This window comes from Marinovum algicola (assembly GCF_900109145.1).
Lineage (GTDB): Bacteria > Pseudomonadota > Alphaproteobacteria > Rhodobacterales > Rhodobacteraceae > Marinovum > Marinovum algicola.
The window spans coordinates 1-53,779 of record NZ_FNYY01000026.1; the positions used below are offsets into that span (position 1 = coordinate 1).

Genomic DNA, 53,779 nt, shown 5'->3' on the forward strand with positions numbered 1-53,779 from the left:
AGGATCGAGCCGCGCCCGCCAAAGAGCGAGATGCCGCCGATCACCACGGCGGTGATCGCCTGGATGTTGCCGATCACGCCGGTCGTGGCCGAGGGCGACACCGAGCCGAACCGACCGATCATCACCCAGCCCGCCAGCGCGCAGATGAAGCCCACCAGCATGTAGACCGACATCAGCGTTCGGTGCACGTCGACACCGGCGAGCTGTGCCGCCTCGGGATCGTCGCCCACCGCATAGACATGCCGGCCCCAGGCGGTCGAGCGCAGCGCATAGGCCAGCGCTGCCACCAGCGCGATCATCAGGAAGACGCCGAGCGTGAACCGCGCGCCGCCGACGTCGAAAGTGGTGCCGAGGAATTGCAGGAACGGGGCTTCGGCCTCGATGTCTTGGCTGCGGATGGTTTCATTGGCGGAATAGAGATAGGTGGCGGCCAGCACAATCTGCCACATGCCCAGCGTCACGATGAAGGGCGGCAGTTTCATCCGGCTGACCAGCCAGCCGTTGGCCGCGCCGATGCCGGTGCCGACGGCGAGGCCCGCGATCACCGCGAAGACCGGCGGCAGGCCGTAGTCGAAGGAGACCTTGCCCATCACCACGGTGCAGAGCACCGCGATGGCGCCGACCGAGAGATCGATTCCGGCGGTCAGGATGATCAGCGCCTGCGCGGCGGCTAGCACACCGACGATCTGCACCTGTTGCAGGATCAGCGTCATGGCGAAGGGCGAGAAGAACTTGTTGCCCAGCACAAGGCCAAAGATCACGAGCGCCGCGAGCAGCACGATCAGCGGAACGAGCGCGGGGGTGGAATGCAGCAGGTCGTGGAACCGGCCCACGAAGCCCTTGTGCGGCGCGTCGAAGGAAGCGACGTCGCCCGACGCTCCCTCGGTGGCCGATTCGTAATTGTCCGCGTTGGACATGGGTGCCTCCCGGAATGTGAGTGCGAACGCCGCCCGGCGTTCAGGAATGGGAACGGGGCGGGCAGGTGGCCCGCGCCCGGCGATGTTTCAGCTTGCGTGTCGTCGGGGCGTTCCGTCAATCACCGCGCCTGCAACGGCTCCGGTCCTGGCTGGACGCCCTCCGCGTCCCGGGCTTGATCCGGGACCTCCAGGCCAACCCCAGGCCCCGGATCAAGCCCGGGGCAGGCTCCCGGATCAAGCCCGGGGCGGGCTCCCGGATCAGAGCCCGGGGCAAGCTCCCCGATCAGGCCCAGAGAGCGGGCTGCGGAGTGGGGCCGGACCGCCCAGAGACGGCCCGGCCGTTTGTCTCAGCCCCAGCAGAGGTCCTTGCCTTCCGCCACCGAGATCGACTCGACGCCTTCGACCGGCTGATCGGTGACAAGCGCCACGCCGGTATCGAAGAAGTCCTTGCCCTCGGAGGCTTCCGGCTTGGTGCCGTCCTTGGCCCATGCGGCAATTGCCTCGATGCCCAGCGACGCCATCTTCAGCGGGTATTGCTGCGAGGTGGCGCCGATCACGCCGGCCTCGATATTGTCGACGCCGGGGCAGCCGCCGTCGACCGAGACGATCAGCACGTCGTTCTCGCGGCCGATGGCCTTCAGCGCCTCATAGGCGCCGGCGGCGGCGGGTTCGTTGATCGTGTAGACCACGTTGATCATCGGATCTGTGGCCAACAGGTTCTCCATCGCGCGGCGGCCGCCTTCCTCGTTGCCCTGGGTCACGTCGTGGCCGACGATGCGGTCATCCTCTTCGTCGCCCCATTTGTTGGGGTCGCCCAGTTCGATGCCGAAGCCCTGAAGGAAGCCCTGGTCGCGCAGCACGCCGACGGTGGGCTGGCTGATGGCGAGGTCGAGCATGGCGATGCGAGCATTGGCCGCCTCGTCGCCCAGCTTGGCGGCGGCCCATTGGCCGATCAGCTCACCGGCGAGAAAATTGTCGGTGGCAAAGGTCATGTCGGCGGCGTCGATCGGATCGAGCGGTGTGTCGAGCGCGATCACCAGCAGCCCGGCGTTGCGGGCCTGCTCCAGCGAGGGCACGATGCCCGAGGTGTCGGAGGCGGTGATCAGAATGCCCTTGGCGCCATTGGCGATGCAGGTTTCGACCGCCTGAACCTGGGTTTCGTTGTCGCCATCGACCTTGCCGGCATAAGAGTTCAGCGCGACGCCGAGCTCTTCCGCCTTGGCGGTCGCGCCTTCGCGCATCTTGACGAAAAACGGGTTGGTGTCGGTTTTGGTGATCAGGCAGGCCGAAACCGAATGGCTGCCCGCCTGGGCCGCACCGGCAAATCCGGCGCAGGTCACGGCGGTACCGAGAAGAAGCTTTTTCATGGTGTCCTCCCAAAGACATAATCTCGTGCCGGTCACTGGACCGGCCCTCCCGTCTCGCCCATGCTGAGCGAGAACAAGGCAATACAACCTGATTCGCGACGCAGCGTCAATTAATAAATCATTTTGATTTATTAATTGACGCGTGTAAAGTTTATAGAGTTGGGAGGGGTGATTCATGACGCAGGAAAACAGTCGAAGCTTCAGCAGTGGTGTGAACCAGAGCGGTGTACGCGACTATAATGAACGGCTGTTGCTGTCGATGATCCAGCGTCTGGGGCCGATGCCGGGCAGCGACATGGCGCGGCAATCCAACCTCTCGGCGCAGACAGTGTCGGTGATCCTGCGCTCGCTCGAGGCGGATGGGCTGCTGATCAAAGGCGCGCCGCAGCGCGGCCGGGTCGGCAAGCCGCGCATTCCGATGGCGCTCAATCCCGCCGGCAGCTTTTCCTTCGGGCTCAAGATCGGCCGCCGCTCGGCCGACCTGGCGTTGATGGATCTGATGGGCGCGGTGCGGGCGCAGACCCAGGTGCAGTATCATTTCCCCGACCCGGATGCCTTGCTTGCCTTTCTTCAGGACGGGATCGCCGCGATGTCGGCCGATCTTGCGCCGGAACAGCGCGCGCTGATCTGCGGCATCGGCATCGCCGCGCCGTTCGAGCTCTGGAAACGGCACGAGATCATCGGCGCCGACGACCGCTCTTACGACTCCTGGCATGGTCGGGACATCGTCAAGGAAATGGCGGCTTTCACCGAGCTGCCGATTTCGCTGGTCAATGATGCCACCTCGGCCTGTTATGCCGAGAACACCTTTGGCCAGGGTCGCAAGTTCCGCGATTACGCCTATTTCTTCATCGGCGCCTTTGCCGGCGGTGGGGTGGTGATGAACGGCGCGGTCTTCGAGGGCCACCGGGAAAACGCCGGCGCGCTCGGGTCGCTGATCACCCGCGATGCCAAGGGCCGGCCGGCGCAGCTGATGGACCGGGCGTCGATCTTCTGGCTCGAAGCCGCGATCCGCGAGGCCGGCGGCGACCCCAGCCTGCTCTGGACCCAGGGCGCCGACTGGGCCGATTTCGAACATCAGCTCGGCCCCTGGATCGAGATGGCGGCGCAGGAGTTGGCGATGGCGGCGCTGTCCTGCTGCGCGGTGATCGACTTCGAGGCGGTGCTGATCGACGGCGCCTTTCCGGCGGCGGTGCGCGCCCGGCTGGTCCGGCGCGTGGCCGCCCTGGCACAGGACATCGAGACCATCGGCCTTTACCGGCCGGAGTTCGCCGAGGGCGAGGTCGGCGCCAATGCCCGCGTGCTGGGCGCCGCCTATCGCCCGATCGCCTCGCAGTATTTCCTCGGCTCGGGCATGTTGAACTCCAGCGTCTGAACCTATCCCAGAATATGCTCTGCCGTGCGCATCGCCAGCGCGGCAATGGTCAGCGTCGGGGCGTTGACCGGCATGGTCACATGCGCCGACGACCCCAGGATGTAGAGATTGGGGTGCTGGTGCGCCTGCTGATGCGCGGTGACCACCGAGGTGTTCGGATCGTCGCCCATGCGCGCCGTGCCGCCGATGATCGCGTTCGAGAGATACACCTCGTTCGAGGTGATCTCGGACGAGCCCAGCCGTTGCAGCACCTCGGTGTTGATCTTCCGGGAAATTTCCATGCCGGCGTGGGTGTACGCATCGATGTTGTAGGCAATGCGCGCCTTCGGCAGGCCGGCGCTGTCAACCTCGTCCGAGAGCGTCAGCCGGTTTTCGGGGTCGGGCAGGATCTCGCCGCTGGAATTGAGCCGCAAATGCCGCGACACGATGCGATTGAGTTCGCGGACCAGCGCCTGGCCCATGTATCCCTTGCGGATCAGCTCCCGTGCCACATCGGTGCCGTCGGAATTGCCGGAATGGCCGGAGTTCATGAAACTGGTGCCGATGGCCGCATGTGACGACCGGAAATCGCCGTCGCGCAGCTCTATCAGCCCCGAGGTCTGTTGCGGCCCGCGATAGGGAAAGACCGGGTCGCGGGTCACGCCCTTGGTGTCCTGGTTGGCCTGGGTGATCAGATAGCGCCCCACCGCGTCAGAGCCGTTGGCCACGCCCCTGGGCGCGTTTTCCTGCGCCGACATCAGCAGCAGCCGAGGGTTCTCGATCGCATGGCAGCAGAGCGCATAGACATTGGCGGTGACGCGGGCTTCGCTGCCGTCGGGGCGGCGCACGTCGACGCCGCTGACGCGACCGTCGGGCGCGACGTGGATCATCGTCACCACCGCCTCGGTGATGATCTGCGTCCCTGCCGCCTCGGCCTTGTCGGCGATCACCGAGCCGTCGAGCTTGGCGCCGACAGGACAGATCGGCACGCAGGTGTTGTTGCCGCAGCAGGGCGGGCGACCGTCGAATTGCACCGAGTTGCGGGCGTGGCTGAAGATGCCGGAATGCAGGCCCATTTGTTTCAGCGCGATATCGACGCGGCTGTCCATGTAGGAGGCCGGGATCGGCGGCATCGGATAGGGCTCGCTCCGGGGGGCGCCCCAGGTGTGTTCCATGCTGCCGGCGACCCCCCAGATCTTCTCGGCGCGGGCGTAATAGGGTGTCAGCTCCTCGTAGCCGACCGGCCAGTCGAGGCCGACGCCATAGGTGCTCTTCATGCGGAAATCGGCCGGGCGCAGCCGGTCGGCAAAGCCGGTCCAATGCCAGGTCGAGCCGCCGTAGATCCGCAGGTAGGCGCCGACAAACTCCATCGGCCCGGCCTGGTCATAGAAGGTGGCATAGCCGCCATCCTCGGGATGCGGCGCCCAGGGGTTCGACGGATAAGGCGCCTGCGGGCCCTTGACCGGGTTTCTGGTGAAGATCGACATCCAGTCATGACGCGGCTTTTTCGGCCCGGCCTCGAGCACCGTGACCTGCCGCCCGGCCTGTGCCAGTTCCAGCGCCAGATGCGACCCGGCCATGCCGGCGCCCACCACCAGAACATCGACGGTTTCCGGCACGGGCGTCGTCATCGCTCGGGCTCCTGCCAATGGCCGAAGGGCCCGCCACAAAGCCCCGGCGCGGTGGCGAATGTCAGCGCCTGCCAGCCGAGGCAATAGTCGTAGTACGTCACCTTGCCATCGACCTCGCCGGTAAAGAGAAAGGTGGCGATCCAGCGCATCTGGTCGCCGGCGCGCAGGCTGGCCGCCTGGCTCATCGCCTCGAGATCGGGGCGCCGCCGCGCCAGCGCCACCAGGCCGAATATCGCCTCGGTGCCAAAGGCGCGGGCGAACTCGGTCTCGCAGGCCTCGAGCAGCAGCGGCGGCATATAGGTCGTGCCGCCGATGGCGCGGATGATGTCGCGAAACACCGCCAGATCGTCCTCGACCCCCAGCCGCGCCCTGGCGCCGGCCGGGGCCAGCGCCATGGCGGCGCCAAGGATGCGGATCACGTCGCGGCGGGCCAGGCGCTGCATCAGAAAGTCCTCACAAGCGCCAGCCCGCGCGAGCGGTTCGAGGCGCTATCCTTGTCGAGCATTGCCTTGTAGAGCAGCGGCATCGGAATCCAGGCCGGCGGATACTTGTACCCCGCCACGTCGAGAACCAGCACCGAATCGCTTGGTTCGTGATAGGCGGCAATGGGCGAGACATGGCCCTCGCCATCCTGGCCGACGATGCCGCGATTGTAGTTCAGGATCACCCGGCTGTTCGGGTCCGACAGGCCGTCGAGGATGACGCTGCGCATCTGCGCCTCGTCATTTTCATCGGCAAAGACCGTGGTCGGCTGCACATCAAGATGGGTCAGGTACTGGCCGATCTCGTCGAGCGTCAGCCCGTCGGTCACCACGCCTTCAAAGCTCTTGACCTGTTGGTTGGCCGCGTTGAACAGGTTTTCCTGGGTGAAATAGGGGTAGGGATAGCGCTTGGGATCGATGGGCCGCTGCACCGCGTCCTCGTAGGAATTGAGCACCGCCGCCATGCTGGCGATCGAACAGAAAGTCAGGAATTTCTCGCTCTCCAGATAGGGCGCCACGCGGAAATAATCGTGGTTGAACCGGCTCTGCACCACACGGGCGCCGCCCTCTTCGGTGGTGAGGTAGACAAGGCGGTCGTCGGCGCCCTCGGCCGAGGCCTTGACCAGATGCGTCACCGGCGCGGCGCTGACCACCGAGGCTTCGGTGCCGAAGAACTCGGCCAATCGGTCGATCTCGGCATCCGAGAGCTGTTGCGCGATGGCCTGCATCACATCCGCCGTGCCGCCGCTGCGCTGACCGGATTTGTAGGCGTGCAGGGCGTTGCGCAAATAGGTCTGCGACTGGCCGTGGATGATCGGGATGTGATCGATTTGGGCAACGCCGTCGACGGAATGACAGCTCAGGCAGGTCTGGGCATCGACTTGGGGCGCGGCAAGCGCCGGCGAGGCGCCAAGCACGACAAGGGCGAGGGCCGGCAGGGTCGGGCGCGGAAGGCTCATGGCAAAATCCTTACATTCATCATCATGCCCGCGTCCTCATGCGGCAGGATGTGGCAATGGGTGACGAAATCGCCGTCGAAATCCTCGAACCGTGACCGGATCGTCAGCGTCCCGGCCGCCGGCACCACGAAGGTGTCATGCCAGGGCCGCTCTGCCACCGGCTTCCCGTTGATTGCCACCACCTGGAACGGGTTGATGTGGATGTGCATCGGATGCGGATAGGCGGTGGTGTTGACGAAGGTCCATTCCTCGGCGGTGTCCAGTTTCGGGGTCAGGTGCCAAGTGTCGGGGTCATAGGACTGGCCGTCGATGGTGAAGGCGGTATCGAAGATGGCGCGCGGATCCTTGCGCTCGCCCAGAACCACCCGCCGCTTGCGGCTGATCTCGGCGTCGGTGATGTCGGGCGGAGTGGCCGCCGGCGCGGGCATCAGGCCCGAGGACGCGCCGCCGGGCTCCACATGCACCTGGGCGATGGTCCGCGCGTCAAGATCGACAAGTCCGTGGCGATAGGGCTGGCGCTCCATGTCATGCAGACCGGGCGCCAGCCCCTCGACCACCACATCGAACCGGTTGCCGGGTGACAGGAGCAGGCTGTTCACCGGTTTCGGTTCATGCAGGGGTATGCCATCCCGGCCGACCAGAATGGCCCCGAGGCCCATAGCCTTGAAATTCAGTGGGCAAAACTGGAAATCATTGGCCAGGAGCATGCGCCAGAACTGACGCTCGCCCTGGCGCAGCCGCAGGGTGGGGCGGTATTGGCCGTTCAGGGTGAAGATCCGCGGCGCGCCGAGCGACATGAATTGCCTCGGGTCGTCAAACGCTGCCGCGTCGCTGCCGATCACGGTCTGGATCACGATCTGCCGTTCGGGCAGTCCGGCGGGCAGATAATCTTCGGGTTCGACGAGAATCAGCCCCGCCATTCCACTGCCGATCTGTGCCGCGACAGAGCCATGCCAATGCGGGTGATACCAGAAACTACCGACAGGGTGGTTTTGGGGGATTTGCACGCGGTAGTTGAATGCTCCGCCCGGCTCGACAGTGAGAAAAACATTGTCGCTGGCGCCCTTGGGGCTTACGTGCATGCCGTGAAAGTGAAGATTGGTGGTGTTGAGATCATGTGGTGCGACATGGCCCATACCCTGTGGACCGCAAAGATCCGCGGCGCTCAGGAACGGCGAATCGGCAAGCTCGGGCAACGCAAGCGGGTTCTGCGGAAGCCCGTTTTCAAGCCGGATTTCCATTACGTCGCCGGGGTGGACGCGCAGCGTCGGGCCGGGCAACCCTCGGTTATAGCGCCGCAATTTACGGGGTTTGTCGTCAACCAGCGCCTGAGAGAGCGTCGGGCGCAGGGTCGCCCGCAAGACGCCGGCCTCACTGCGGATCTCGGCCGGATTGGCCAGATCGCCGGGCCCGCCAAGGCCAAAGCCCGCCAGCGCATCCCCCGACCAGCCGACGGCGGCCACAGCGCCCAGCGCCGCGCCGCCGGCGCCAAGTGCCAATATCTGCCTGCGATTGTGCATGGGCCTGCCCCCTGTTGCCGCCCATTTTGTCACCATCGATTTAAAAAAGCGACTTACCTATATACCGTTATCCGGCGTAACCAGTTATAAGTGTGATGAATATCACTTTAAATACCTTTACTTGGAAATCTCGTTTGAGATCGGCAGGTGGTCCGATTGCAGGTTGAAGACTGGCTTCGCAGCCATGGGCTCGAAAAATACGTGGCGCGCTTTGCAGAGCACGAAATCGGCCTCGATATTCTCGAGACGCTGACCGGTGCTGATCTGCGCGAAATCGGCCTGCCGCTGGGCGCGCGCAAACGGGTGCTCAAGGCGATTGCAGAGTTCCGCGAGGCTGGCGACGGCCTGGCCCGGACCCTGCCGTCGGCCCGGCCGGATTCGGGCGAGCGGCGACAGATCACCGTGTTGTTCTGCGATCTGGTGGATTTCACCGGGCTGGCCACGGCGATGGATCCCGAAGACCTCGAGGCGCTGATCGCCCGGTTTGTCGAAACCTGCCGAATCGAAGTGGCGCGCTGGGGCGGGCATGTGGGCAATTACCTCGGCGACGGGCTGCTGATCTACTTCGGCTGGCCGCAGGCCCATGAGGATGCGCCGCAGCGCGCCGCCCATGCTTCGTTGGCGCTGATCGGCGCGGCGGCCAAGCTGCTGGCCCCCTCGGGCCTGCCGCTGCGGGTGCGGGTCGGCATGGCCACCGGGCTGGTACTGGCCGGGCGCAAGGTCGAATCCGGGTCGCTCCGGCTCGATACCGTGTTCGGCAAGACACCGAACCTGGCCGCGCGGCTCGAGGCGCTGGCCGCTCCCGGCGAAGTGCTGATCGACAGCGCGACGGCGGCGCTTTTGCCCGAGCCGCGCTTTGCGATGACCGATCTGGGGCCGCATCTGGTCAAGGGTTTCACCTCGGAGGTCGGCGTGGTGCGGCTTGACGGAGCCTCGATCCAGTCGATGCCGGGCCGGGCGCGCAATGCGCGGCTCGGCGAGGCGCCGATCGAGGGCCGCGCCCGGCCGCTCAGCCGGCTTGCCGGTTGGTGGCAGGAGGTGGTCGAAGGCGCCGGTCTGCGCATCGTGCTGCTCGAAGGCGAGGCCGGTATCGGCAAGAGCCACCTGAGTGCGCATTTCCTGCGCGCCTGCCGCAGCAGCGGCGGGCAGGGGCACGAGCTTCAGTGCTGGCCCTACAACGACAATGCCACGCTCTACCCGATGGTGGCGTGGCTCTACGAGCGGGCGGGCGTGCTGCCCGATGCCCCGGTCGGTCAGCGGCGCGACGGCTTTGCCGCGCTGGCAGCGCACCAGGGGCTGCCGTCCGAGGTCTATCTGAGCGGTCTCGGCGATCTGCTCGATCTCGATCCTGCGCCACTGGTGCAATCAGCCGAGCTGCGCCGTTCGGCCTGGTTCGAGGCCATCGCGCAGATCCTGCGCGCCGATTGCGCCCATGCGCCGATGGTTCTGGTCTTCGAAGACATGCATTGGACCGATCCGCTGAGCGATCAGCTGCTCGGCCATCTGGCCGAATCCGCCGCCGATCTGCCTCTGGTCATCCTCGCCAGCGCGCGGCCGCAATATGCGCCGGGCTGGGCACATCACGGGCCGGTGCGCCGGATCGAGCTGTCGCGGCTGGGCCGGGGCGCGGCCGAACGCATGGTGGCGCAGCTTTCGGCCGGGCTGGCGCCGGAGGTGCGCGATCGGATCGTCGAGGCCTCTGACGGGGTGCCGCTGTTCGTTTCGGAGCTGACCCGCGACGTGATCAAGCGCGCCGGCGACGGCAGTGGTGACGCCGCCACGCTGACCATCCCCGCGACCTTGCAGGGGGTGCTGGCGGCGCGGCTTGAATCGGCGGGCGATGCGCGGCCGGTGGCGCAGGTGGCAAGCTGCATCGGGCGGATCTTCGATCCCGGAGTTCTGGCCCGGGTGACCGGCCGGGACTCGGTCGATCTGGCGGCCTTGCTGGACACGCTGGAAGCCCTCGCGCTGATCGAGCCGATCGAGGCCGGCGACACCCGCTACATCTTTCGCCACGCGCTCATTCAAGAGGCGGCGTATCAGTCGCAGCCGAAGTCGCGGCGGCGCGCGATCCACGGTGCGGTGGCCGATACCCTGGCGCTCAGCCCGACCGCGGATGACCGTGTGCTGGCCAACCACCTGACCGCGGCCGAGCGCTATTCCGAGGCGGTGGAACGCTGGAAGGGCGCCGGCATCCGCGCCGCGCGGCGGTCGGCCCAGGGCGAGGCGATCGAGCATTTCCGCCGGGGCCTGAGCCTGCTTGACAAGCTGCCCGCCGGGCGCGACCGCGACGCTCGCCGGCTGGCGATGCTGTTGGCACTGGGGCCGGTGCTGTCGTCGCACGACGGGTATGGCGCCGAAACGGTCGGCGCGCTTTATGCCGAGGCGGCCGCGCTGGCCGATAGTGTCGGGCATCCCTCCGACCGCTTTGCCGTGCGCCGCGGGCTTTGGATGTACCGCCAGATGAGCGCGCAATACATCGCCGCCGAAAAGGTGGCGCAGGAGATGATGGCGCTGACCGGCGATGCCGCGCCCGATGCCGCGCTGTCGCTCGAGGCCCGGCGCGCGCTAGGCGCCACCGCCTTCATGCTGGGCAACCTGCGCGCGGCGCGGGGCCACCTGGAAGAGGCCATCGCCGGCTATGCCAAGGGCGACGGCGCCGGCAATATCGCACTCTACGGCGATGATCCGGGGCTGGGCTGCATGGCCTATTTGAGCAGCGGGCTGTGGTATCTCGGCGAACCCGAGGCTGCGCTGCGCTGCTGTGACGAGATGCTCTCGATCGCCCGGCGGATCGAACACCCGTTCTCGCTCGCCCGGTCGCTGACCTTTTCGGCCTTTACCTATCACCTGATGCAGGATTTCGACCGGCTGCTGCCCACCGCGCAAGAGGCGGCCGCGCTGGCCGAACGTTTCGAGTTTCCGTTCCACGAAGGGGTGGGGCGGATTCTTTTGGGCTGGGGGCTTTGTCGGCTGGGCGATCATGACCGTGGCCGCAGCCAGATCGACGCCGGCTTTGACTGCTACAACGCCTCGGGCAGCCACATGCTGCAACCACTCTATCTCACCCTGCGCGCCGGGCTGGCGCAAGATTGCGCCCTTCCGGACGAGGCTTGGGAAATGTCCCGGCAATCTCTGGCCGCGCTCGAACGCAGCCAGGAAAACCTTGTCCGCCCCGAGGTGCTGCGGGTGCATGGCGAGTTGCTGGCCCAGCGCGGGCAGGTGCCCGAGGGGCTCTGGCACATCGATCAGGCCTTGGCGGTGGCGGAAGAACAGGCCTCGGTGTTCTGCGCCCTGCGCGCGCATGTCTCGGCCAGCCGGATCAATCCGGGCCGGGCCGGGGCGCTGGCCGAGGCCCTGGCGCGGTTTCCGGCAGAAATGACCACCGCAGACCTTGCCGACGCCCGCGCGGCGCTGGCGACAATCCGGGAACGGGCCGGGTGAGCAACCGGGCCACGCATGACGTCTGGAACGGCCAGTCCGGCGCCGATTGGGCCGAACACCAGCCCGATCTCGATCTCTTACTGGGGCAGTCGATGCGGCGGCTGGCGGCGCTGCTGCCGCTGGCGCCGGGCCGCCAGGTGCTCGAGATCGGCAGCGGTGCCGGCAGTTTCAGCCTGGCGCTGGCCCATGCGGTTGCCCCCGGCGGGCGGGTGCTTGGCCTCGATGTCTCGGAGCCGTTGCTGCGCCTGGCGCGGGCCCGCGCCGAAGGCCGGGGCGACCTCGCCTTTGCCAAATGCGACATCCAGACCGATGCGCTCGATGCCGCCGGCTTCGACATCTGCGCCGCCCATGTCGGCATGATGTTCTTTTCCGATCCGGTAGTGGCGCTGACACGCCTGCGCCGGCGGCTGACCTCGGGCGGGGTGATCGTCTTCAACGGCTGGGCGGCGCGGGGCAACCCGTGGTTTTCCCTGCCCCTCGGCGTTGCCGAACGGCACCTTGGCCCGCTGCCGTCCCCGCCGCTCGGCGAAACACCGCCGCCCGGCCCGCTGGCCTTCGCCGATGTGACCTATGTAACAGGCCTGTTGCGTCAGGCGGGCTATCGTCAGGTGGAAGGATGGCAAGAGACCATCGCAATCCGCCATCCCGGAGGACTGGACGCGCTGATGCAGACACTGGCTTACGTCGGCCCGATTTCGACGCTCTATCGCCTGAAACAACCCGGTGCGGCGCAAAAGGCCCATATCGCCGGCGAGATCCGCGAGGCGTTCTCCGCCTTTGTCGATGCCGGCGGCGGCATCGACATGCCGGGCACCATGGCGTTTTATCGCGCGGTTGCGCCATGAGCGCCGAGGCGCAATGGCTTCTGCTCCTTCTCCTCGGTTTCCAGGTCAAGCATCTGGCCGGCGACTACCTGTTGCAGACCCCCTTCATGCTGAGCGGCAAGGGCCGCTACGGCCACCCCGGCGGCCTGGTGCATGCCGGCATCCATGGCGCGCTGAGCTTCGGGCTTCTGGCGCTGACCGGGGTGGGGGCCGGCGTTCTGGCCGGGCTCGCCCTGGCCGAGACGGTGCTGCATTACCATCTCGACTGGGCCAAGGAACGCTGGCTGCGCCGGCAGGCATTGACCACCGCCGATCCGCGCTTCTGGCTGGCGCTGGGTCTGGACCAGTTCCTGCACCATCTGACTTACCTCGGCATGGCGGCCCTGGTGGTGGTCACGCTGACCTGAGGGAAAATATTCGCCATTTCGGACGGCTCTGGTCCTGAATCGGGCTATCAACCGGCGGCGACGGCGGGTAAGCCATGGCGCATCATCCCAACAACAACCGAAATACTGCCATGTCCGATGAATTCTACCGCCTGAGCCTTCTGCCGCCCTATGTCATCGCCGAGATCAACGCGATGCGCGCGGCGGCGCGGCGCAAGGGTGAGGATGTGATCGATCTCGGCATGGGCAACCCCGATCTTCCGCCGCCGCAGCACGTCATCGACAAGCTGATCGAAGTGGCTTCGAAGCCCGACGCCCACGGCTATTCCCAATCCAAGGGCATCCCCGGCCTGCGCCGGGCGCAGGCCAATTACTACGGCACCCGCTTCAATGTCGAACTCGATCCCGAGACCGAAGTGGTGGTGACCATGGGCTCGAAAGAGGGGCTGGCCTCGCTCGCCACCGCGATTACCGCGCCGGGCGACGTGGTGCTGGCGCCCGATCCGTCGTATCCGATCCATACCTTCGGCTTCATCATGGCCGGCGCCACGATCCACGCGGTGCCGACGACACCGGACGAGTTCTATTTCGAGAGCCTCGAGAAAGCCGTCGCCGATTGTCGGCCCAAGCCCAAGGTGCTGGTGGTCAACTACCCGTCGAACCCGACCGCCGAGACGGTGGACCTGGCGTTTTACGAACGCCTCGTGGCCTTTGCCAAGGACAACAATCTCTATGTGATCTCCGACCTGGCCTATTCCGAGCTCTACTATGACGGCAAGCCGACACGCTCGATCCTCGAGGTGCCGGGCGGCAAGGATGTGGCGGTGGAATTCACCTCGCTGTCGAAGAGCTATTCCATGGCCGGCTGGCGCATGGGCTTTGCCGTCGGCAACCCCAAGCTGATCGCGGCGATGACGCGGGTGAAATCCTATCTCGATTATGGCGCATTCACTCCGATCCAGGCCGCCGCCTGCGCCGCGCTGAACGGGCCGCAGGACATCGTGGCCGAGAACCGCGCCCGCTATCAGAAGCGCCGCGACGTGATGGTCGAAAGCTTTGCCCGCGCCGGGTGGGACATTCCTGCGCCGGCCGCCTCGATGTTCGCCTGGGCGCCGCTGCCGCCGGCGCTGGCGCATATGGGATCGCTCGAGTTTTCCAAGGAGTTGCTGACCAATGCCAATGTCGCGGTGGCGGCGGGCATCGGCTATGGCCCGCGCGGCGAGGGCTATGTGCGCATCGCCATGGTCGAGAACGAGCAGCGCATCCGCCAGGCGGCGCGCAACATCAAGCGCTACTTCCAGAAGATGGGGATCAACACCCCGGCGCAGGGGGACTGAGACCCGAGACCCGGGGGGCCAGCCCCCCGGACCCCCCGGCGGTATTTTCAAAGAGAAGAAGACCAGGGGACTTGGATCAGCCCTGGGTGCGCAGAAGCAGGGCGGTGCCGAGGCCGCCGGCGGAGGCGATGGCGGCGAGGCCGGTGCCGGGCGTCTTGCGCAGCTGGTGAAACAGGTCGACCGCGAGAATCGTGCCGCTGGCGCCTATGGGATGCCCACGGGCCAGGGCGCCGCCATCGCGGTTGACGATCTCTCGGGGGAGCTGCGCGCCCTGTTGGCAGGCGATGGCCTGGACGGCAAAGGCTTCCATGATCTCGGCGCTTATCAGCGTGTTAGCCGGGGTGCCCTCCAGGACAGCTTCTATGGCGGCCACCGGGGCGAGGCCGGGCATGTCCGGGGGGCCGCCGAGGGTTCTGCCGGCGATGATCCCGGCGCTTTGGCGGCCCTGGGCCACACGCTCTGACACCACCAGAACGAAGGCCGCGGCATCGGCGGCCACGGCCATGTTGGCGGCGGTGATCGTGCCATGGACCTGTGGTGCGCGGGCGCAGAGCCGGGGGGTGAGGGCGCGGGTGAAGGGATCTCTGGTGAGGCCGGCGATCTCGACGATGCCGGGAGCTGTGGCGGCGAGCGCCTTGCGGTGGCTTTCGATGGCCCAGGTGTCCTGTGTCTCGCGGCTGATCCCCTGGTCTCGTGCCAGGCGGTCGGCGGCTTCTGCCATGCCGGGGTCACGTTCCGGCCAGGGGGTGAAGCGGGCCTGGTCGTAGGGTTCGGGCGGGCGGCCGTCGGCGAAGCTGCGCAAGCGCTGCGGGCGGCGGGAATAGCTTTCGGCGCCGCCGGCGATCACCACCTCATGCAGGCCGCTTTGCACCATGGCCGCGGCGAGCAGCAGCGCGTCGAGGCCGCCGGCGCATTGCCGGTCGATGGTGAGCCCGGCGACGCGCTGCGGCAGGCCCGCCGCCAGGGCGGTGACGCGCGCCGGATTGCCGCCGGCGCCGAGGGCGTTTGACAGGATCAACTCGCCTATATCCTCGGGGGCAAGGCCGGCATCAGCCAGCAGGGCGTCGATCACCGGTGTGGCGATGTCGTGCGGCTCCAGCGTGGCGAAGGCGCCGTTGCGCGGCGCCACGGCGCTGCGGCGGGCGGCGAGGATGTGGCTCATGCCTCGGCCCTTCTGGCCAAGGCCGCGAGGTTGGGCTTGCCGGCCGGCAGGAGGGGCAGGGCATCAATGCGGATGAAGCGCTGCGGCACGGCCTGCGGCGGCAGGACGGCGCGGCAGGCGGCGCGCAGGGCCGCCTCCGGCGCGGTGCCCTGGACGAAGGCGATCATCCGGTGGCCCCTTGCGGCATCGGGGCGGGGTACCACCGCGCAGGCCGAGACGCCGGGCTGCCCTGCCACCACCGCCTCGATTTCCTCGGGAAAGACATTGTGATCTGCGACGGTGACCATGCGGCTCTTGCGGCCGCGCAGGAACAGATGGCCGGCCGCGTCGAGATAGCCCATCTCGCCGATGCTCAGCCAGCGGCCCGCGCGCCGGGTGTCGGCAGCGGCGCCGCTGGCGTAGCCGTCGAAGAGATAGGGGCTGGCGACCCAGATCTCGCCGGTTTCGCCCGCCGGCGCATCGATCCGCAAGTCTACGCCGGGATAGGCGCGGCCGACCGATCCGGCGGGCGTGCCGGCCTCGCTCATGGTGATGAAACTGGTCTCGCTGGCGCCAAAGAAAACCCGCAGATCGGCCGTCTCGAACCGCGCCCGAAGCTGGCCCTGCAACGCGCTGTCGAGCGCGCCGCCGCCGCAGAAGATATGGCGCAGCGCGGGGAATTCCGCGATCCCCGCCGTCGCGGCGCCGCGCAGCAGCAGCCGCAGCTGTGTCGGTGTCGCATAGATCACGCTGATCCGCCCCGTGGCCAGATATTGCGCCTGCGCGCGGGGCCGCATTCCGGCCAGCGCCGCCACATCGGCGCCGAGATGAAACGCTTCGAGCAGGGCGTAGAGCGTGAGCGAATGGCCAAGATCGCCAAAGCAGGCATAGCGCGCGGCGGGGCCGAGGCCAAAGAGCCCTGCGGTCACCTCGAACGAGCGCTGCCAGCTTTCGGGCCGTCGCCGGATCACCTTGGGCGCGCCCGAGGACCCGGAGGTCTCGCAGAACAGCATCGGCGGACCGTCCATGGCCAGCGGCCCCGCTGCCTGTGACAGATGCAGCGCGCCGCCGTGCCGGAGGGCTTGGACCAGCGCAGCGAGCCCGCGCGCCTCTGGCGTCAGCAGGGCGCTCTGCGGCGATATGACAAAGCTCTCTTGCATCGCCCCGTTCTGGCACATCCCGCCGGCCAAGGCGACGTCAGTAATCGCGCTCGTAAAAGATGCCGAGTCCGGTGTCGCCATCGTTGCCCAGCCGTCCGCGCACGGTGACGTCATCGGTCAGGTCGAGGTTCAGGTTGATTTCGCTGGTGCCGTCGCTCGACACCGTGACATCGGTATAGACCCGCTCCGAGATATAGGTTCCGACGCTGGCTTCGGTGTTGCCTTCGGCATCGGTGGCGATATCCAGATCGTCGACCCCCAGGCCCTCGCGCAGCGTGCCGGTGAGGCCGAGGCCGCCTTGCCCCGAGAGCGTGCGGATCGCCGAGGCAAGCTGAACTGCCTGGAAGGCCGAAATCGAGGTCACGTCCTGGCCGAAGAGCAGGAGCGACAGCGCCTCTTCCTCGGGCAAATCCGGGTCTGCGGTCACCGTCAGGTCGGGCGCCGAAGCCAGCCCGTCGAGCCGCAGCGTGACATCGACCTCGCCGACCTGGGTTGTCGCCGCGAAGGCGACCACAGGGTCAAAGCTGCCGCGTATCTGCACATCGCCCTGGGTCAGCGTCAGCCGGTTGCCCAGCAGGTCGAGCCGGCCACGGATCAACGAGAAGCTGCCGATCGGGACGATATCATTGGTCGATCCGGTGAGCCGCAGGCTGCCGCCGAGTTCGGCGTCGAGGCCCCGGCCGCGCACAAAGATGCGGTTGGGGGCCCGCACCAGCAGATCGAGCGGATAATCCGGGCCGATGGCATTTGCCGTCTCGTCCACCGGTTCGAGCCCGGCGAACCGCAGGGTCTGGCGGACATCGGCGGGCGGGTTGATGTGGCGCAGCCCGTCAAGCGCCGAATAGGAGGGCCCGATGTCGGGGATGCGCAGCTCGGCGGTGGCGATGTCGATCGCGCCGCCAATCCGCGCGCCGCCTGCCAGCGGCCCGCTCAGGGTGACGCGGCCGCCAAGCTGGGCCTCGTAGAGCGCGGCATCGCGCAGGGTGACATTGGCCAGCTCTGCTACGAGATCGGCGGTATAAGGCGCCTCGAGCGCGATCGGCCCGGAAATCCGCAGCTGGCCGCCGCTCGAGATATTGCCGGTCAGCGCCAGCCGCGCCTGGGCACCGGCCAGATCGGCCTGCCCGGTGATGCCGGTCACCGCGATATTCTGGGCCGGCAGCGCCAGTCGCGCGTTGGCCAGGCTCAGCCGGCCCGAGACCGAGCTCAGCGCCGGCGGGCCGTTGACCGCGAGATTGAAGCTGACAAAGCCGCTCAGCGCCTGTCCCTGAAGCCGCCGATTGGCCAGCGCCAAAGGCACCCGGCCCTCGGTCGAGACATCGAGGCGCGAGAAATCCTGGGCCACGCTGCCGCGCGCCGCCAGCTGGATGCCGCCCGGGCCGGTGCCCGAGGCGTCGATGCGCCAGCGGTCGCCCTGTTGATCGGCGGTGCCCGAGAGCGTTGCAGGGCCCGGCAGATCGGGTACCAGAATGCCCAGGTCGGCCACCGCGACGCGATAGCTCAGGCTGCTGCTGCCGCCGCCGAAACCGCCGTCGAGACGGAGGTCGAGGGCCTGACCGTCGAACACCAGGTTGCGGAAGGTCAGCGCGCCGCTGGCACCGCGGGCGACGTTGACGTCGAAACGCGACGTGCCGCGCAGCAGCGGCTCCACCGTCGGCACGCCAAAGACCGGGCTGGTGACGGTGCCATCGGCCGCGATGTCGAAACTGCCGGCCAGGGCATCAACCGAACCTTGCGCCGTCACCGAGATCGCGCCCCCCAAGGCGCGGCCGGCGAGCGGCGAAAAGGCGTCGAGCCTTGCGATGCGGGCCTCGAGACGGCCGTCGGCGCGCAGTTCGGTCTGGCCGTCGCCGGTGATCGTGCCGTCAAAGCGTGCGCCGGTGTCACCCGGCAGATTGGCCTCGGCCGCAACCTGCCAGACCGCGTCGTCGCGTTGCGCCGTGCCGGTCACGCTGGCCGGACCGGGCAGATCGGGCAGGGCGACACCGAGATCGGCCACCGCGATGCGATAGGTCAGATCGCCGGTCCTCGGGCCGAAGGCGCCGCTGACATTGGCCTGAAGCTGATCGCCGACGATCACGGCACGGCGAATGGTGATCTCGTCGCCGATCTCCCCGGCCGCCGAAAGATCGAACGCCGTTGTGCCGCGCAGCAGCCCTTCGGCCACCGGCACGCCAAAGCGCGGGCTTTGCAGGTTGCCGCTGGCTGTCAGGTCGAAGCTCTGCCGCACGATATCGCCGCGGCCCTCGAGCGTGACCGAAGCCGCGCCCCCGAGATCGCGCCCGGCGAGCCCGGAAAAGGCCCCAAGCTCGGCGACCCGCGCCTCGGCGCGGCCGGTGATCAGCAGCGAGGTTTCGCCATCGCCGGAGATCGTACCGGAATAGCTGGCGCCGGTGCCGCCGGGCAGGCTGGCCTCGGTGTCGATCTGCCAGACTGCGTCGCGGCGTTGCGCCGTGCCGGTCAGTTCGGCCGGGCCCGAGAGGTCGGGCAGGGCCAGGCCCAGATCGGCAATCGTGAGATCGAAGGCGACGTCGCCGGTCTCGGGCCCGAAGCCTCCGGTCACCCGGGCGTCGATCTCCTGGCCGTCGATGACCGCCTCGCGGATGGTGATCGTGCCGCCGACGGCGCCCTCGGCCGAAAGATCGATCCGGGTCAGCCCGGGCAGCAGGGCCTCGGCCTGGGGCACGCCGAAACGCGGATCGCGCAGGGCGCCTTCGACGGTCAGGTCAAAGCTCTGCGCCAGCACGTCGGCCTGGCCTTCGAGCGTCAGATTGGCTGCCCCGGAAAGCGTGCGCCCGGCCAGCGGCGTGTAGGCCGACAGTCGTTGCACCACCGCCGCGGCCTCACCGGCGACCACCAGCGAGGACTGGCCATCGCCAGTGACCGAGCCGCGATAGCTGGCGGTCGTCTCACCCGGCAGCAGGGCATCGGCCGTAATGCTCCAGACGTCGCCATCCTGTGCCAGTTGCGCCGTGATTTCCGCCGCGCCCTCAAAGCCTTCGACAGCGCGCGACAGATCGGGCACGCGGGCGGTGAGCTCGGCCGACGAGGTGCCGGTGCGCAGGTTGGCCATGCCGGTGATGCTGGCGTGATCGGTGCGGATGGTCAGCGGATCGGCGCGCAGCCCGTCTTCGTTGCGCAACACCCCGAGACGCAGGACGCCCTCGCCTTCCAGCAACGGATCGAGCTGGGCGATGCCGGCGCCGAGATCGTCGGTCGCGCCGTCGAGCACCAGGTCGATCACGCCGGTCAGCGGCTCGATCCGCCCGGTGATCGCCAGTTCGGCGGCCCCGGTCAGCGCGACGCCCGCGAGATCGGCGAACCGACCGAGGTTTTCTGCCGCCAGCGTCACATCCGGCGCAATGGTCAGCGGCGCCTCGGCTTGCAGGCCGCTGATCACGGTCGAGCCGGTGAGGCCATAGTCGGCCCCGGTCAGGGCGATGTCGCGCAGCCGCAGCGGCGCGCCGTTGGCCCATCCGAAGTTGAGCGCGCCGCGCACCTGCGCCCCGATCGCGCGGGCCAGGGCGGCGTCGGCGGGGGCGATGCCCTCGGCGTTGACCGACACGCCGCCGGTCACGCTCTGATCGTCGCGCTTGATGGTGCCGGTGCCGTCAAAGGCGACCCGCTCGATGCTCAGGCTGGCCTGCTGATAGCCGCGCGCCGCGCCGTTGAGCGACCAGACATCGCCGGCCGAGGCGTCGAAGGTCGCGGTCAGCGAGGCGCCGGCGACAGAAGTCAGATCCCCCGGCAGCGGCAGGATCACCGTGTCGCCCTGCGGCGGGGTGATCTCGGCGTCGAGGTTGAAGCTTTCCGGCCAGCCGTCGGCGGCGATGCGGGCCTCACCCTCGATCGTCATGGCGGCGGCCTGGACGCGCAGGGCATCGAGGCTCATCGCTCCGCTGGCACGCCGCTGGCCGCTGGCCACGAGCGCCACGTCTCTCCCCAGGAACTCGCGGAACTGCGGCGCAAAGACCGGCGCGATGTCGCCGGACAGATCGGCGGCAAAGGAGGCGGCGCCATCCTCGCTGCTGCCCAGCCGGACCTGGCCGGACAGCCGCTCTTCGCCGGCGGTGGCCAGCAGGATGTCGGCGGTGAAATTGCTGATCGGGTCGTTGCCTTCGACGCTCAGCGCCACCGACGGCCGGTCGGGAAGCTCGAGCAAATTCGCGGCAATGCCGTTTTCCGGCTCGCTCAGATCGAGATCGAGCGCAAGTTCGCGGCTGGCGTTGTCAAAAGCGGCATCGACGGTGAAAGAGCCCTCGCGGTCAAGGCGCCGCACCTCGAGCCGGGTTTCGCCGGCGCCGCCGGCCAGCTGCGCACTGCCGGTGAACGCCATTTCGGCGGCCTCGCCGAACAGCGGCTCGCCGAGGATGGCCCGGTCGATCCGCATTTCGTCGATCTGGACCGAAACCGGCAGTTCGGGCAGCGAAAAGGCGCCGCCGCCACTGGCCTCGGGAGCAGGCATCTCGCCTTCGCTGGGCAAGGGCAGGCGGGGCAGGGCGATCTCCTCGACCGAGATCTCCTCGATCTCGACCCGGCCGCGCAGCAGGGCGCTGCGATTCCACGACAGGCCGACGCCCCGGGCGGTGAACCAGACGCCATCGGGATCGGTGACGGTGATCTCGTCGATCGTCGCGCGCGAGCTCAGCGCACCGGCAAACCCCTCCAGGCGGACCTCGCGCCCGGGCGCCGAAAGCGCGTCTTCGAGAATGCCCTGGATGAAGCCACGGTCGCTTTCACTGGTCTGGGCGACGGCGGCGGCAGGGGCGAGAAACAAAAGACAAAGCAGGAAAATCCGCATCAGAAGGCCTGACCAATCCCAATATAAATTTGTACGCCATCGCCGGTGTCGCCGGCCACCGGGCCCGCGACGTCAAGCCGGATCGGCCCGACCGGCGTCTTGTACCGCAGGCCGAGCCCCGCGCCGGCGTGCCATTCGCCGTCTTCGAACAGCTCGGCGCCGACGTAACCGGCGTCGGCAAAAGCCACCACGCCGATGGTGTCGGTCACGCCATAGCGCAGCTCGCCCGAGGCGGCGGCAAAGGAGCGGCCGCCCAGCGAAACCCCGTCGTAATCGGCCTCGAGCGATTGATAAGGCTGGCCCCGCACGGTGCCGCCGCCACCGGAATAAAACAGCATGCCCGGCGGCGCATCCTCGGCCTCGGGGCCGACCAGCGCCCCCAGTTGCAGCCGGGTGGCGGTGACAAAGCGTTCCTCTTGGCCATAGGCGCGATAGGCCCGGCCATCAAAGGTGAGATGCGCGCCCGGAGCTCCATCGACGGTTTCATAAAACGGTGTGGCGGCGCCGCGCAGGAAAAAGCCGCTGGTGGCGTCGAGTGGATCGTCGCGCTTGTCATAGGTCAGCGCCGTGGGCAACGACACGATTTGCAGCGTGCGCGTGGTCTCCGGTGTGGCAAACCGGTCGGTCACTTCGGAATAGCTGAGGCCGAGACCCAGCTCACCGGTGAGAAATTCGTTGAACTGCCGCGAGACACCGACCGTCAGCTCGGCCCGGCGCTCGAGGTAATCGGGCTCGTCCTCATATGCGAGACCGGCCTCGGCAAAAAACAGCGTGTCGGGGCCGTAGACCGCCGGCCGTTCAAACCGGAACGACAGCGCGTAATCGATTCCCTCTGCCTGAAGTCCGATCTGGCTGATCTCGCCCTCGACGCGAAACCGCTCGGCCCCGCCGAGGAAATTGCGGTGCAGCCAATAGCCGGTGAGGTTGAGCCCGCTAAAGGTCGATACCTCGACGCCGCCGCCGATGCGGCGCGGCTTGCGATCGATGACGGTGATTTCCATGTCGATCGTGCCATCCGGCTCGACCGCCTCGGCCTGATCGATCTGCACCGAGCGGAAGGTGCCGGTCTTGCGCAGCCGCCCGGCGGCGCGCTCGACCTCGCTGGTGGCATAGCGCTCGCCCTTGGGCAGCCCGGCGATCTGGCGCACCCGGGGCTCGCGCACCGTGGTCTGGCCGGTGACGGTGGTGTCGCCGAAACGGGCCCGGCGGCCCGGCGCGATACGCACATCCACGTCAAGCCGGGCCGTCGGATGGCGCGCGGCGATTGATTGATCGACGATCTCGGCCTTGGGAAAACCGCGCTCACGCCAATCGCCCACGGCGGTCTGTGCGGCATTGCGCACAACGGTGGCCAGCGCCGGTGCGCCGCTGCGAAATTCCTCGACCGGCGGATTGTCGCCACCCAGGGGCGCGATCTGCGCCTGACCCAGCCGGAAGCGGGGGCCGGGATCGACAAAGACGATCACCTCGTCAATCGTCGCCGGTTCCTGGAACGGGTCGATCAGCGCCGCTTCGCGTCCGTCGATTCCAATGCGGACGACGGCCGAGTAATAGCCCTGGGCATAAAGCGTTTCGACCAGCCGGGTGTAATCGGCCCGCGCCGCCGCAACCACGTCGCGCGGCACGGTGTCCGGGGATTTCTCCAGCGTATTCAGTACCGAAGCAGATTGCAGGCTCTCACCCAGCGCGGCGGTATCCGCTTCCGACTCGAGGCCGACGAGCCGAAGTTGCACCCGTTCGAGCGCCCGCGCTTCGAGGGTCAGGCTGGCCAGGGCCGCCCCCACTGCCAAAAACCGGCCGAATTTGAACATGCTCACTCCCTGCTCTGCGGTTTTACCGCAGCTTATGACAGAGGAGGATAAGTCTCCATGGCCAAAGGCAAGGGTCGGATCAGGTTTTGCTGCCCAGTGGCGCGGCGGGCATCGGCCCGGCGCGCGCCGCAACCACCTCCTGGCCTGAGCTTCGACAGGTCGGCCGGAACAGTGGCCGGAAACGCAAAAGACCGGGCCGGGCCCCGGTCTTTTCTGCACGCCGATGCTGGCGGGATTTGGTGGAGCCTAGGTCTACTAAGCCCTTGTCGCACGTCATCGCATTGAACCCCAAAATATTGCGTATCTTCGAGATTTTTGCCATCCATATGGTTCATGTAATTGCAGGTTGTCGCAATCGGTCCTATGATAAGTGGCGGGACAAATGGCGGGACAGACCATGCCGAAGCTAACAGTTAGAAAAGTCGAAACTATCAGGGAGCCGGGAATGTACGGCGACGGGGAGGGGTTGTACCTCCGCGTGGGGCCAACCGGGGCCAAGTCCTGGATATTGCGAACGCGCATCAAGGGGCGAATTACTGCCGGTGGAAACCCGCTCCGCTGGGAGGGCGGCTTGGGGTCAGTCAGCCACGTTTCCTTGGCCGAGGCCAGGGACACGGCAAGGGAACTTCGCAAGATTGCACGGACTGGCGGCGATCCGGGCGCGGAAAAGAACAAAGAGACGCTGACGTTCGAGCAAGCGGCCCGGCGCGTCTATCAGTCATTGCTGCCCACATGGCGCAACGCAAAGCACGCGCAGACATGGATCGGCACGCTGGAAAACTACGCGTTTCCCGAATTTGGCCGCACGCAGATTCAGGACGTTACCACTGCGGATGTCCACGCTGTGCTTGCGCCTATTTGGACAGCAAAGCATGAAACGGCCAAGCGGCTCCGCCAACGGATCAGCAGTGTCTTCGATTGGGCCAAGGGCGCGGGCCATTACACAGGAGAGAACCCTGTGAACGGCCTGAAGAAGGCCCTTCCTCTGGTTCGTCACAAGCCACGCAACATGCCCGCCTTGCCTTGGCAGGAAATCCCGGAGTTCATGGAGGCGCTCAAAAGCCGGTCGAGTGTCTCGGCACTGGCACTTAGGTTCGTCGTGCTGACCGCCAGCCGTAGCGGCGAAGTTCGGGGTGCGATTTGGGGTGAGTTCGAGGACGCCACTTGGACCGTCCCGGGGGAGCGCATGAAGCGGGGTGAGCTGCACCGGGTGCCGCTCTCCGCCGCCGCGCTTGAGGTGCTTACATCGGTGCGGGGTCTAGATCCTGCAATCGTGTTCCCCTCGCCCTCAAAGAGCACCGGCGGGACGGCGCGGGCGCTGTCGGACGCGGCCTTCAAATCCCTCATGCAGAAGGCGGGATACGAGTATGTGACCGTCCACGGTATGCGCAGCGCGTTTCGCGATTGGGCATCCGAAAGCGTTCATGCGGACCGCGAAGTTGCCGAGGCTGCCTTGTCACACGCCGTGGGCGACCGTGTTGAGCGCGCCTATGCGCGCAGTGACCTTTTCGAGCGCCGCAAAACGTTAATGGACGCGTGGGGCCGCTATTGCATTGGACAAGCCGGAAAAATCGTGAGGTTGGCTAGGTGAAGTCGGACCATCACCAAGAAATTGTGGCAGTCATAGAAGAACACGTTCCAACATGGCAGTTGTCAGATTGGGATCGTGCGTTGCTCTGTAGAGATTGGATTATCGGCGAACTTGACGGTGACGAATTTACAAGCCGGTTTGGCCAAGTGGGTAAGGCCAAGGTTGCCGATCATACTCAGCAAGACCAATTGCTCAAAGATTTCGAAGATGCGCTAGGCAAGCTGATTTCTGCAAATGCGCGCCTTCATCCGGATGTAAGACGTTCTCTCAATTACGCCTTCTCCCAAAACCTAGATGCGCTCAATGATTCCCGAACGTGTTTCGAGAAACTGGTCGCTTTCGCGGAGTTACCTGAAGATAACGGTAACCGAACTCTCGAACCGGTAAGTGTTTCTAGGCCATTGGACTGGCTGACGGGTTGGATATTCGGCTGCGTGCACGGTACAGATCCAGACTTGGCCTATCGCGGCAAAGGCCAGAAAATTGGCGTTGATGCAATATCCGTGGCGCGGCAGGCCATTGCGCAACTTGAAGAATTTGCCCCTAAGGAGCAAGCTAGCGATACTTGGAAAAAAGTCATGCTCGTTTCAAGATGCCGAAGGATTTGGGCGGATCACGTAGGTGTGCCACCAGTAAAGCCAAGTGAAGGTTCAGCGTTTCACCGGTTTGTCGGAGATATGACTTTGGCAATCGGCGAGAATTGGCAGACCGATGCAACGGTGAATGCGTGGCGCCGGTTGCGGGACAGGGATAGCAGAGGCCAAATTTTCTGACTTTCCTATACGTGAGGAAAGCCAAAGCACCCCATAGATTGTCAGCACACCGCAACCGGGCGCGTTCTTTGGCAAAGTCTTTCACTTGTAAGCCCTGTCAGAGACCGCCCAAGCATAGGGCTGACAAATGGCAAATACCGACCCCCTGATTTGTGACAAGGATGGCGCCAAAATGATTGGCGGGTCAGTGTCAACTTTCTGGCGCCGCGTCGCAGACGGCACAATTCCGAAGCCGATCAAGATTGGCGGCATGAGCCGTTGGCGCCAAAGCTGGATTGAGCAAGTCATTCAAAAAGCCGAAGCGGCCCGCGAAGCCGCATAAGCAAACCCCGAGGCCGAAGGCGCACGGGGCTTGCGAAATTACGTTCTTGGCGGGACGTGACCGCATCTTAGCACCGCCGCTGACGCCTCGCAACCAAGAGGTGCCAACATGGCAAAGAAGCAGAAGACCGAAACCCAATTCTCCCCGAGCATCGCCCCGAAAGAGGAAATCCAAGTCCGGCGCATCCAGTACAGGACCGGCCTGCCCTACAGCACCGCGCTTGTGCTGGCCCGGCTGGTCTTCGGGGAGAGCTGCCATGGGTAACGAGAAACTCAAGCTGGCCCATCAGGGCCAGCCTTCTCCGCAGAGGCGGGGCCGCTCGGCAATGAGCAGGTGGGCGAAGCCGCAGCACAAGGCTGCGGCCCGCATGATGGGCTACTGCCTCACGCTGGGCACGTCCGGCGGATGGGTCGGATTTTCACAGTGGGCGAAGGTCCGTCTTGCGCCCGAGGAACGTGCGGCGCTGGCGTTCATGGCCTTACGCTCGCTGGATCACGAAACCGCCTGCATGACCGCCGACGCGGCCTTGGGCTTCGAGCAATCGGAGGCGGCGTGATGGACGGAGGTTTTGACGCTTACCTGGATGCCGGTTGCCCCGAGAAACCGGTGGACGTTCAAAAGGCTATCGCTGTCATGGCCAAGCTGTCGCCGGTCGAATACGACCAAGCGCGCGAGGCTTTCGCCAAGGAACACAAGATCCGACTGACAACGCTGGACGCTGAGGTTGAAAAGCTGCGTCCCTATGAGGACCGGAGGACGGATGGAAACTCCGACTTTGAGGAGGTCGAGCCTTGGGAACAGCCGGTCAATGGCTCTGACTTGTTGCACACGCTGGTCACGACGATTGAGCGGTTCTGCGTCCTGCCCGATCACGCGGCACCGCTGATAGCGGCCTGGATCGTTCACGCCTGGGCACATGACGCGGCGGATATCAGTCCGGTTCTGGCTTTCACATCGCCGGAAAAACGGTGCGGCAAATCGACGGCCATGGCTGTTGTTCACGCCTTGTCACCGAAAGCAGAAATTGCGGCGAATATCACGGCGGCGGTTCTGTTCCGCCTGATCGAGAAGCACAAGCCGACGCTGTTGATCGATGAGGCCGATACCTTCCTTGAGGAACGCATTGAAATGCGCGGCATGATCAACGGCGGGCACAACCGGCAATTGGCGTTTGTGTGGCGCTGTGAGGGCGACGACCATGAACCGAAACGGTTCAACGTCTGGGCTCCGAAGGCCGTGGCCATGATCGGCAACTTGCCGGACACGCTGGAAGACCGGGCGCTTGTCGTTCAACTCAAGCGCAAGGAGGGCAGTGAAACCGTCGAAAGAATGCGGGCCAGCCGGGTTGCCGAATTGCTTCCGGTTCGCCGAATGCTGGCGCGGTGGGTGGCAGATAATGAAATCGCGCTGGCCAATGCCGACCCTGACATGCCCGAAAGCCTGAATGACCGGGCGCAAGACAATGCACGGTGCCTGTGTGCCATTGCGGACGCGGCGGGCGGTGACTGGCCTCAAAGCATCCGCGCGGCGCTGGTGGGCATGGCCGCAGCGCGGGCCGGTGACGAACCGAAGTCCAAGGGCGTCATGCTGCTGACTGACATTGCCGACATCCTGGACCGGTGGAAGGGCGACCGGATCAAAAGTAATGATCTCGTGGCCGAACTGGTGGCGATAGACGATGGACCGTGGGCCGTCTGGAAGGGTGGCGAGCCGATCACCACGCGCATGATTGCATCGTTGCTCAAGCCTTATGGCGTGAGACCGCAACAGGACAGAGCATACCGCTTCTACGCTGTCGGTGATCTGCGCGGCGCAGTGGGGAGGTACACGTCATGACGTACCTTGCCCGTCTGCCCCGAAAAAAGCGTCACAAGCGTCACATCCGTCACGCGGCAACGTCCCATGTGTCACACCCGTCACCAAGCGTCACGGAAAAGTCAATGAAATCAATAGGTGTGACGCTTGTGACGCTTGTGACGCTTGGAAGCGGGGTGGCAATGGGGTGCACGGCAAGTGTCACGGGATGCGTCACGCAAGCGTCACCGGAAGCCGAAGGTTGCACGAAACGCGCCCTAGCCAGCGCCATGGAAACCTTGTTTGGGCGTGGTGACATCATCGTCGGAGAACACGGAAGCGGTCAGAAAGCCAGGAAGCACATAGCACGGAAAGGTCAGTGCAATGACTAGATGTTGTGGGTGCAACGCAGGTGCAACACAAGGCGCAACCCCCGGTACAACCCCCCGCCAACGCCCCGCCAACGGGGGTGCAACATATACCCCTTATACCCCGTGCGTTGCACCCGCCCTCAGAGGCGGGGTGCACGCACTTCCGAAGGTTTTCGCTCAAGGCAAACATTGGCGGAGAATTTGGCGATGACCCGAAAAAACGGACGAAATTCGGATGGGACTTTCGCTCGCGGCAATCCCGGGAAACCTCAAGGTGCTCGCCACAAGGCTACGAAGGCCGTTCAGGATCTTCTTCAAGGTGAAGCCGAGGCGTTGACCCGGAAGGCTATCGACTTGGCTATAACCGGCGACACAACGGCACTGCGGTTGTGCTTGGAGCGGATTGCGCCGCCACAAAAGGACGCGGCCATTTCGTTTTCCCTGCCTACCATCGAGACGATGGACGACGCGGCAAGCGCTGCGCGGGCAATTCTTCAGGCGGTTTCTTGCGGCGAGATAACCCCCATGGAAGCCGCTTCGGTCATGGCGGTGGTTGAACAGTTCCGTCGCACTCTCGAACTCACCGAAATTGAGCGCCGTATTGCGGCACTGGAGGCAACTAAATGAGCATCATCGATAAAAGGGTAAAAAAGCTGGAAGCCAAACGCTCTGACGGAAATTTCGTGTGGGTACGCGCGCCAAGTGCATGGAGCGAGGATCGTTGCAGGAGCGAAGCCAAAAGCTTGTTGCCGCAAGATTTCGTTTGGGAGGGTTGCGAGTTGAGTATCCAGCAATCGCCGGAATCTGAGCAGCTTGACGTGATCTTCGCCGGCAGCGGCAGCGAGCTAAGCGCCATCTTGAAAGAAGTCGCGCGGCGCGGCAATCGGATTACGAATGGTCGCCCGGCAGCCGGCCCTGACGCGGATGATCTGGGTGAGGGTGGCAAATGAAGCGGTTGGGCTCACGCGTCGAAAATCTCGAAAAAACAGTTGTCGCACCTCGGAGCTTTCAGATCATCCGAACCATCTTGTGTCCGGGCGCGAGCGGTGTTTGGCGGGAGGACGTCATTTGCGTGCACACGCCAGGAGAAACATTCACAAGGCGGGAAGGCGAAAGTCATACGCAGTTTTTCGAAAGAGTTGATCAAATCAGCAAGGGGGCGGCGAAGTGAGCAACGCGAGTTACGAGGAATTGATGGGGGCCGCGCGACGTGCAGACCGTGCCGGCGACGTCCGTGCTGCGCGGCGGTTTTTGGAGCTTGCGGCGGAAAAGAAACGGCAACGCCAACCTCTCGATGAGGAATTGCGCAAAGCCGCGCTTGTTGCCCTTGCGCGCAAGAAGCTGGCAGAAAAGCAGGCGGCCAAGACCCAGGGCCCGCCGGAGCCGCCGGAAGGCTATTTCATGGATCCTGTCACCGGGGCTATGACTTCGCGCGAGCTTCTGAAAAACCGCATCGAGCCGAGCCGCAGACGCGCAGCCGCCGGGGGCGCGTTTCAAGGGGCAACGTTCCAGTGGGGTGATGAGGCTCTCGGACTGGCGGGCGGCAGTGAGGATGATCGCCGGTTCAACCGGGAATTCGCCCGCGCGGCTCTGGAAAAAGACAGTGAGGCCTATCCTTGGACCTCGGGCGGCGCGGAAATTGCGGGGGCGATCACCTCAGCCATGGCCACAGCGCCGCTGACAGCGGCGAAAACGGGCCTCGGGCTGCTGGCGCGCGGCGTGGGTCTCGGGGCGGCGGAAGGCGCCCTGTACGGCTCTGGTCGCGGCGAGGGCGCTGAGGATCGGGGCGAAAAGGCGATGGACGACGCGGCGATGGGCGGGCTCTTGGGGGCGGTTGCTCCCAAGGCGATATCTTCGGCCCGGCACGTTTATGGGCTCGGTCGCGGTCTGCTTTCGAGCATTGCCGATGTTCCCGACCACGTGCGCGCGAACGCAGCCATTGCCAAGACGATCAATCGCAGCGGTAAATCCGCCGATGAGGTCGCGCAGGAGGTGGCGCAAGCCGCCCTTGAGGGCCAGCCGGAATTCCGGGCCATGGACGCCATGGGGGACGCTGGCGCGCGCCGAGCTTCTGGCATTGCGCGCTCTGCGGATGGTGAAGCATCGAGGATCACCGAGTTTCTGGAGCGGCGGCAGATGGATCAGGGCAGCCGGGTGGCAAGGTTCATCGAAGAGGGCTTTGACACCGGCGGCGATACTGCGGCCAAGCGGGAAGCGGCCTTGATCAAGATGCGCAGCGACACGGCGAATGCGGCCTACGACGCGGCCCGTGATGCTGCCGGCCCGGTGGATGTGCGTGGCGCTATCGACGTGATCAATGCGCGTATCGGAGGCATGGCGAACAGCGGGGTTGCAGGAGACGGGATCGACGGCAGGCTATCGCGCGTTCTCAACCGCCTTGAGGCGAATGCATCGTCTCTCGGGCAGGGTGAGACGCGCCGCACGCTGAGCGACTTTGACCGGGTGCTTGGCGTCAAGCAGGACGTGGGTGACATGATGGGCGAGGCGCTGCGTGCTGGCCGCAACAACGAATACCGTGAACTCAAGAAGGTGCATGACGCGCTCGACAAGGCGCTTGAGACCGGATCGGACGCCTACCGGGCAGCAAATGACGGGTTCGCCAAGGCGAGCCGGGAGATTGACGCGATTTCACAGGGGGCCGAGATGAGCCGGCCTGGTGCGCGGGCTGACGACACCGTTGCACGCTTCCGGTCCATGACGCCCGAACAGCAGGCACAGGCCCGCGTGGGCTATGCGGATCGGGCGCTTGCCAAGATAGAAGCCAACCCGTCGCCCACGGCTGACCGCTCAAAGCCGTTCCGAAGCACCAAGGGGGCGGCAGAGGCACGGGCAATGGCGGTCAACCCTGACACCTTCACCAACCGGATGCATCGCGAAGGCGCGATGTGGAACACGCAGAACAAGGCGATTCAGGGCAGCCGGACGGCGCAAAACCAAGCCGACATCGATGAAGTCGGGCAGGCGGCGGCGGGCTTGCCGTCAGTTATGCGCAGCGCCGGCAACCTGAGCTTCGGGGATGCGGCGGCGTCGATCCTGCGCCCGGTCATGGACGCCACGGTTGGCATGAACAACAAGACACGAACGCTGATTGCCCAAGCGCTGATGTCGGACAATCCGAAAGAAGCCCTGAACATCGCGATCAGGCAGGAAATGGGCGCTGAGCAGCGTCAGCGTCTCATTTCAGCCATTGCGCGCAGTGCTGGGCTGCGGGTCAACGCGCAAGAATAAGCGGAACCGGGAGCTGCTACAACCACGCGGCCGTCGGGCCCTTCTTCAAAACGATCAAGTCTAGTGTTCTTTGAGCAGCGCTAGCTTAATCAGGGCAAACTAATTCCACTTAGCGCCGTTAATTATTTAGCGAGTAAATTACCTTTCGGGCAATATCTTCATTCTTTTGACTGCGTCCGGCGCCGGGGCTTCCGCTGTAGTTTTCGTCAAAAACGAGTAGCGTGTAGATCACGTCAGGCCCTGAGAAGAATTTTGTGAGATAGGTTTCCGATTGTCCGGCGGGCGCATTACAGACCATCCGAAGTTCTCTCGCCTGATGGTTATCGTCGAGCGAGATGCCGCGTGAACTAGTGGCGTAGTCTCCATTGCAGCCCTGAGCGATAAACTGGGTGTCGTCCGGGTCACTTTCACGCAGGTCATCTATAGTGACATCGCTCACAATCAATGAAAAGCCCGCGACGCCACTTTCGTCTGCTTCCCAGGCCACCGCGTTGCTCCATCCGCGTTCGGATAGCTCAGACTCTGATAGGAACCGGAAATCGTTTGCGCCTAACTCGGATATCACCATCGTAGCCAGTTGAAACAAGACTGTTTTGTCGCTTGTTGCGGTTGCTTTGGGCGCTGCGGCATAATCAAAGTTTCGGAGCGCACATCGGCGCGCGGCTTCCAGTGCACGATACGTACCTTTGAGGCTGTACGGGGTAACTGTGCCGAGGGCTTCGATATTGAGATAATGACCCTTCTTAAAAGCGTCCATGGCGGCGTCAAAGTCCCTAATGTTAAGGATCGCGAAGCTTGAATCTATCGCGCTAGCATTTCCGTAGAATGGGCGTCGGCGGTCGACATAGAGGGCGACAGGGAAAGTTTGGCCGGCAGTCAGCCCCAGATTTCCGGAGACGCCGACGGTCACGGATGCGTCAAAGTTGATCGAAAAATGTAAGGTACTTCCATGATTATAGGCCGCAGAAATCGCGCAGTGCGAAAATTTCCCTGTGAGGTCGTTGGTGTATGCTGCACCGGACCAGTTCCCATGTCCAAACGATGATCTAGGTATTTCCTCAGCGGCAGCTTGAGCCGATAGCAGCACCACGGCGAAAAAGGACGCAATTCTCATGACAATTCCTCCGATCACATCTGGAAGGCTACATCGCGCTCAACGTTCTGTCCATTTTCTGATGCGGTCGGAATTGACCCCGACGCAGATGGCCGAACACCTCGCGAAGCGTAAGGAGCTTTGGGCGGCCAGGAATAACGCGAACACTGTTCGCGAAAAGCCCGGTAGACCGAAAGGGTTTGCGGGGGAAACATCCGACGCGACCGGTGTATCCGCTCGGCATGTTCAAAAGGCAGTCGCCCGCGCCTCCGGCGTCACCGAGGAAGCCCGTGACGCCATTCGGGGCACCGACATGGACAAGGGCACGGTGCTGGACGAGTTGCGCCGCGTGGCCCCTGAGCGCCAGCTAGATGTGAGCGAAATGCGGCAGTTTGCACGCTGACCGCTTCCTAGCTCTGGTCAGTCTTGCTCCGCCTTGTTCAGCGCCACGCCCGGCCCGGCGGCAACCTGCCCGCTGTCAAGGAACTGGATGCCCTTGTCTTCGAGGGCTTTGCGGATCGCTTCGGCGCTGGAGTGTTGCAACCCCCCCTTTTCGGTCTCGAAGCGGTTGATTGTCGTGAAGGAAACTCCGGCGATTTCCGCTAATTCCCGTGTTCCAAGTCGGAGGGCATTTCTCGCCATTCGAAGTTGCTCGGGCGTCACGTGATTACCTCGTTAGTATTTTTGCTTACTGTGTATTGACAGTGGCCTGCATGGTTCTTATTTATACCCTGTAAGCAAAATGCGAACAAGGTAAGGAAACGTCATGACTGTCCAAGCCACCGAATTTAGCCGTTCCTGGATCATGAGCCGCGCTTGGCACTACGTCCGCATCTGGCGTTGCGCCCCCACGGCGGGCACCCTGTCCCGCGCTTTGAAATACGCTTGGGGTGACATGAAGGCCCGGATGCAGGGCCTGCGCCTGACGGATGAATTGAGCGGCAATGATCAAGAGCTTGCCGCGCTCGAAGCGAAGGAATTCACCACGGCAGCCGAGCGGGACCGCATTGGGTTTCTGCGCACCGCCGTCGCTCACGAAAAGTCCGAAGGCGACTATGCCGAAAAGCGGGGGCTGATCGAAGCCGCCCCCTGCACCGTCACGTTCATCAAGGCAGACGGGACGCGGCGCATCATGCGGACCGAGCCGGGCAGGCTGATTGCCAAGGGCGACAAAGCCACCCGTGCGGGCCAGCGTGCCACCAAGACACGCAAAGCTCGCCACCCGAACCTGTTGCCCGTCTGGGACGCTGAGGCGCAGGCTCCGCGTTCCGTGAATCTCGCTACTGTCACGCGCGTTGTCGTTGACGGCAGCACACATGAATTCCGGGCCAACTGAGGCCCGGGACTGACCAAGGGAGAACCTGACAATGACCAAGCCGAATCCCGCCACCGCGAAAGCCTACGGGTTGTCGCGCCGAAACCTTCTGGCTGCTGTGCCTGCGGTAGCAATCGCCCCGGCAGCAGCAGCGGTTGCTGCACCTGGCGCGCAGGATAAGCATCCGCAATGGCTGGCAGAGTATTACGAAACACAACGCGTCTGGGAACTGGCGGAGGAAGACACGCCAAGAGAAGAATTTCTGTTCGAGCTCTGGCACGAAATGCAGCGGCAATTTTGCAGAACGCGCGCAACGACAATTGAGGGCATCGCAGCCCAAGCTGAGTGGCTGGTCCATGATGCTGAGGACTACTGGGCCTGCGAGGACCAGAGGATCCTAGTTGAGAACATCTTGGCGGCACTGCAAGGGCTGATGGAGGCGGACGCATGAAAAAGTCGGCTTACTTTCGACGGGAACGCGACGAACTGGACGCGACCGTTTCTGACCTCGAAAACCTGATCGACGCGCAACAATGCGTTGTGTGGGAACTCATCAACCTGCAAGCCGAGCCCGGCTCGGAGATTGACCGCCTTCGCAATGCGATGGTCGGGATTGCAAATGCCATGGCGAGCCGCGTGCGAGCAGAACATGCACGGCCGGACAGAGGGCGGAGGGCAGACGCAGCGTGATGATCTGGCTCAGCGCCACACAAGAGGCAGCCGGAGTATATCCGGCCGGCGAAACCGGAGGGGAGGTGAGCATCAAATCTGAAAACCAGCTACGTCACGGACAGCCCGTTTTCGCGCGGGCTGCCCTTTTGTTTCATGCCACATGCATTCCCAGATGACATTTCAGTACGGCATCAACCGGACCTGGTCGGATTGCTACCTTCCTCAGATCAAAAGCATCGTCGGGGCGCACCTGCTGGCGACCGCGCCCGACAATCTCGACATGAAGCACGCCACGGATTTGTTGATGCTGGACGCCCGCGATATGCGCATTGCCGCTCGCGTCCGCAGGCCAGGGTATGCGAGCCGATACCCGCATGAGTTCACCATCCGCTCTGAGGCGGCATATGGCGGTGAAACAGAGCTATCCAAAATCGTGAACGGCAAGGGAGACTGGATGTTCTACGGGCACGCGTCCAGCAGGGGCTCATGCTTCGATAGCTGGTGGATACTCGACTTGCGCGCCTTCCGCGCGGCACTGATTCGGCAGGTCACCAACGGGCATCCCATCCGTTGCGGCGACAAGCGCAACACGGACGGGACCGCGTTCAAGTGGTTTGACATCCGGTCGTTTCCGGCGAACCCGCCGCTGGTGGTGGCGAGGTCGTTGTAACCGCGCCATCGCCGAACTTTTCACGAGAGGCATTGCATTGCGTCGCCACACGTCTAGCGTGATGTGATCGAAGCATTTTTTAATCGAGGGTTAGATGAAACGATTCTCATTCATTGCGGTATTCGCTTTACTCGCAGCTTGCGCCGAAACCACCACGACACAGTTGGCGAGCAATGTTGTTCGGATCGACGCCAGTGCAGCCCCTGCCTGCGGACGCACAGGCGCTATCAAGCTGGTCAACAAGATGGCAGCCGTAGAGACGCTGCGCTTGGGGTATGACAAGTACATCATTTCCAACAGCCAGGCGCAAAACAATGTTCGCGTCGTCGGGCACACCTACAATACCACCGGCACCTATGGCTACGGCACGTTCAACGCCAACACCTACGCAACCCCGATAATCGGCGGATCGACCGACGCTGCGGTCATTGTCTACATGTACAAGGCGGGCGATCCGCAGGGACGGCAGGCCATCGACGCCAGAACAACTCTGGGCGCAAACTGGCAGGAAATCGTCGCTGAGGGGCCGCCGACAACCTGCAACTAGCGTAGCTCATTACTGCTTGGGGTGTCGGTGAGGCGAAGTCTGTACCGGTGCACCAGTCAGGCCGCATGGCTGGCAGATAACCGCCACACCGACAACGGCACGCTGGCGCATATCATGGTGTCGAACGCAATGGCCGCGCAGGTCAGCCGGACTTGGAAGGGCTATTGGCAGCGTGCGGCTTAGTGACGCTTGACAGCGGCCACCGGCTGACTCATATAACTCTTACTGCATCCCGGCAGACTTGATCTGTCGCCAGCCGTGGGCGTGAAAATGCTCACGGCATTTGCATTTTTAGGGGTCTCGCATGGCGCGGATTTTTGGATATGTCGATGGCTTCAATGTTTATCATGCCATTGATGACGCGAACAGAGCGGTGCGGGGCGCGCGGTCCCACCTCAAGTGGCTAAATCTATTTTCTTTATTGCAGGAATTCACCGATCCCGCGGTACACTCAATAGACGCGGTGAAGTTCTTCACGGCATACCCGACGTGGAACAAGGAGAAGACGGAACGTCACAAGAACTATACTCGCGCACTCGAATGTGCAGGCGTGACGATCATTGAGGGGCAGTTCAAACCTAAGACATGTTTCTGCAAGAACTGCCGGACCAACTACAAAGCGCGGGAAGAAAAAGAGTCCGACGTCAACATAGCAATGCATCTGATTAACGATGCCCATCTTGATCGTTTCGATCAAGCATTCTTGGTGACCAACGACTCTGATCTATTAGGCCCGGTTAGGCTCCTGCGAAACACCTTCGATGACAAGCAAATCAAGGTGATCGCGCCCCCGTTTCGACGCCACAGCAAAGAGTTGTGGGCGGCGGCGGACAAGCGAGGGCAGATCCTAGAAGAGCATATGGAACGGAACCTGCTGCCTGAAACTGCAAACGATGGCAGTGGGCGCGTTCTATTTCGCAGGCCAGACGACTACCGACCGTAGCCTCTTTTCTTTAACGCGCTCCACACCCGCCCCACACGCATCACCACCCCACGTTCCTCCATCCGCTTCAAATACGTCCTGACACGCTCTGACGGCGTCCCACGAGGCATATCCGGCACAACGGCTGAATCGGTCGTAAAGCTGCTGTGCGGCACTCAGGCTCATCTCTGAGCGCTGACAGCACGGCTTTTGGGAGTTGATACTTAGAAACCGACAAAAACTAACATACTCGCGAACGGCACCGTTGTTCATAGTCGGTGAGGGCTTCGGAGTGGCAGGGCACTTGCAGGCATGGGCGCGGAATGCAGTGATTCCCGAAATCCTTGAATCGCAGTCCCTCCGAAGGCCTTGCGGCGGGACAAGTGGCGGGACACAGGGTTAGCCGACCGGCTAAGCCCTTGCAAACATTCAAATATAAGTCCGGGATTTGGTGGAGCCTAGGGGAGTCGAACCCCTGACCTCTACAATGCCATTGTAGCGCTCTCCCAACTGAGCTAAGGCCCCTTGCCGATGACGCATCGTCCGTCCTCGTGACGGGCGTATTAGGCAAAGGCGCAGGGAGGTTCAAGCGAAAATCTTCCCCCCTGGGCCACTTTTTTCGATCAGGAGTCGTCGTCTTCCGATGCGACGTCCGCGATCTCTTCGAGCGGCACGTTGTCATCGTCATCCTCGTCCTCGAGAATGTCGTCGCCGAGGTCGACATCGACTTCCGCATCCTCGTCGTCCAGCACGACCTCGTCATTGGTCTTGGCTTTCTTGGCCGAAGCGGCATCTTCCGCGTCGGCTTCGATCATGCGGTTCTTGGACTGGTCGAATTCCAGCACTTCGCCCGTATAGGGGCTGACGATCGGGTTGGCGTTCAGGTCATAGAATCGCTTGCCGGTGGTCGGGCAAAGGCGTTTCGTTCCCCATTCTTCCTTGGGCATCTGGGTCCCTCTTACACTTTCAGTCTTGCGGGCAATTGCGGTCCCCTGCCATAAGACCAGTGCCCGTGTCAAAGCCTTTGGCAAAAGGCACCGGATCGGCAGTTCAAGGACCCCATATGGGCCAACATTCGCTTCCCGGCAACCCCCCGGTGCCGCTACAGATGCGCACATCGGCGCGGGCGCGCCGGATCACCCTCAGGATCTCGTCGCTCGACGGCACCGTGACATTGACCCGCCCGCGCGGCGTGTCGGAACGCGCGGCGCTGGACTTTGCCCGCGACAAGGAAGCCTGGCTGCGCGGACATCTGGCAAATCAGGAGGACGCGGTATCGGTGGGCCTCGGCGTCCGATTGCCGATCGAGGGTCTGGCGCGGCGGGTGGAGGCCGGGCAGGGGCGGCGGGTGCGGCTCGACGGCGACCGGGTGCTGGTGCCAGGGCCGGAAGAGCGGGTCGCGGCGCGGCTGCTGGGGTTTCTCAAGACCCATGCCCGCAGCCGGCTGGCCGAAGCCTCGGACCGATATTCCGCCCGTCTCGGGCGCGGCTATGCGCGGCTCACCCTGCGCGACACCCGCTCGCGTTGGGGCAGCTGCACGGCGGATGGCGGGCTGATGTATTCCTGGCGGCTGATCCTCGCCCCGCCCGAGGTGCTGGAATATGTCGCCGCACATGAGGTGGCGCATTTGCAGGAAATGAACCATTCCGCCGCTTTCTGGGCGCTGGTGACGCAGCTTTACGGGCCCTATCAGGCGCAACGCCGGTGGCTGCACCGGGAAGGCGCGGCGCTTCACCGCATCCGGTTCACGTAAAGCCTGTTGCGGACGGCGAGATTTGTGATCACAGTTGCGCCATGTTGATCAACCCCAAGCCCGACAGCGCGGTGTCGACCCATGACAAGGTCTATCGCGGGCTGCGCTCGCAGATCATGTATGGCGAGATTGCCCCCGGCGCGGCGCTCACCCTGCGCGGTATCGGCGCCGAATACGGCGTCTCGATGACCCCGGCCCGCGAGGCGGTGCGACGGCTGGTGGCCGAAGGCGCGCTGTCGCTGTCGTCGTCGGGCCGGGTGGCCACGCCCGAGCTGTCGAACGACCGCATCGAGGAGCTGGCGGCGCTGCGCTCGCTGATCGAGGTGGAGCTGGCCAGCCGGGCGCTGCCGCGGGCGCATATCGCGCTGATCGAGCGGCTGCACAGTATCAACCTGACAATTGCCGATGTGATCTCGAACCGCGATGCGGTGGGTTACATCCGCGCCAACCTCGAGTTCCACCGCACCCTCTACCTGCGCGCCCAGGCGCCGGCGATGCTGGCGATGGCGGAAACCGTCTGGCTGCAACTGGGGCCGACGATGCGGGCGCTCTACGGCCGGCTGCGGCGCACCGAGGCGCCGCATTTCCACCGGCTGATCATCGCCGCGCTCAAGGCCGGTGACGAACCCGGCCTGCGCCTCGCGGTGCGTTCCGACGTCACCCAGGGGCTGAGGATGCTGGCCAACTGAGCCCGGCACCCCCTGCTTCCTCTTGCCGAAAATACCCTCGGGGGGGTCGCCCCTGGCGACGGGGGCAGAGCCCCCAAATCCGCCCTCAGGCCGCCAGTCCCTTCGATCCAAGGTCGAGGAACTTCTGCCGCCGTTCCTTGCGCAGGGTCTCGCCGTCCTTCTCCGACAGGTCGGCCAGCATCTGCTCGATCGCCCGGCCCACGGTCTTGATCGTGCCGGTGCGGTCACGCTGGGCGCCGCCCATCGGTTCGGGGATGATCCGGTCGCAGACCCCCAGCTTGTAGAGATCCTCCGCCGTCAGCCGCAGCGCCTGCGCCGCTTCGCGCATCTTCTCGGCATCTTTCCACAGGATCGAGGCGCAGCCCTCGGGCGAGATCACCGAATAGACCGAATGTTCCAGCATCGCCACGCGGTTGGCCGTGGCAAAGGCCACGGCCCCGCCCGAGCCGCCCTCGCCGATGATCACCGAAATCAGCGGCACGCCGACGGACAGGCAGGCCTCGGTCGACCGCGCGATGGCTTCGGACTGGCCGCGTTCCTCGGCGCCCTTGCCGGGATAGGCGCCGGCGGTGTCGACCAGGGTGATCACCGGGAGACCGAAACGGTCCGCCATGTCCAGCAGCCGCGCCGCCTTGCGATAGCCCTCGGGCCGGGCCATGCCGAAGTTGCGGTCGAGCCGCGACTGGGTGTCATGGCCCTTTTCATGGCCGATCACCATCACCGGCCGGTCATTGATCCGCGCCAGCCCGCCCATCACCGCCAGATCCTCGCCGAACTGCCGGTCGCCGGCCAGCGGGGTGAATTCGGTAAAGAGCGCCTCGATGTAATCCTTGCAATGCGGCCGCTGCGGATGCCGCGCCACCTGGCATTTGCGCCAGGGTGTCAGCTCGCGGTAGAGGTCCTTGAGCATCGCCGAGGCCTTGCGGTCGAGCGCATTGGCCTCTTCGTCCACATCCATCGGATCGTCGCTCTGCCGGGCAATGGCCCGCAGCTCCTCTGCCTTGCCCTCGATCTCGGCCAGCGGTTTCTCAAAATCGAGATAATGCGCCATGCGACAACTCCTTTTCTTCACCGGGTATATGGCGCGATGTGCAGCCGGATGCAATCTTTGGCGTGTCTCAGCCCGGCAGAAGCGCCGGCACCAGCGACGCCAGCAGCAAAACTGCCATCGCCCGGTTGAACAGCCGCAACTGGCCCGGCGCGCGCAACAGCCGGCGCAGCTGCCGGCCGAGTGTCGTCCAGACCGTGGTAGAGAGCACGCCGGCGGCCACATAGGTGCCCACCACCCAGAGCAGCGACGCCAGATCGCGGCTGGCGGCATAAAGCGTGATCGCCCCCAGCGCCATGGTCCAGGCCTTGGGATTGATCCACTGGAAACCGGCCGATTGCAGAAAGGTCAGCGGCCGTCCCTGCTGCCGTGCCTCGGCGGGCGGGCTGGCATGGGCGATCTTCCACGCCAGCCAGATCATGTAGGCAACCGAGGCGGCCAGCAGCACGTCATGCAGTGCCGGCCAGCGGTCGAACAGCCGCAGCGCGCCCAGCCCGACCAGAAAGATCATCGCCGGAAAGCCGAGAATGATTCCCAGCATATGCGGCAGCGACCGGTGCAGGCCGAAATTGGCGCCCGAGGCCAGCAACATCAGGTTGTTGGGCCCGGGGGTCAACGTGCCGACAAGAGCAAAGACCGCCAGCGCGGAAAAGAGATCAAAGGTCATGCCGCAGGGATACCCGCCTTCGCTGCGGCGGGAAACGGCAATTGTTGCGTGCCGTCCTCGGGATTACGCAAGGTCCAGCGCGCAGCGCAGTGCCAGTTCCGGCGCCGCCAGCACATCCGGCCCGAGACCGCCGAGAAGATGCGCCGCATCGGCCATCGAGGCCTGCGCCAGCACGACAGTGCGGAAATCCGGCCGCACCTGCACCGCCTCGAGCGCCGCCGCCGCGACGGCGGCGCAGAAATTGGCCACTTGCCCGGCCTCGAACAGCGGCCAGAATTCTTCGACCACCAGGGTCGTGACCGGCGGGGCGCGGCCCGTCTCTTCGAGGCAGGATTGCAGCAGGGCCCGGCTGGGGCCAGCGGCGCTACCGAGCGCACAGACCAGCAGGATCGGCCCGTCGGATTGCGCCGCCGCCGCCATCATCGGCCGGTCGATGCGGATCGCCCCGGCTTCGTCCGCCGCTTCGCCCAGCGAGGTGCAGGTGCAGAGCACCCGGCCCGGCGCGGTCTCGACCGCCTTGCGCATTTCGGCGGCGAGCTGGCGGGTCATGCCGTCGCTGCGCACCCGTGCCAGCCAGTCGGCGCGCACCCTGTGTTCGAGCCGCAGCGGCGGCGCGATCCGGTCGCGCAATCGATCGAAGATCCGGCAATGAAGCTGGGTGGAATGCAAAAGCGTGAGCGGCAGGGTCATGGCAGGGTCCGGGTCGGCAGGGCCCCGGTCAGCGGGGCTCTGCCGTCATACCGCCAAACCGCTAAGGTTCAGTTACCGGCGATCATCTCAGATTGCCGCACGATCACCTCGGCCTGTTTGATCGAGGCGATATCGACCAGCCGCCCCTTGTAGACGGTGGCGCCTTCGCCCTTGGCCTTGGCCTCTTCCATGGCGCTCAGGATCTCGCGCGCCTCGGTCACCGCCTTGTCCGAGGGGGTAAAGACCTCGTTGGCCAGCGCCACCTGTTTCGGGTGGATTGCCCATTTGCCGACCATGCCCAGCGTGGCCGAGCGCAGCGCCTGCGCGCGAAAGCCCTCGTCATCCGAGAAATCGCCGAACGGCCCGTCGACCGGCAACACGCCATGGGTGCGACAGGCGGCGACGATGGCGGCCTGGGCCCAGTGCCAGGGGTCCGACCAGTGTTTCTGGCCTTCGTGGATCATGTAATAGTTTTCCTGGGTGCCGCCGATGCCGGTGGTGGCCATGCCCATGGAGGCGGCGAAATCGGCGGCGCCGAGGCTCATCGCCTCGAGCCGGGGCGAGGCGGCGGCGATCTCCTCGACATGGGCGATGCCGGCGGCGCTTTCGATGATCACCTCGAAGGCGATCTTCTTCTGCCGGGACTTGGCCGCCTCGACCGCCGTCACCAGCGCATCGACGGCATAGAGATCGCCGGCGCAACCGACCTTGGGGATCATGATCTGGTCAAGCCGCTCGCCGGCCTGTTCCAGCAGGTCGACGACATCGCGATACCACCAAGGTGTGTCGAGCCCGTTGATCCGCACCGACAGTGTCTTGTTGCCCCAGTCGATATCGTTGATCGCCTCGATGATATTGCCGCGTGCGCTGTCCTTGTCCGACGGCGCGACCGAATCCTCGAGATCGAGGTTGATCACATCTGCCGCCGAGCCCGCCATCTTTTCAAAGATCGCCGGGCGAGAGCCGGGGCCGAAGAGCTGGCAGCGATTTGGGCGGGCCGGGGGCTGGGGCTGGATACGGAAGGACATGTCGCGCCTCTCGGTAAGGAAATTACGTGATGATTGCGCTCAGCGATATTAAATTGCGCTGCGCCATGCAAGTGTATTTTGCAGTCGCAGCATTCCTGCGCCTGGCCGACTGGTGTTGCCACGCCGCTGGACGGCCTGCCAAGGTATCGGCAGGCTGCCAAGGCGGGTTTCTGCGTGGTGGCCCAGCTAGGCGCACGATTATTCGGAATTTGGGAAGAGTTTTCGCGTTATCTTGCAAAGAACTGTCGAAAGACACACGAATTCAGGAGGCACTGATGACGATTCCGCGCTATATCTCTCGCCGAACAAGACGACTCAGGAGGCCTTCGCCGTGATCAAGACGCCCTATCTGCTGTTTCTCGGTGACGCGCCCGATGCTCTAAAAGCCAAGGTGGCGCAGGGGATCAAGGACTGGCGGCCCGAGAATGCCGTGGGCCAGTTCCGCATGGAAGGCTGCAAGGCCGACCTGGGACTGCCCGACATGGGGCTGGCCGAGGCCCGCGCCGCCGGTGCACAGACGCTGGTGATCGGTGTTGCCAACCGGGGCGGCGTGATCAGCCCGGCGTGGAAAAAGGTGCTGGTGGCGGCGCTGGAAGAGGGCTTCGACCTGGCCTCGGGCTTGCACAACCTGCTGCGCGACGAAGCGGATCTGGCGGCGGTGGCCAAGGCCTGCGGCCGCGAACTGCACGATGTGCGGGTGCCCGATGTGGACTATCCGATCGCCAATGGCGTCAAGCGCAGCGGCAAGCGGGTGCTGGCGGTGGGCACCGATTGCTCGGTCGGCAAGATGTACACCGGGCTGGCGCTGGACCGTTCAATGAAGGCGGCGGGCCGCAAGAGCACGTTCCGCCCCACCGGGCAGACCGGTATCCTGATCACCGGCGAGGGCATCCCGCTTGACGCGGTGGTGGCGGATTTCATGGCCGGTTCGGTGGAATGGCTGACGCCCGACAATGACGCCGATCACTGGGATATCATCGAGGGGCAGGGCAGCCTGTTCCACGTGTCGTTTTCCGGGGTGACGCTGGCGCTGATCCATGGCGGCCAGCCCGATGCGCTGATCCTCAGCCACGAGCCGACGCGCAGTCACATGCGCGGATTGCCGGATTATGCCCTGCCGTCGCTCGAGGCGCTGCGCGACATGGCGCTGCCGCTGGCCCGGGTGGCCAACCCGGATTGCCAGGTCGTCGGGATTTCGGTCAATACCGCCGCGATGTCCGAGGATGAGGCGCTGGCCTGCCTGTCGGAAATCGAGGCGCGCATGGGGCTTCCCACGGTCGATCCGTTCCGGCAGGGTGCCGAACGTCTGGCCGAGGCGCTGGACGCGCTCTGAGCTCCGGGCCGCGAAGCCCCGAAGCGCGACGGCGCGGCGAATTATTGGAAAGCGAAGAAGGAGCGGGATGTGATCGAAACACGCCGCGATACCTTCCGTCTGGCGGAAGTCTTTACCATTTCGCGCGGCTCGCGCAGCGAGGCGCAGGTGCTCACCGTGTCCGTCACCCGCGCGGGGGCGACCGGCCGGGGCGAATGTGTGCCCTATGCCCGCTACGACGAAACGCTGGACTCGGTGGCGGCGCAGATTGCCGGGCTGCCCGAGGCGATCACCCGCGCCGAGCTGCAAGAGGCGCTGCCGGCCGGCGCGGCGCGCAATGCGGTGGATTCCGCGCTCTGGGATCTTGAGGCGAAACGCAGCGGGCGGCGGGTCTGGGAGCTGGCCGGACTGCCGGCGCCGGGGCCCGAGATCACCGCTTTTACCCTGTCGCTCGACACGCCAGAGAAGATGCGGGCGCAGGCCGCCAAACATGCGCATCGGCCGCTGCTCAAGATCAAGCTGGGCACCCCGGATGACATGCCCCGGCTCGAGGCGGTACGCGCAGGCGCGCCGGATGCGCGGATCATCGTCGATGCCAACGAGGGCTGGAGCGCCGAGGTCTATGCGGATCTGGCGCCGCATCTGCGGCGGCTGGGCGTGGCACTGGTGGAGCAGCCGCTGCCCGCCGGCGAGGACGAGACGCTGCGCGGGCTGGAGCGGCTGGTGCCGATCTGTGCCGACGAGAGCTGCCATGACCGGGCCTCGCTGGCCGGACTGGCGGGCAAATACGACATGGTTAACATCAAGCTCGACAAGACCGGCGGGCTGACCGAGGCGCTGGCGCTGCGCGATGCGGCCCGGGCGGCGGGCCGTGACATCATGGTGGGCTGCATGGTCGGCTCGTCGTTGGCGATGGCGCCCGCCGTGCTGGTGGCCCAGGGCGCGGCGGTGACCGATCTTGACGGGCCGCTGCTTCTGGCCGAAGACCGCGCCGCACCGCTGCATTTCGATGAAAGGGGTGTGCACCCCTCTGACCCGGCCCTCTGGGGCTGACCGCTGACAGGAGAGACAGCCCATGGCCCGCACCGTCTATCTCAACGGAGACTATCTGCCCGAGGACGAGGCCCGGGTCTCGATCTTTGATCGCGGCTTCCTGATGGCCGATGGCGTCTATGAGGTGACCTCGGTGCTGGGCGGCAAGCTGGTGGATTTTCCCGGCCATGCCCGGCGGCTGACCCGCTCGCTCGAGGCGCTCGACATGGCGGTGCCGCTCACCGAGGCGGCGCTGCTGGAAATTCACCGCGAACTGGTGGCGCGCAACGCGCTCGACGACGGGCTGATCTATCTACAAGTCACCCGGGGGGCACCGGGCGACCGAGACTTCATCTTTCCCGATCCCGAAACCACGCCGCTGACCGTGGTGCTCTTTACCCAGGCCAAGCCGAACCTGGCCGAGAGCGCCGAGGCCGAGCGGGGGCTCAAGGTGATCTCGATCGACGACATCCGCTGGGGCCGGCGTGACATCAAGACGGTGCAGCTGCTCTATCCCTCGATGGGCAAGATGATGGCCAAGGCCGCCGGCGCCGATGACGCCTGGATGGTCGAGCAGGGCCTGGTGACCGAAGGCACCTCGAACAACGCCTATATCGTCAAGGACGGGCGGATCATCACCCGGGCGCTGTCGAACGACATCCTGCACGGCATCACCCGCGCCGCCGTGCTGCGCTTTGCCGAAGAGGCGCAGATGAAGGTCGAAGAGCGCAGTTTCAGCATCGACGAGGCGCAGGCAGCGGAAGAGGCTTTCATCACCTCGGCCTCGAGCTTTGTCACCCCGGTGGTGCAGATTGACGGCGTTGCGCTGGGCGCGGGGGCGCCGGGCCCGGTGGCGAAACGGCTGCGCCAGATCTACATCGAGGAAAGTCGCAAGGCCGCCCTCTGAGTCCAGCTGCGGCACCGCGGCAACAGGTGGCAAGGATCGGCCGAGGCGGGACGCAAAAGCCACGCTTTCCTGCCGATATCTGCCGCTCACAGGCTTGGCACTTGAGGCCGCGCATGCGGCGTGGTGTCTGTGGCAAAGCGAGGCCGGAGCGATGCGTCCGGGCTGCATCAGGGGCGCCGCCGCCCGGTTTTTCCGGCGCGGTCATGGCAGCTCTCACTGCTTGGTGAGCGCTGCGTCTGGCCGAGGGCCGAGGGCCTGCCAGCCCGATCCCTGGCGATGTGCCCGGAGCCGACCCTGACGCCGCGTGACCGGATTGTGAGGGTAATTGGGGGGCAATTATGCTGGAAGGCTTGATCGTTTTGGCCGCGGCTCTGTGTGGAGCTTTGGCGGGCGTTGCTCTCGGATGGCGGTTGCGCTCCGCGCTGATGGTGCGGCCGCCGCATGTGGCCGAGATCGAGGCGCTGCGGGCGGAGCTGCGCACCGCCATCGGCCTTCAGGCCGACAAGGACGCCCGTATTGCGACTTTGGAGGCCGATCTCGAGGCCGAGCGCACCGGCTATGTCCGCTTCGAACAGGAACGCCGCGGCAGCCAACTGGCCAGGCGCCAGTTCGGCTGAGGCCATCCCGTCTTGCCCGTTTTTCCAATCGCGCCCTCCGGGGCGCGATTGTCGTTTGCGGGGTCGTGGTTTGGCGTGGCACACAAGCGCGTGAGGATTACTAGACGACCGGTCTATTATTTCTTAGGTCACCGGCATGACAGAGCACAGCAAATCCGATCTCAAACGGCTGCACATCCTTGAAACCGGCCGCGCCCTGGTGGTCCGGCACGGTTTCGGCGGGGTCGGCATCGCCCGCATCCTCAAAGAATGCGGCATCCCCAAGGGGTCGTTTTACTACTACTTCGAGTCCAAGGAGGATTTCGGCAAGGCGCTGCTCGACCATTATGTCGAAACCTATCTGGCGCGATTCGACACGCTGATCGCCGGCCCCGGAGCGGCGCGCGACAAGCTCGATCGCTTCTGGCAGGCCTGGCTGGCGCAAGCCGGGGCCGAGGGCATTGCCAGCCAATGCCTTGTCGTCAAGCTGGGGGCCGAGGTGGCCGACCTGTCCGACGACATGCGGCTGATCCTCGACACCGGCATATCAGAGCTGGTGCGGCGCATTGCCGACCTGCTGCGGGCCGGGGCCGAAGAGGGCTCGATCCGCCGGTTCGATGCCCCAGAGGCCGTGGCCCGGATGCTCTATGCGAAATGGCTGGGGGCCGCCATTCTCGCCAAGCTCGCCCGCTCTCAGGCGCCGCTGCAACAGGCGCTTGCAGAGACGACAGACCAACTCTCACGCACATCCTGAAGGAAAATTGCAATGAAAGCTGCCACGCACGATACATTCGGCGAGCCCGTCGAGGTGCTCGCATCCACCGAGGTGGAAAAACCCGCGCCAGCGGCGGGTGAGGTTCTGGTCAAGATGACCTTCTCGCCGATCCACAACCACGATCTCTGGACGGTGCATGGCAGCTACGGCTACAAGCCCGAGCTGCCCGGCGCCATCGGCGGGTCGGAAGCGCTGGGCACCATCGCCGAAGTCGGCGACGGCGTCGAGGCCGCGCTTGTCGGCCAGCGGGTGGCCGTTGCCGGTGTCCACGGCAGCTGGGCCGAGTATTTCACCGCCCCGGCCGGCGGCGTGCTTCCGCTTCCCGAGGCGATCAGCGACGCGGACGGCGCGCAGCTCATTGCCATGCCGTTCAGCGCGCTGTCGCTTCTCGAATCGCTGAAAGCCAAGGAAGGCGATTGGATCATCCAGACCGCAGCCAACGGCGCGGTCGGCAAGATCATGGTGGCGCTGGCGAAATCCCGCGGCATCCACCTGCTGAATCTGGTGCGCCGGCCCGAGGCGGCGGCAGAGCTCGAGGCGCTGGGCGCCGAGCACGTGCTTCCGACTTCGGACGAGGGCTGGCAGGACAGGGCGGCGGCGCTGGTGGGCGACCGGGCGGTTTCGGCCATCGATTCGGTGGGCGGCGAGGTCTCAGCCGCGCTTGTCGATCTGCTGGCATCGGATGGCGAGCTGGTGGTCTTTGGCACCGCGACCGGCGCGCCGATGCCGCTGTCGTCCGGGGCGCTGATCATGAAGCAGATCACCGTGCGCGGATTCTGGGGGTCGCGGGTCAGCGCCGAGATGGCGCCGGAAGAGCGCAAGCGGCTGATCACCGAGCTTGTGACCCTGGCCGCACAGGGAGCGCTGCGGCTCGACGTCGGCGGCACTTACGGGCTCGACGACGTGAGCGAAGCGGTCACGGCCGCCCGTACCCCGGGCCGATCCGGCAAGATCCTGCTGCGCGGCTGAGTGCTGCGCCCCTCCCCGCCGATCCGCCGGCAGGGGAGGGGCCTCAGGGCTCAGCCCTTGTCGACGTTCTCGGCAAAGGCGGTCTTGAAGGCCTCGCGCTGATCGTCGCTGGCCTCGGACTGATGGGCGGCTTTCCAGTCGGAATAGGGCATGCCGTAAAAGATTTCGCGCGCCTCTTCCTTGTCCATCTCGATGCCGCGTTCGTTGGCGGCCTCCTGATACCAGCGCGACAGGCAGTTGCGACAGAACCCGGCCAGGTTCATCAGGTCGATGTTCTGCACGTCAGTGCGCTTGTCCATCAGATGCGCGCGCAGGGTGCGAAAGGCGGCGGCTTCAAGCTCGATACGGGTCTGGTCGTCCATGGTGCGGGTCTCCCTTGGGTTCGGGATGAATATGGGGGGCTGCGGTGCGCGGGAAAAGGTCAGCGGGCGTGGCGACACCGGGCCAGCTGCACCTGATAGGTGATCGACCGGGTGCCGACCTCATCGGCGACGCGCAGCAGCCAGGCCTTGCTGTTGTAGGACTGGCGGGCAAACCCAGTGTGGCCTTCGTGATAGGCCAGATACTGGTTGCGCGCATCTACCAGCGACACGCCGTTGCGGGCGCGGGTCTTGTTCATATACCAGCCCATGAAATCCGTGGCATCGTTGATCCGGTCGCGCTTGGCACGGCGCTTGCCGGTCTCTTCGCGGTATTCGTCCCAGGTGGCGTCGAGCGCCTGGGAATAGCCGAAGGCCGAACTTTGCCGGCCCATCGGGATTACCCCCAGCGTGTAGCGCAGCGGCGTGCGGGCATTGCCGACGAATTTGCTCTCCTGGTAGATCGTGGCCATCTGCACATGCACCGGGACGCCCCAGCGCCGCTCCGTGGCGCGGAAGGCCCGGAAATATTTCGGGCGCTCCTCAAGAATTGCACAGGCGTCATCGAGATTGCGCGGCGCCGATTGATTGCCGCCGCCACAGGACGCAACGGCGAGCACCATAACCATGGCGCGAAGGACTCTGCTCATTTGCCTCTCGCTCGTGTATTTGGTCTTTTGTTTTGTCGCAGTGTAGCGAAAATCGCCTGACAGGGAAATCACGTTTTCCCGGGCGGCGGGCTTTGAGCGGGCCTGCACCCGGGCCGCTGCCGGGCCACTGTATGACCATGGGTCACAGTTTGTTTCCTTGATTTCCCGGCGGAAAATTGGACATTTCCCCCTTGATGACGCTAACCTGTGGCGGTAGAGGCCCCGGAATGCACACAGCACGCGCAAAATATCATTTGGGACAGGTGGTCCGGCACAAGAAGCACCCGTTTCGCGGCGTGGTCTTCGATGTCGACCCTGAATTCAACAACACCGAGGAATGGTACAACGCCATTCCCGAGGACAGCCGACCCAAGCGCGAACAGCCGTTCTATCACCTGCTCGCCGAGAACGATCAGAGCTTCTACGTGGCTTACGTGTCCGAGCAGAACCTTGTCGCAGATTATTCCGGACGGCCTGTGGATCACCCGGATATCCCCGATCTCTTCGGCGAATTCGAAGATGGATCCTATCCTCTGCACTTCCAGCTGAATTGAGGGGACGGTGGGTTGCAAACCCACCAAAATCGCCCCGTAGGGTGGATTTCCAACCAACCGCCGCCGAACATCCCGCTCAATATCCGATCGCGCAGCCGTCCTTGCGGGCGTCCGAGGCGCCTTCGAGCACGCCGCTGGCATGCATGCGGATCGCCTGCGCCCCGCCGATCGGCTCGGTCGGGGTCACCACATCATGCCCCAGCGCCGCCAGCTTTGCCGCCACCTCCGGGCTGTAGCCCCGTTCGAGCTGAAGCCGGCCATCGTCGAAAAAGGCGCGCGGAGCATCCACGGCGGCTTGCGGATCCATGCCGTAGTCGCGCAGGTTTGTGACAAAGCGGGCATGGCCGCAGGACTGGTACTGCCCGCCCATCACGCCGAACGGCATTTCGATGCGCCCGGCCGCGCCCAGCATGCCGGGAATGATGGTGTGCAGCGGGCGCTTGCCCGGGCCGAACTCGTTGGGATGGCCTTCGCGCAGGTTAAAACCGCAGCCGCGGTTGTGCAGCAGCAGGCCGAATTTCGGACAGGCGAGGCCCGACCCGAAACTGTGGAAAATCGAATGGATCAGCGATACCGCCATACCGTCGCGATCGACCGCGGTGATGTAGATCGTGTCCCGGTGCACCGATTCGGCGATCCGCGACGGCCCCGGCAACGCCCGGCCCGGATCGATCCGCGCGGCCAGCTCGGCGGCCAGCGCCGGGCTGCACATCTGCGCCGTGGCATCCAGAACGTCGGGATCGGCAATCAGCCGGTTGCGGCTGTCATAGGCCAGCTTGCCGGCCTCGCTCTCGAGATGGGTGCGGGCGGCTCCAAACGGGTCCATCGAGGCCAGATCGAACCGCGCGAGAATGTTGAGCAGCAGGATGGCGGTCGCGCCCTGGCCGTTCGGCGGATGTTCGAAAACTTCGGTGGCGCGGTACTGTCCGGTGATCGGCGTGGTCTCTTCGCCCCGGGTGGCGGCGAAATCCCCGGCGCAGTGCCGGCCGCCGACGGCCGCCAGCGCGGCCATCATGTCCTCGGCCACCTCGCCCTGGTAGAAGGCCGGCGCACCATGCCGGGCGATGCGGCGCATCACCTCGGCCTGGCCCGGCGCGCGGAACAGATCGCCCGGTTTCAGCGGTCGCCCGTCCCGGAGGTAGAAGTCGCGCGCCACGCCTTGCAGCCGCGGCGCCTTGTTGGGCCAGTCAAACCCCACGCGATCGGCCACCGGCACGCCCTCTTCGGCATAGCGGATCGCTGGCTGGAGCAATCGGTCGAGGCCTAGGCGGCCATGGCTCTCGGACATTCGGCAAAATGCCTCGACCGCGCCGGGGACGGTGACCGCATCCGCGCTGCCATCGGGGATCGTGTCGTGGCCGGCCGCGCGCAGCCGTGCCGCATCGGCCGCCGCCGGTGCGCGGCCCGAGCCGTTGAAGCCCAGCACGCGCTCCGCCCCTGCCGGTTTGATCAGGGCAAAGCAATCGCCCGCCAGCCCGCACATATGCGGCTCGCAGAGGCTCATCAGCAAGGCGCCGCAGATTGCCGCGTCCATCGCCGTGCCGCCGTCTTTCAGGCAGGCCAGGGCCTCGGCCGCGGCCAGCGGATGCGAGGTGGCGACCATGCCGTTGGTGGCTCGCACCGGCGACCGTCCGGGAAGATGAAAATCGCGCATCTGAACCTCCGTCGTGATGGATCGGAGGCTAGCGTCGCCTGGCGCAGAAGAAAATCGCGATTTCGGAGAAAGGGACCTCGGCGCCGCGCACTGGGTGGGGGCTGTTAACACGCGGCGCCGAGGTGAAGCTATATGCAGCTACCCGTACTGTATCGCGTTCCATTCAGGCGTCGGTGGGATGGGATTGCGGCGGAACTGGGGCAAAGGCGCGAAACGGGCGGTAATTGATTGCAACTGTGCGCAATGTCACACAACCGAAAAGTGAAGTGTCAACTTGCTGCGACCGTCATTGCGTTGATAGTGCAGATCCGAGGTCATCTGGCGGATCAGATGCCAGCCGAATCCTCCCTCGGGCAGCTCCGCCGTCGGGCCCTCCAGGCTGGCGGCGCGGCCTTCCGGCAGGGCCTCGTCCGGGAAGGGCCGGCCGTGATCGGTGATGGTACAGGTCAGGGTTTCCGCGGTCAGTTCCATTTCGAGACCCAGCGGCCCGCCCTCGCGAAACCCATAGCCATGTTCGACCACGTTGTTGAGCGCTTCGGCCAGCACCAGTTCGACCGCGCTGCGCGCCTCGGCCGGGTGGCCCCAGTCCGCCAGTGCCACCATCGCCTCGCCCAGAAGGTTGCGCACGGCCAATCCGCCGGTGCGGGTGTTCAGTGAGATGCGGTGCGCTGTAATGCGGGGCTTGGCAACCGGTTCCAAGGGACGGTGCTCCTTTCGCCCGTCAGTCGGCGTGAGCCATCAGCGCCGCATCCAGTGTCGGAAAGAGCGCAAAGACAGTGTCCATCCGGGTCAGCCGGAAGACGCTTTCCACCGCCGGGGTGAGCCCTGCGAGATCGAGCCTGCGCCCGGGGCCGAGCTGTTTCATCGCGGCGACGATGGCGCCAAGCCCGCTGGAATCGATGAAACCGACTTGCGCGAGGTCGAGGATCACCCGTCTGGACGGGCCGTCGGTTTCCGCTCGCATCGCATCCTTGAACTGGATCGCCACCGCGGCGTCGATGCGCCCGGCGTTGACCGTGACGATCTGCAATGCGCCTTCGGTTCTGCTGGTCATGTCCATGGCTCGGTCACCTTGCGTTACGATTTCGCCCCCACGCTAGACGGCAATCCTTACTAAATTGTATGCAGGGGTAAGGATTTGGGGAGGTAGGCCATGAGCGAAGTGATGATCCTGGGCGCGGCACGCACGCCGATGGGCGGATTCCAGGGCGAATTCGAGGGCGTCGAAGCCAGCACGCTGGGCGGCGTGGCAATCGCCGCGGCGCATCGCGAAGCCGGCAAACCGGCGCTGGACGAGGTGCTGATGGGCTGTGTCCTGCCGGCCGGTCAGGGCCAGGCGCCGGCACGGCAGGCCGGGTTTGCCGCCGGCCTCGGCGAAACCGTGCCCGCCACGACGATCAACAAGATGTGCGGCTCGGGCATGAAGGCGGCGATGATGGCCTTTGACCGGATCGCCCTGGGCCAGGCCGGCGCCATCCTGGCCGGCGGCATGGAGAGCATGACCGAGGCGCCCTACCTGTTGCCCAAGATGCGCGGCGGCGCCCGGATCGGCCACGGCCAGGTGGTCGATCACATGTTCCTCGACGGGCTCGAGGACGCCTATGACAAGGGCCGGCTGATGGGCACCTTCGCCGAGGATTGCGCGGCGCATTACCAGTTCACCCGCGAGGCGCAGGATCAATATGCCATCGGCTCGCTGGACAATGCGCTTGCCGCCGAACGCAATGGCGCCTTTGCCGACGAGATCGCGCCGGTCAAGCTGCACCGGCGGCATGGCGAAGAGATCATCACCTGCGACGAACAGCCCGGCAAGGCCCGCCCCGAGAAGATCCCGATGTTGAAACCCGCCTTCCGCAAGGATGGCACGGTGACCGCCGCCAATGCCTCGTCGATCTCCGATGGCGCGGCGGCGCTGGTGCTGGGCACGCCGGAGGTGGCCGAGGCCCAGGGCGTGGCGCCGCGCGCCCGCATCCTCGGCCATGCCAGCCACGCCCAGGCGCCGGGCTGGTTCACCACCGCGCCGGTGCCGGCGGCCAGAAAGCTGCTCGACCGGATCGGCTGGAAGGTCTCGGATGTCGATCTGTGGGAGGTCAACGAGGCCTTTGCCGTGGTCCCGATGGCCTTCATGCAGGAGTTGGGCCTGCCGCGCGACGTGGTCAACGTCAACGGCGGCGCCTGCGCGCTGGGCCACCCGATCGGCGCCTCCGGCGCACGGATCATGGTGACGCTGCTCAATGCGCTGGAAAAACGCGGGTTGAAGCGCGGCGTCGCGGCAATCTGCATCGGCGGCGGCGAAGGCACCGCGATCGCGGTGGAGCTGATCTGAGCTCAATTGCTAGGGTCAGGACCCATTGATTTCCGCCTGTCGGCGTGATTCACGGTTCGAAAAACGAGCGGTGAACATGTCCGATCTTTTCTGGCTGACAGATGCACAGATGGCGCGTCTTGAGCCCTTCTTCCCGAAGTCCCACGGCAAACCCCGCGTCGATGATCGGCGTGTGTTGAGTGGAATTATCTTCATCAATCGCAATGGCTTGCGGTGGCGCGACGCGCCGAGTGCGTATGGCCCACACAAGACACTCTACAACCGCTGGAAGCGGTGGAGTGACAGAGGCATCTTTACCCGGATGATGGCCGGACTGG

Annotated in this window: 54 protein-coding genes, 1 tRNA gene and 1 pseudogene; 33 read left to right on the top strand and 23 right to left on the bottom strand. The window is 65.1% G+C overall.

Annotated elements, in window-relative coordinates:
• Positions 1–917: ABC transporter permease (locus tag BMW90_RS22720; protein ID WP_074839580.1), on the bottom strand; the 917-nt coding region annotated here is incomplete at its 3' end.
• 347 nt (positions 918–1,264) lie between these two features.
• The gene (locus tag BMW90_RS22725; RefSeq protein WP_074839582.1) at positions 1,265–2,284 is read right to left on the bottom strand and encodes a sugar ABC transporter substrate-binding protein; all 1,020 of its coding nucleotides are present in this window, start codon (positions 2,282–2,284) and stop codon (positions 1,265–1,267) included.
• 175 nt (positions 2,285–2,459) lie between these two features.
• Here BMW90_RS22725 and BMW90_RS22730 point away from each other — a divergent pair, with 175 nt between their 5' ends.
• On the top strand, positions 2,460–3,659 hold the full coding sequence (locus BMW90_RS22730) for an ROK family transcriptional regulator (protein WP_048533018.1): 1,200 nt from the start codon (positions 2,460–2,462) through the stop codon (positions 3,657–3,659).
• Positions 3,660–3,661: 2 nt separating this feature from the next.
• Here the strand turns inward: BMW90_RS22730 and BMW90_RS22735 are convergent, their stop codons facing one another.
• Genes BMW90_RS22735 through BMW90_RS22750 form a run of 4 tightly spaced genes read right to left on the bottom strand, consistent with a single transcriptional unit; the run spans position 3,662 to position 8,230 of the window.
• Complete coding sequence (locus BMW90_RS22735; protein WP_074839584.1) at positions 3,662–5,269, bottom strand: GMC family oxidoreductase; 1,608 nt, start codon at positions 5,267–5,269, stop codon at positions 3,662–3,664.
• Positions 5,266–5,712, bottom strand: coding sequence for a hypothetical protein (locus BMW90_RS22740; protein WP_048533014.1), 447 nt, complete (start codon positions 5,710–5,712; stop codon positions 5,266–5,268). Before BMW90_RS22740 ends, BMW90_RS22735 begins: the two co-directional genes overlap by 4 nt.
• Complete coding sequence (locus BMW90_RS22745; RefSeq protein WP_083416168.1) at positions 5,712–6,710, bottom strand: phytochelatin synthase family protein; 999 nt, start codon at positions 6,708–6,710, stop codon at positions 5,712–5,714. Before BMW90_RS22745 ends, BMW90_RS22740 begins: the two co-directional genes overlap by 1 nt.
• The gene (locus tag BMW90_RS22750; protein ID WP_074839587.1) at positions 6,707–8,230 is read right to left on the bottom strand and encodes a multicopper oxidase family protein; all 1,524 of its coding nucleotides are present in this window, start codon (positions 8,228–8,230) and stop codon (positions 6,707–6,709) included. The genes BMW90_RS22745 and BMW90_RS22750 overlap by 4 nt, the downstream gene beginning before the upstream one ends.
• Positions 8,231–8,386: 156 nt before the next feature.
• Here BMW90_RS22750 and BMW90_RS22755 point away from each other — a divergent pair, with 156 nt between their 5' ends.
• From BMW90_RS22755 to BMW90_RS22770, 4 genes are all read left to right on the top strand, one after another.
• Positions 8,387–11,674, top strand: a complete 3,288-nt coding sequence (locus BMW90_RS22755) for an adenylate/guanylate cyclase domain-containing protein (RefSeq protein ID WP_074839589.1) — start codon at positions 8,387–8,389, stop codon at positions 11,672–11,674.
• On the top strand, positions 11,671–12,519 hold the full coding sequence (locus BMW90_RS22760; RefSeq protein WP_074839591.1) for a class I SAM-dependent methyltransferase: 849 nt from the start codon (positions 11,671–11,673) through the stop codon (positions 12,517–12,519). The genes BMW90_RS22755 and BMW90_RS22760 overlap by 4 nt, the downstream gene beginning before the upstream one ends.
• Complete coding sequence (locus BMW90_RS22765) at positions 12,516–12,905, top strand: DUF3307 domain-containing protein (RefSeq protein ID WP_074839594.1); 390 nt, start codon at positions 12,516–12,518, stop codon at positions 12,903–12,905. Before BMW90_RS22760 ends, BMW90_RS22765 begins: the two co-directional genes overlap by 4 nt.
• Before the next feature lie 110 nt (positions 12,906–13,015).
• The gene (locus tag BMW90_RS22770) at positions 13,016–14,221 is read left to right on the top strand and encodes an LL-diaminopimelate aminotransferase (RefSeq protein WP_048533978.1); all 1,206 of its coding nucleotides are present in this window, start codon (positions 13,016–13,018) and stop codon (positions 14,219–14,221) included.
• Between the two features lie 76 nt (positions 14,222–14,297).
• Here BMW90_RS22770 and BMW90_RS22775 read toward each other — a convergent pair whose 3' ends face one another.
• From BMW90_RS22775 to BMW90_RS22790, 4 genes are read right to left on the bottom strand one after another with little or no spacing between them, the layout of a single operon-like run.
• Positions 14,298–15,383: a thiolase family protein gene (locus BMW90_RS22775; protein WP_074839596.1), complete on the bottom strand. Its 1,086-nt coding sequence runs from the start codon at positions 15,381–15,383 to the stop codon at positions 14,298–14,300.
• The gene (locus BMW90_RS22780) at positions 15,380–16,522 is read right to left on the bottom strand and encodes an AMP-binding protein (protein WP_074839599.1); all 1,143 of its coding nucleotides are present in this window, start codon (positions 16,520–16,522) and stop codon (positions 15,380–15,382) included. The genes BMW90_RS22775 and BMW90_RS22780 overlap by 4 nt, the downstream gene beginning before the upstream one ends.
• A 37-nt stretch (positions 16,523–16,559) precedes the next feature.
• Positions 16,560–21,323: a translocation/assembly module TamB domain-containing protein gene (locus BMW90_RS22785; RefSeq protein WP_074839602.1), complete on the bottom strand. Its 4,764-nt coding sequence runs from the start codon at positions 21,321–21,323 to the stop codon at positions 16,560–16,562.
• Positions 21,323–23,134 carry an autotransporter assembly complex protein TamA gene (locus BMW90_RS22790; RefSeq protein WP_074839604.1) on the bottom strand — a complete coding sequence of 604 codons (1,812 nt, stop codon included), beginning with the start codon at positions 23,132–23,134 and terminating at the stop codon, positions 21,323–21,325. The genes BMW90_RS22785 and BMW90_RS22790 overlap by 1 nt, the downstream gene beginning before the upstream one ends.
• Before the next feature lie 397 nt (positions 23,135–23,531).
• Here BMW90_RS22790 and BMW90_RS22795 point away from each other — a divergent pair, with 397 nt between their 5' ends.
• From BMW90_RS22795 to BMW90_RS22825, 9 genes are all read left to right on the top strand, one after another.
• Entirely contained in the window at positions 23,532–24,725 is a 1,194-nt protein-coding gene (locus BMW90_RS22795) for a tyrosine-type recombinase/integrase (RefSeq protein ID WP_275937335.1), read from the top strand.
• Complete coding sequence (locus BMW90_RS26490; protein ID WP_139211527.1) at positions 24,722–25,498, top strand: hypothetical protein; 777 nt, start codon at positions 24,722–24,724, stop codon at positions 25,496–25,498. Before BMW90_RS22795 ends, BMW90_RS26490 begins: the two co-directional genes overlap by 4 nt.
• 127 nt (positions 25,499–25,625) lie before the next feature.
• On the top strand, positions 25,626–25,820 hold the full coding sequence (locus tag BMW90_RS22800) for a helix-turn-helix transcriptional regulator (RefSeq protein WP_074839610.1): 195 nt from the start codon (positions 25,626–25,628) through the stop codon (positions 25,818–25,820).
• A gap of 108 nt (positions 25,821–25,928) precedes the next feature.
• Entirely contained in the window at positions 25,929–26,084 is a 156-nt protein-coding gene (locus tag BMW90_RS26815; RefSeq protein WP_170850610.1) for a hypothetical protein, read from the top strand.
• The gene (locus tag BMW90_RS26820; protein WP_074839613.1) at positions 26,077–26,376 is read left to right on the top strand and encodes a hypothetical protein; all 300 of its coding nucleotides are present in this window, start codon (positions 26,077–26,079) and stop codon (positions 26,374–26,376) included. Before BMW90_RS26815 ends, BMW90_RS26820 begins: the two co-directional genes overlap by 8 nt.
• Entirely contained in the window at positions 26,376–27,656 is a 1,281-nt protein-coding gene (locus BMW90_RS22810) for a DUF3631 domain-containing protein (protein WP_074839616.1), read from the top strand. Before BMW90_RS26820 ends, BMW90_RS22810 begins: the two co-directional genes overlap by 1 nt.
• A 536-nt stretch (positions 27,657–28,192) precedes the next feature.
• The gene (locus BMW90_RS22815; RefSeq protein WP_074839619.1) at positions 28,193–28,612 is read left to right on the top strand and encodes a DUF5681 domain-containing protein; all 420 of its coding nucleotides are present in this window, start codon (positions 28,193–28,195) and stop codon (positions 28,610–28,612) included.
• Positions 28,609–28,935, top strand: coding sequence for a hypothetical protein (locus BMW90_RS22820; RefSeq protein WP_074839620.1), 327 nt, complete (start codon positions 28,609–28,611; stop codon positions 28,933–28,935). The genes BMW90_RS22815 and BMW90_RS22820 overlap by 4 nt, the downstream gene beginning before the upstream one ends.
• A gap of 217 nt (positions 28,936–29,152) precedes the next feature.
• Positions 29,153–31,234, top strand: a complete 2,082-nt coding sequence (locus BMW90_RS22825) for a hypothetical protein (RefSeq protein WP_083416172.1) — start codon at positions 29,153–29,155, stop codon at positions 31,232–31,234.
• A 118-nt stretch (positions 31,235–31,352) separates the two neighbouring features.
• Here the strand turns inward: BMW90_RS22825 and BMW90_RS22830 are convergent, their stop codons facing one another.
• On the bottom strand, positions 31,353–32,348 hold the full coding sequence (locus tag BMW90_RS22830) for a hypothetical protein (RefSeq protein ID WP_074839623.1): 996 nt from the start codon (positions 32,346–32,348) through the stop codon (positions 31,353–31,355).
• Between BMW90_RS22830 and BMW90_RS22835 the strand changes: the two genes are divergently transcribed.
• Complete coding sequence (locus BMW90_RS22835; RefSeq protein WP_139211528.1) at positions 32,347–32,730, top strand: hypothetical protein; 384 nt, start codon at positions 32,347–32,349, stop codon at positions 32,728–32,730. The two genes, BMW90_RS22830 and BMW90_RS22835, sit on opposite strands and share 2 nt — an antisense overlap.
• A gap of 17 nt (positions 32,731–32,747) precedes the next feature.
• Here the strand turns inward: BMW90_RS22835 and BMW90_RS22840 are convergent, their stop codons facing one another.
• On the bottom strand, positions 32,748–32,990 hold the full coding sequence (locus BMW90_RS22840; RefSeq protein WP_244526594.1) for a helix-turn-helix domain-containing protein: 243 nt from the start codon (positions 32,988–32,990) through the stop codon (positions 32,748–32,750).
• 103 nt (positions 32,991–33,093) lie between these two features.
• Here BMW90_RS22840 and BMW90_RS22845 point away from each other — a divergent pair, with 103 nt between their 5' ends.
• From BMW90_RS22845 to BMW90_RS22870, 7 genes and pseudogenes are all read left to right on the top strand, one after another.
• On the top strand, positions 33,094–33,663 hold the full coding sequence (locus BMW90_RS22845) for a hypothetical protein (RefSeq protein WP_139211529.1): 570 nt from the start codon (positions 33,094–33,096) through the stop codon (positions 33,661–33,663).
• Positions 33,664–33,694: 31 nt separating this feature from the next.
• Positions 33,695–34,093 (top strand): hypothetical protein, encoded by a 399-nt coding sequence (locus tag BMW90_RS22850; protein WP_074839633.1) that lies wholly within the window; start codon positions 33,695–33,697, stop codon positions 34,091–34,093.
• Entirely contained in the window at positions 34,090–34,332 is a 243-nt protein-coding gene (locus tag BMW90_RS22855) for a hypothetical protein (protein ID WP_074839636.1), read from the top strand. The genes BMW90_RS22850 and BMW90_RS22855 overlap by 4 nt, the downstream gene beginning before the upstream one ends.
• A 154-nt stretch (positions 34,333–34,486) precedes the next feature.
• Positions 34,487–34,984 carry a hypothetical protein gene (locus BMW90_RS22860; protein WP_139211530.1) on the top strand — a complete coding sequence of 166 codons (498 nt, stop codon included), beginning with the start codon at positions 34,487–34,489 and terminating at the stop codon, positions 34,982–34,984.
• 94 nt (positions 34,985–35,078) lie between these two features.
• Positions 35,079–35,531 carry a hypothetical protein gene (locus tag BMW90_RS26495; RefSeq protein ID WP_074839641.1) on the top strand — a complete coding sequence of 151 codons (453 nt, stop codon included), beginning with the start codon at positions 35,079–35,081 and terminating at the stop codon, positions 35,529–35,531.
• Between the two features lie 57 nt (positions 35,532–35,588).
• A pseudogene (locus BMW90_RS26500) lies at positions 35,589–35,714 on the top strand (IS1595 family transposase); the annotation flags it as partial.
• 121 nt (positions 35,715–35,835) lie between these two features.
• Positions 35,836–36,474: an NYN domain-containing protein gene (locus tag BMW90_RS22870; RefSeq protein WP_074839644.1), complete on the top strand. Its 639-nt coding sequence runs from the start codon at positions 35,836–35,838 to the stop codon at positions 36,472–36,474.
• Between the two features lie 428 nt (positions 36,475–36,902).
• On the opposite strand, the gene BMW90_RS22875 is transcribed toward BMW90_RS22870, so the two are convergent.
• Both BMW90_RS22875 and BMW90_RS22880 read right to left on the bottom strand, forming a co-directional pair.
• Positions 36,903–36,978, bottom strand: a tRNA-Ala gene (locus BMW90_RS22875).
• Between the two features lie 98 nt (positions 36,979–37,076).
• Positions 37,077–37,400 carry a TIGR02300 family protein gene (locus tag BMW90_RS22880; protein ID WP_074839647.1) on the bottom strand — a complete coding sequence of 108 codons (324 nt, stop codon included), beginning with the start codon at positions 37,398–37,400 and terminating at the stop codon, positions 37,077–37,079.
• A 116-nt stretch (positions 37,401–37,516) separates the two neighbouring features.
• On the opposite strand from BMW90_RS22880, the gene BMW90_RS22885 reads away from it, so the two are divergent.
• Together BMW90_RS22885 and BMW90_RS22890 are read left to right on the top strand one after the other, a co-directional pair.
• Positions 37,517–38,206, top strand: coding sequence for a M48 family metallopeptidase (locus BMW90_RS22885; RefSeq protein ID WP_074839649.1), 690 nt, complete (start codon positions 37,517–37,519; stop codon positions 38,204–38,206).
• Positions 38,207–38,247: 41 nt separating this feature from the next.
• Entirely contained in the window at positions 38,248–38,895 is a 648-nt protein-coding gene (locus BMW90_RS22890; RefSeq protein WP_048533000.1) for a GntR family transcriptional regulator, read from the top strand.
• A gap of 85 nt (positions 38,896–38,980) precedes the next feature.
• On the opposite strand, the gene BMW90_RS22895 is transcribed toward BMW90_RS22890, so the two are convergent.
• The 4 genes from BMW90_RS22895 to BMW90_RS22910 all read right to left on the bottom strand — a co-directional run bounded on the left by BMW90_RS22895 (position 38,981) and on the right by BMW90_RS22910 (position 42,328).
• Entirely contained in the window at positions 38,981–39,946 is a 966-nt protein-coding gene (locus BMW90_RS22895; protein WP_048532999.1) for an acetyl-CoA carboxylase carboxyltransferase subunit alpha, read from the bottom strand.
• Between the two features lie 67 nt (positions 39,947–40,013).
• Positions 40,014–40,610: a LysE family translocator gene (locus BMW90_RS22900; RefSeq protein ID WP_048532998.1), complete on the bottom strand. Its 597-nt coding sequence runs from the start codon at positions 40,608–40,610 to the stop codon at positions 40,014–40,016.
• Positions 40,611–40,673: 63 nt separating this feature from the next.
• A complete protein-coding gene (locus BMW90_RS22905; protein WP_074839652.1) occupies positions 40,674–41,300 on the bottom strand; it encodes a hypothetical protein in 627 nt (208 codons plus the stop codon).
• Positions 41,301–41,368: 68 nt separating this feature from the next.
• Positions 41,369–42,328 (bottom strand): L-malyl-CoA/beta-methylmalyl-CoA lyase, encoded by a 960-nt coding sequence (locus tag BMW90_RS22910; RefSeq protein ID WP_074839655.1) that lies wholly within the window; start codon positions 42,326–42,328, stop codon positions 41,369–41,371.
• 331 nt (positions 42,329–42,659) lie between these two features.
• On the opposite strand from BMW90_RS22910, the gene dgcN reads away from it, so the two are divergent.
• From dgcN to BMW90_RS22940, 6 genes are all read left to right on the top strand, one after another.
• On the top strand, positions 42,660–43,661 hold the full coding sequence (dgcN, locus tag BMW90_RS22915; protein ID WP_074839658.1) for an N-acetyltransferase DgcN: 1,002 nt from the start codon (positions 42,660–42,662) through the stop codon (positions 43,659–43,661).
• 69 nt (positions 43,662–43,730) lie between these two features.
• On the top strand, positions 43,731–44,693 hold the full coding sequence (dgcA, locus tag BMW90_RS22920) for an N-acetyl-D-Glu racemase DgcA (protein WP_074839660.1): 963 nt from the start codon (positions 43,731–43,733) through the stop codon (positions 44,691–44,693).
• Positions 44,694–44,715: 22 nt separating this feature from the next.
• The gene (locus BMW90_RS22925) at positions 44,716–45,579 is read left to right on the top strand and encodes a D-amino-acid transaminase (RefSeq protein WP_048532994.1); all 864 of its coding nucleotides are present in this window, start codon (positions 44,716–44,718) and stop codon (positions 45,577–45,579) included.
• Positions 45,580–45,989: 410 nt separating this feature from the next.
• Positions 45,990–46,196, top strand: coding sequence for a hypothetical protein (locus tag BMW90_RS22930; protein ID WP_048532993.1), 207 nt, complete (start codon positions 45,990–45,992; stop codon positions 46,194–46,196).
• A gap of 136 nt (positions 46,197–46,332) precedes the next feature.
• Positions 46,333–46,929 carry a TetR/AcrR family transcriptional regulator gene (locus tag BMW90_RS22935; protein ID WP_074839663.1) on the top strand — a complete coding sequence of 199 codons (597 nt, stop codon included), beginning with the start codon at positions 46,333–46,335 and terminating at the stop codon, positions 46,927–46,929.
• A 12-nt stretch (positions 46,930–46,941) separates the two neighbouring features.
• Positions 46,942–47,919: a zinc-binding dehydrogenase gene (locus BMW90_RS22940; protein WP_074839666.1), complete on the top strand. Its 978-nt coding sequence runs from the start codon at positions 46,942–46,944 to the stop codon at positions 47,917–47,919.
• A 50-nt stretch (positions 47,920–47,969) separates the two neighbouring features.
• Here BMW90_RS22940 and BMW90_RS22945 read toward each other — a convergent pair whose 3' ends face one another.
• Together BMW90_RS22945 and BMW90_RS22950 are read right to left on the bottom strand one after the other, a co-directional pair.
• Positions 47,970–48,281 carry a DUF1244 domain-containing protein gene (locus BMW90_RS22945; protein ID WP_048532987.1) on the bottom strand — a complete coding sequence of 104 codons (312 nt, stop codon included), beginning with the start codon at positions 48,279–48,281 and terminating at the stop codon, positions 47,970–47,972.
• Positions 48,282–48,340: 59 nt separating this feature from the next.
• Complete coding sequence (locus BMW90_RS22950; RefSeq protein WP_048533968.1) at positions 48,341–48,928, bottom strand: transglycosylase SLT domain-containing protein; 588 nt, start codon at positions 48,926–48,928, stop codon at positions 48,341–48,343.
• A 227-nt stretch (positions 48,929–49,155) separates the two neighbouring features.
• On the opposite strand from BMW90_RS22950, the gene hspQ reads away from it, so the two are divergent.
• The gene (gene hspQ, locus BMW90_RS22955; protein ID WP_048532986.1) at positions 49,156–49,482 is read left to right on the top strand and encodes a heat shock protein HspQ; all 327 of its coding nucleotides are present in this window, start codon (positions 49,156–49,158) and stop codon (positions 49,480–49,482) included.
• Positions 49,483–49,558: 76 nt separating this feature from the next.
• Here hspQ and BMW90_RS22960 read toward each other — a convergent pair whose 3' ends face one another.
• The 3 genes from BMW90_RS22960 to BMW90_RS22970 all read right to left on the bottom strand — a co-directional run bounded on the left by BMW90_RS22960 (position 49,559) and on the right by BMW90_RS22970 (position 52,196).
• On the bottom strand, positions 49,559–51,136 hold the full coding sequence (locus tag BMW90_RS22960) for a gamma-glutamyltransferase family protein (protein WP_074839669.1): 1,578 nt from the start codon (positions 51,134–51,136) through the stop codon (positions 49,559–49,561).
• Positions 51,137–51,382: 246 nt separating this feature from the next.
• Entirely contained in the window at positions 51,383–51,835 is a 453-nt protein-coding gene (locus tag BMW90_RS22965; RefSeq protein ID WP_083416174.1) for an ATP-binding protein, read from the bottom strand.
• Positions 51,836–51,857: 22 nt separating this feature from the next.
• Entirely contained in the window at positions 51,858–52,196 is a 339-nt protein-coding gene (locus BMW90_RS22970; protein WP_048532983.1) for an STAS domain-containing protein, read from the bottom strand.
• A gap of 93 nt (positions 52,197–52,289) precedes the next feature.
• On the opposite strand from BMW90_RS22970, the gene BMW90_RS22975 reads away from it, so the two are divergent.
• Both BMW90_RS22975 and BMW90_RS22980 read left to right on the top strand, forming a co-directional pair.
• Positions 52,290–53,462, top strand: coding sequence for an acetyl-CoA C-acyltransferase (locus tag BMW90_RS22975; protein WP_074839672.1), 1,173 nt, complete (start codon positions 52,290–52,292; stop codon positions 53,460–53,462).
• Positions 53,463–53,538: 76 nt separating this feature from the next.
• Positions 53,539–53,779 (top strand): IS5/IS1182 family transposase (locus BMW90_RS22980; protein WP_074839683.1); only part of this gene is annotated, 241 nt, incomplete at its 3' end.

Excerpts from the sequence above, each read along its gene's own strand:
- BMW90_RS22900 (WP_048532998.1), bottom strand. The coding sequence starts at position 40,610 with ATGACCTTTGATCTCTTTTCCGCGCTGGCGGTCTTTGCTCTTGTCGGC.
- BMW90_RS26495 (WP_074839641.1), top strand. The coding sequence starts at position 35,079 with ATGAAACGATTCTCATTCATTGCGGTATTCGCTTTACTCGCAGCTTGC.
- BMW90_RS22785 (WP_074839602.1), bottom strand. The coding sequence starts at position 21,323 with ATGCGGATTTTCCTGCTTTGTCTTTTGTTTCTCGCCCCTGCCGCCGCC.
- BMW90_RS22885 (WP_074839649.1), top strand. The coding sequence starts at position 37,517 with ATGGGCCAACATTCGCTTCCCGGCAACCCCCCGGTGCCGCTACAGATG.
- BMW90_RS22830 (WP_074839623.1), bottom strand. The coding sequence starts at position 32,348 with ATGAGAATTGCGTCCTTTTTCGCCGTGGTGCTGCTATCGGCTCAAGCT.
- BMW90_RS26815 (WP_170850610.1), top strand. The coding sequence starts at position 25,929 with ATGGCAAAGAAGCAGAAGACCGAAACCCAATTCTCCCCGAGCATCGCC.
- BMW90_RS22970 (WP_048532983.1), bottom strand. The coding sequence starts at position 52,196 with ATGGACATGACCAGCAGAACCGAAGGCGCATTGCAGATCGTCACGGTC.
- BMW90_RS22935 (WP_074839663.1), top strand. The coding sequence starts at position 46,333 with ATGACAGAGCACAGCAAATCCGATCTCAAACGGCTGCACATCCTTGAA.
- BMW90_RS22735 (WP_074839584.1), bottom strand. The coding sequence starts at position 5,269 with ATGACGACGCCCGTGCCGGAAACCGTCGATGTTCTGGTGGTGGGCGCC.
- BMW90_RS22765 (WP_074839594.1), top strand. The coding sequence starts at position 12,516 with ATGAGCGCCGAGGCGCAATGGCTTCTGCTCCTTCTCCTCGGTTTCCAG.
- BMW90_RS26820 (WP_074839613.1), top strand. The coding sequence starts at position 26,077 with ATGGGTAACGAGAAACTCAAGCTGGCCCATCAGGGCCAGCCTTCTCCG.
- BMW90_RS22740 (WP_048533014.1), bottom strand. The coding sequence starts at position 5,712 with ATGCAGCGCCTGGCCCGCCGCGACGTGATCCGCATCCTTGGCGCCGCC.
- BMW90_RS22950 (WP_048533968.1), bottom strand. The coding sequence starts at position 48,928 with ATGAGCAGAGTCCTTCGCGCCATGGTTATGGTGCTCGCCGTTGCGTCC.
- BMW90_RS22750 (WP_074839587.1), bottom strand. The coding sequence starts at position 8,230 with ATGCACAATCGCAGGCAGATATTGGCACTTGGCGCCGGCGGCGCGGCG.
- BMW90_RS22850 (WP_074839633.1), top strand. The coding sequence starts at position 33,695 with ATGACCAAGCCGAATCCCGCCACCGCGAAAGCCTACGGGTTGTCGCGC.
- BMW90_RS22775 (WP_074839596.1), bottom strand. The coding sequence starts at position 15,383 with ATGAGCCACATCCTCGCCGCCCGCCGCAGCGCCGTGGCGCCGCGCAAC.
- BMW90_RS22835 (WP_139211528.1), top strand. The coding sequence starts at position 32,347 with ATGACAATTCCTCCGATCACATCTGGAAGGCTACATCGCGCTCAACGT.
- BMW90_RS22960 (WP_074839669.1), bottom strand. The coding sequence starts at position 51,136 with ATGCGCGATTTTCATCTTCCCGGACGGTCGCCGGTGCGAGCCACCAAC.
- BMW90_RS22780 (WP_074839599.1), bottom strand. The coding sequence starts at position 16,522 with ATGCAAGAGAGCTTTGTCATATCGCCGCAGAGCGCCCTGCTGACGCCA.
- BMW90_RS22975 (WP_074839672.1), top strand. The coding sequence starts at position 52,290 with ATGAGCGAAGTGATGATCCTGGGCGCGGCACGCACGCCGATGGGCGGA.
- BMW90_RS22910 (WP_074839655.1), bottom strand. The coding sequence starts at position 42,328 with ATGTCCTTCCGTATCCAGCCCCAGCCCCCGGCCCGCCCAAATCGCTGC.
- BMW90_RS22925 (WP_048532994.1), top strand. The coding sequence starts at position 44,716 with ATGGCCCGCACCGTCTATCTCAACGGAGACTATCTGCCCGAGGACGAG.
- BMW90_RS22905 (WP_074839652.1), bottom strand. The coding sequence starts at position 41,300 with ATGACCCTGCCGCTCACGCTTTTGCATTCCACCCAGCTTCATTGCCGG.
- BMW90_RS22940 (WP_074839666.1), top strand. The coding sequence starts at position 46,942 with ATGAAAGCTGCCACGCACGATACATTCGGCGAGCCCGTCGAGGTGCTC.
- BMW90_RS22795 (WP_275937335.1), top strand. The coding sequence starts at position 23,532 with ATGCCGAAGCTAACAGTTAGAAAAGTCGAAACTATCAGGGAGCCGGGA.
- BMW90_RS22800 (WP_074839610.1), top strand. The coding sequence starts at position 25,626 with ATGGCAAATACCGACCCCCTGATTTGTGACAAGGATGGCGCCAAAATG.
- BMW90_RS22880 (WP_074839647.1), bottom strand. The coding sequence starts at position 37,400 with ATGCCCAAGGAAGAATGGGGAACGAAACGCCTTTGCCCGACCACCGGC.
- BMW90_RS22790 (WP_074839604.1), bottom strand. The coding sequence starts at position 23,134 with ATGTTCAAATTCGGCCGGTTTTTGGCAGTGGGGGCGGCCCTGGCCAGC.
- BMW90_RS22945 (WP_048532987.1), bottom strand. The coding sequence starts at position 48,281 with ATGGACGACCAGACCCGTATCGAGCTTGAAGCCGCCGCCTTTCGCACC.
- BMW90_RS22890 (WP_048533000.1), top strand. The coding sequence starts at position 38,248 with ATGTTGATCAACCCCAAGCCCGACAGCGCGGTGTCGACCCATGACAAG.
- BMW90_RS22730 (WP_048533018.1), top strand. The coding sequence starts at position 2,460 with ATGACGCAGGAAAACAGTCGAAGCTTCAGCAGTGGTGTGAACCAGAGC.
- BMW90_RS22845 (WP_139211529.1), top strand. The coding sequence starts at position 33,094 with ATGACTGTCCAAGCCACCGAATTTAGCCGTTCCTGGATCATGAGCCGC.
- BMW90_RS22725 (WP_074839582.1), bottom strand. The coding sequence starts at position 2,284 with ATGAAAAAGCTTCTTCTCGGTACCGCCGTGACCTGCGCCGGATTTGCC.
- BMW90_RS22815 (WP_074839619.1), top strand. The coding sequence starts at position 28,193 with ATGACCCGAAAAAACGGACGAAATTCGGATGGGACTTTCGCTCGCGGC.
- BMW90_RS22770 (WP_048533978.1), top strand. The coding sequence starts at position 13,016 with ATGTCCGATGAATTCTACCGCCTGAGCCTTCTGCCGCCCTATGTCATC.
- BMW90_RS22855 (WP_074839636.1), top strand. The coding sequence starts at position 34,090 with ATGAAAAAGTCGGCTTACTTTCGACGGGAACGCGACGAACTGGACGCG.
- BMW90_RS22860 (WP_139211530.1), top strand. The coding sequence starts at position 34,487 with ATGACATTTCAGTACGGCATCAACCGGACCTGGTCGGATTGCTACCTT.
- BMW90_RS22810 (WP_074839616.1), top strand. The coding sequence starts at position 26,376 with ATGGACGGAGGTTTTGACGCTTACCTGGATGCCGGTTGCCCCGAGAAA.
- BMW90_RS22745 (WP_083416168.1), bottom strand. The coding sequence starts at position 6,710 with ATGAGCCTTCCGCGCCCGACCCTGCCGGCCCTCGCCCTTGTCGTGCTT.
- hspQ (WP_048532986.1), top strand. The coding sequence starts at position 49,156 with ATGCACACAGCACGCGCAAAATATCATTTGGGACAGGTGGTCCGGCAC.
- BMW90_RS22820 (WP_074839620.1), top strand. The coding sequence starts at position 28,609 with ATGAGCATCATCGATAAAAGGGTAAAAAAGCTGGAAGCCAAACGCTCT.
- BMW90_RS22870 (WP_074839644.1), top strand. The coding sequence starts at position 35,836 with ATGGCGCGGATTTTTGGATATGTCGATGGCTTCAATGTTTATCATGCC.
- BMW90_RS22895 (WP_048532999.1), bottom strand. The coding sequence starts at position 39,946 with ATGGCGCATTATCTCGATTTTGAGAAACCGCTGGCCGAGATCGAGGGC.